58 protein-coding genes and 2 tRNA genes (2 of these 60 running past the window's edge) are annotated in these 54,822 nt (G+C 70.8%); 34 read left to right on the top strand and 26 right to left on the bottom strand.

Annotated features, from left to right (window positions below; all coding sequences use genetic code 11):
• Positions 1 to 248, bottom strand: the beginning of a protein-coding gene (locus V5E28_RS20935; RefSeq protein WP_336208655.1) for an ATP-binding cassette domain-containing protein. It extends 694 nt beyond the left edge of the window; only the first 248 of its 942 coding nucleotides appear in the window; the start codon lies at positions 246 to 248; the stop codon falls past the left edge of the window.
• A 290-nt stretch (positions 249 to 538) separates the two neighbouring features.
• Here V5E28_RS20935 and V5E28_RS20930 point away from each other — a divergent pair, with 290 nt between their 5' ends.
• The 13 genes from V5E28_RS20930 to V5E28_RS20870 all read left to right on the top strand — a co-directional run bounded on the left by V5E28_RS20930 (position 539) and on the right by V5E28_RS20870 (position 8,608).
• Complete coding sequence (locus tag V5E28_RS20930; protein WP_336208654.1) at positions 539 to 1,543, top strand: GH25 family lysozyme; 1,005 nt, start codon at positions 539 to 541, stop codon at positions 1,541 to 1,543.
• Positions 1,544 to 1,625: 82 nt separating this feature from the next.
• Positions 1,626 to 2,111: a C40 family peptidase gene (locus V5E28_RS20925; protein ID WP_336208652.1), complete on the top strand. Its 486-nt coding sequence runs from the start codon at positions 1,626 to 1,628 to the stop codon at positions 2,109 to 2,111.
• 92 nt (positions 2,112 to 2,203) lie between these two features.
• Positions 2,204 to 2,434, top strand: coding sequence for a transposase (locus tag V5E28_RS20920; protein ID WP_336208650.1), 231 nt, complete (start codon positions 2,204 to 2,206; stop codon positions 2,432 to 2,434).
• A 38-nt stretch (positions 2,435 to 2,472) separates the two neighbouring features.
• A tRNA-Thr gene (locus V5E28_RS20915) sits at positions 2,473 to 2,548 on the top strand.
• A 161-nt stretch (positions 2,549 to 2,709) separates the two neighbouring features.
• Positions 2,710 to 2,783 (top strand) — tRNA-Met (locus V5E28_RS20910).
• A gap of 71 nt (positions 2,784 to 2,854) precedes the next feature.
• Positions 2,855 to 3,019 carry a 50S ribosomal protein L33 gene (rpmG, locus tag V5E28_RS20905; protein ID WP_019632658.1) on the top strand — a complete coding sequence of 55 codons (165 nt, stop codon included), beginning with the start codon at positions 2,855 to 2,857 and terminating at the stop codon, positions 3,017 to 3,019.
• A gap of 184 nt (positions 3,020 to 3,203) precedes the next feature.
• Positions 3,204 to 3,653 (top strand): MaoC family dehydratase N-terminal domain-containing protein, encoded by a 450-nt coding sequence (locus V5E28_RS20900; RefSeq protein ID WP_336208649.1) that lies wholly within the window; start codon positions 3,204 to 3,206, stop codon positions 3,651 to 3,653.
• Position 3,654: 1 nt separating this feature from the next.
• Entirely contained in the window at positions 3,655 to 4,083 is a 429-nt protein-coding gene (locus tag V5E28_RS20895; RefSeq protein WP_336208648.1) for a MaoC family dehydratase, read from the top strand.
• Between the two features lie 44 nt (positions 4,084 to 4,127).
• Complete coding sequence (locus tag V5E28_RS20890) at positions 4,128 to 5,207, top strand: hypothetical protein (protein ID WP_336208647.1); 1,080 nt, start codon at positions 4,128 to 4,130, stop codon at positions 5,205 to 5,207.
• A 17-nt stretch (positions 5,208 to 5,224) separates the two neighbouring features.
• A complete protein-coding gene (locus V5E28_RS20885; protein ID WP_336208755.1) occupies positions 5,225 to 6,250 on the top strand; it encodes a UDP-N-acetylmuramate dehydrogenase in 1,026 nt (341 codons plus the stop codon).
• Between the two features lie 232 nt (positions 6,251 to 6,482).
• The gene (locus tag V5E28_RS20880; protein WP_336208646.1) at positions 6,483 to 7,049 is read left to right on the top strand and encodes a TMEM165/GDT1 family protein; all 567 of its coding nucleotides are present in this window, start codon (positions 6,483 to 6,485) and stop codon (positions 7,047 to 7,049) included.
• Positions 7,050 to 7,136: 87 nt separating this feature from the next.
• Positions 7,137 to 8,000, top strand: coding sequence for a hypothetical protein (locus V5E28_RS20875; RefSeq protein ID WP_336208645.1), 864 nt, complete (start codon positions 7,137 to 7,139; stop codon positions 7,998 to 8,000).
• Positions 7,997 to 8,608, top strand: coding sequence for a hypothetical protein (locus tag V5E28_RS20870; RefSeq protein WP_336208644.1), 612 nt, complete (start codon positions 7,997 to 7,999; stop codon positions 8,606 to 8,608). Before V5E28_RS20875 ends, V5E28_RS20870 begins: the two co-directional genes overlap by 4 nt.
• Here V5E28_RS20870 and V5E28_RS20865 read toward each other — a convergent pair.
• A complete protein-coding gene (locus V5E28_RS20865; protein WP_336208643.1) occupies positions 8,591 to 11,446 on the bottom strand; it encodes an ATP-binding protein in 2,856 nt (951 codons plus the stop codon). The genes V5E28_RS20870 and V5E28_RS20865 overlap by 18 nt on opposite strands.
• Before the next feature lie 101 nt (positions 11,447 to 11,547).
• Positions 11,548 to 11,694, bottom strand: a complete 147-nt coding sequence (locus tag V5E28_RS20860; protein WP_336208642.1) for a hypothetical protein — start codon at positions 11,692 to 11,694, stop codon at positions 11,548 to 11,550.
• 210 nt (positions 11,695 to 11,904) lie between these two features.
• Between V5E28_RS20860 and deoC the strand changes: the two genes are divergently transcribed.
• The 4 genes from deoC to V5E28_RS20840 are packed head-to-tail and all read left to right on the top strand — an operon-like array spanning position 11,905 to position 15,289.
• Positions 11,905 to 12,834, top strand: a complete 930-nt coding sequence (deoC, locus tag V5E28_RS20855) for a deoxyribose-phosphate aldolase (protein WP_336208641.1) — start codon at positions 11,905 to 11,907, stop codon at positions 12,832 to 12,834.
• Positions 12,835 to 12,836: 2 nt separating this feature from the next.
• On the top strand, positions 12,837 to 14,264 hold the full coding sequence (locus tag V5E28_RS20850; protein WP_336208754.1) for an aldehyde dehydrogenase family protein: 1,428 nt from the start codon (positions 12,837 to 12,839) through the stop codon (positions 14,262 to 14,264).
• Positions 14,254 to 14,451 (top strand): hypothetical protein, encoded by a 198-nt coding sequence (locus V5E28_RS20845; RefSeq protein WP_336208640.1) that lies wholly within the window; start codon positions 14,254 to 14,256, stop codon positions 14,449 to 14,451. Before V5E28_RS20850 ends, V5E28_RS20845 begins: the two co-directional genes overlap by 11 nt.
• Complete coding sequence (locus V5E28_RS20840) at positions 14,444 to 15,289, top strand: aldehyde dehydrogenase family protein (RefSeq protein ID WP_336208639.1); 846 nt, start codon at positions 14,444 to 14,446, stop codon at positions 15,287 to 15,289. The genes V5E28_RS20845 and V5E28_RS20840 overlap by 8 nt, the downstream gene beginning before the upstream one ends.
• A 41-nt stretch (positions 15,290 to 15,330) precedes the next feature.
• Here the strand turns inward: V5E28_RS20840 and V5E28_RS20835 are convergent, their stop codons facing one another.
• From V5E28_RS20835 to V5E28_RS20825, 3 genes are read right to left on the bottom strand one after another with little or no spacing between them, the layout of a single operon-like run.
• Complete coding sequence (locus V5E28_RS20835) at positions 15,331 to 16,773, bottom strand: amidase (RefSeq protein WP_336208638.1); 1,443 nt, start codon at positions 16,771 to 16,773, stop codon at positions 15,331 to 15,333.
• A gap of 19 nt (positions 16,774 to 16,792) precedes the next feature.
• On the bottom strand, positions 16,793 to 16,972 hold the full coding sequence (locus V5E28_RS20830; RefSeq protein ID WP_336208636.1) for a hypothetical protein: 180 nt from the start codon (positions 16,970 to 16,972) through the stop codon (positions 16,793 to 16,795).
• Complete coding sequence (locus tag V5E28_RS20825) at positions 16,965 to 17,831, bottom strand: SPFH domain-containing protein (protein ID WP_336208635.1); 867 nt, start codon at positions 17,829 to 17,831, stop codon at positions 16,965 to 16,967. The genes V5E28_RS20830 and V5E28_RS20825 overlap by 8 nt, the downstream gene beginning before the upstream one ends.
• A gap of 89 nt (positions 17,832 to 17,920) precedes the next feature.
• Here V5E28_RS20825 and V5E28_RS20820 point away from each other — a divergent pair, with 89 nt between their 5' ends.
• Positions 17,921 to 19,081: a threonine synthase gene (locus V5E28_RS20820; RefSeq protein WP_336208633.1), complete on the top strand. Its 1,161-nt coding sequence runs from the start codon at positions 17,921 to 17,923 to the stop codon at positions 19,079 to 19,081.
• 30 nt (positions 19,082 to 19,111) lie between these two features.
• On the opposite strand, the gene V5E28_RS20815 is transcribed toward V5E28_RS20820, so the two are convergent.
• The 3 genes from V5E28_RS20815 to V5E28_RS20805 are packed head-to-tail and all read right to left on the bottom strand — an operon-like array spanning position 19,112 to position 22,513.
• Entirely contained in the window at positions 19,112 to 19,813 is a 702-nt protein-coding gene (locus V5E28_RS20815; RefSeq protein WP_336208632.1) for a hypothetical protein, read from the bottom strand.
• Positions 19,810 to 22,209, bottom strand: a complete 2,400-nt coding sequence (gene hrpB, locus V5E28_RS20810) for an ATP-dependent helicase HrpB (RefSeq protein ID WP_336208631.1) — start codon at positions 22,207 to 22,209, stop codon at positions 19,810 to 19,812. The genes V5E28_RS20815 and hrpB overlap by 4 nt, the downstream gene beginning before the upstream one ends.
• Entirely contained in the window at positions 22,196 to 22,513 is a 318-nt protein-coding gene (locus V5E28_RS20805) for an ArsR/SmtB family transcription factor (RefSeq protein ID WP_336208630.1), read from the bottom strand. Before V5E28_RS20805 ends, hrpB begins: the two co-directional genes overlap by 14 nt.
• A gap of 89 nt (positions 22,514 to 22,602) precedes the next feature.
• Here V5E28_RS20805 and V5E28_RS20800 point away from each other — a divergent pair, with 89 nt between their 5' ends.
• Together V5E28_RS20800 and V5E28_RS20795 are read left to right on the top strand one after the other, a co-directional pair.
• The gene (locus V5E28_RS20800; RefSeq protein ID WP_336208629.1) at positions 22,603 to 23,739 is read left to right on the top strand and encodes an MFS transporter; all 1,137 of its coding nucleotides are present in this window, start codon (positions 22,603 to 22,605) and stop codon (positions 23,737 to 23,739) included.
• A 68-nt stretch (positions 23,740 to 23,807) separates the two neighbouring features.
• A complete protein-coding gene (locus V5E28_RS20795; protein ID WP_336208628.1) occupies positions 23,808 to 24,281 on the top strand; it encodes a hypothetical protein in 474 nt (157 codons plus the stop codon).
• 33 nt (positions 24,282 to 24,314) lie between these two features.
• On the opposite strand, the gene V5E28_RS20790 is transcribed toward V5E28_RS20795, so the two are convergent.
• Together V5E28_RS20790 and V5E28_RS20785 are read right to left on the bottom strand one after the other, a co-directional pair.
• Positions 24,315 to 25,145 carry an undecaprenyl-diphosphate phosphatase gene (locus V5E28_RS20790; RefSeq protein ID WP_336208627.1) on the bottom strand — a complete coding sequence of 277 codons (831 nt, stop codon included), beginning with the start codon at positions 25,143 to 25,145 and terminating at the stop codon, positions 24,315 to 24,317.
• Between the two features lie 144 nt (positions 25,146 to 25,289).
• Complete coding sequence (locus V5E28_RS20785) at positions 25,290 to 26,114, bottom strand: NAD(P)H-binding protein (protein WP_336208626.1); 825 nt, start codon at positions 26,112 to 26,114, stop codon at positions 25,290 to 25,292.
• Positions 26,115 to 26,189: 75 nt separating this feature from the next.
• Between V5E28_RS20785 and V5E28_RS20780 the strand changes: the two genes are divergently transcribed.
• The 4 genes from V5E28_RS20780 (at position 26,190) to lipB (ending at position 28,531) form a co-directional block, all read left to right on the top strand.
• A complete protein-coding gene (locus V5E28_RS20780; RefSeq protein WP_336208625.1) occupies positions 26,190 to 27,110 on the top strand; it encodes an AraC family transcriptional regulator in 921 nt (306 codons plus the stop codon).
• Positions 27,107 to 27,613, top strand: a complete 507-nt coding sequence (locus V5E28_RS20775) for an HAD domain-containing protein (protein ID WP_336208624.1) — start codon at positions 27,107 to 27,109, stop codon at positions 27,611 to 27,613. The genes V5E28_RS20780 and V5E28_RS20775 overlap by 4 nt, the downstream gene beginning before the upstream one ends.
• 64 nt (positions 27,614 to 27,677) lie before the next feature.
• Positions 27,678 to 27,860 carry a PspC domain-containing protein gene (locus V5E28_RS20770; RefSeq protein ID WP_336208623.1) on the top strand — a complete coding sequence of 61 codons (183 nt, stop codon included), beginning with the start codon at positions 27,678 to 27,680 and terminating at the stop codon, positions 27,858 to 27,860.
• Positions 27,861 to 27,895: 35 nt separating this feature from the next.
• Positions 27,896 to 28,531: a lipoyl(octanoyl) transferase LipB gene (gene lipB / locus V5E28_RS20765; protein ID WP_336208622.1), complete on the top strand. Its 636-nt coding sequence runs from the start codon at positions 27,896 to 27,898 to the stop codon at positions 28,529 to 28,531.
• Positions 28,532 to 28,573: 42 nt separating this feature from the next.
• On the opposite strand, the gene V5E28_RS20760 is transcribed toward lipB, so the two are convergent.
• The 3 genes from V5E28_RS20760 to V5E28_RS20750 form a co-directional block, all read right to left on the bottom strand.
• Complete coding sequence (locus V5E28_RS20760) at positions 28,574 to 30,097, bottom strand: amino acid permease (RefSeq protein ID WP_336208621.1); 1,524 nt, start codon at positions 30,095 to 30,097, stop codon at positions 28,574 to 28,576.
• Positions 30,098 to 30,211: 114 nt separating this feature from the next.
• Positions 30,212 to 30,757 carry a type 1 glutamine amidotransferase domain-containing protein gene (locus V5E28_RS20755; RefSeq protein ID WP_336208620.1) on the bottom strand — a complete coding sequence of 182 codons (546 nt, stop codon included), beginning with the start codon at positions 30,755 to 30,757 and terminating at the stop codon, positions 30,212 to 30,214.
• Between the two features lie 32 nt (positions 30,758 to 30,789).
• A complete protein-coding gene (locus V5E28_RS20750) occupies positions 30,790 to 31,158 on the bottom strand; it encodes a DUF2809 domain-containing protein (RefSeq protein ID WP_336208619.1) in 369 nt (122 codons plus the stop codon).
• Positions 31,159 to 31,186: 28 nt separating this feature from the next.
• Between V5E28_RS20750 and V5E28_RS20745 the strand changes: the two genes are divergently transcribed.
• The 6 genes from V5E28_RS20745 to V5E28_RS20720 all read left to right on the top strand — a co-directional run bounded on the left by V5E28_RS20745 (position 31,187) and on the right by V5E28_RS20720 (position 38,643).
• The gene (locus V5E28_RS20745; RefSeq protein WP_336208618.1) at positions 31,187 to 32,815 is read left to right on the top strand and encodes an ABC-F family ATP-binding cassette domain-containing protein; all 1,629 of its coding nucleotides are present in this window, start codon (positions 31,187 to 31,189) and stop codon (positions 32,813 to 32,815) included.
• Positions 32,816 to 32,935: 120 nt separating this feature from the next.
• A complete protein-coding gene (locus V5E28_RS20740; RefSeq protein WP_336208617.1) occupies positions 32,936 to 34,741 on the top strand; it encodes an ABC transporter substrate-binding protein in 1,806 nt (601 codons plus the stop codon).
• Positions 34,738 to 35,793 carry an ABC transporter permease gene (locus V5E28_RS20735; RefSeq protein ID WP_336208616.1) on the top strand — a complete coding sequence of 352 codons (1,056 nt, stop codon included), beginning with the start codon at positions 34,738 to 34,740 and terminating at the stop codon, positions 35,791 to 35,793. The genes V5E28_RS20740 and V5E28_RS20735 overlap by 4 nt, the downstream gene beginning before the upstream one ends.
• Positions 35,790 to 36,671, top strand: a complete 882-nt coding sequence (locus tag V5E28_RS20730) for an ABC transporter permease (protein ID WP_336208615.1) — start codon at positions 35,790 to 35,792, stop codon at positions 36,669 to 36,671. The genes V5E28_RS20735 and V5E28_RS20730 overlap by 4 nt, the downstream gene beginning before the upstream one ends.
• Entirely contained in the window at positions 36,668 to 37,642 is a 975-nt protein-coding gene (locus V5E28_RS20725) for an ABC transporter ATP-binding protein (RefSeq protein ID WP_336208614.1), read from the top strand. Before V5E28_RS20730 ends, V5E28_RS20725 begins: the two co-directional genes overlap by 4 nt.
• Positions 37,639 to 38,643 (top strand): ABC transporter ATP-binding protein, encoded by a 1,005-nt coding sequence (locus V5E28_RS20720; protein WP_336208613.1) that lies wholly within the window; start codon positions 37,639 to 37,641, stop codon positions 38,641 to 38,643. The genes V5E28_RS20725 and V5E28_RS20720 overlap by 4 nt, the downstream gene beginning before the upstream one ends.
• Here the strand turns inward: V5E28_RS20720 and V5E28_RS20715 are convergent.
• The 4 genes from V5E28_RS20715 to V5E28_RS20700 form a co-directional block, all read right to left on the bottom strand.
• A complete protein-coding gene (locus V5E28_RS20715) occupies positions 38,622 to 39,458 on the bottom strand; it encodes an NAD(P)H-binding protein (RefSeq protein ID WP_336208612.1) in 837 nt (278 codons plus the stop codon). The genes V5E28_RS20720 and V5E28_RS20715 overlap by 22 nt on opposite strands.
• Before the next feature lie 167 nt (positions 39,459 to 39,625).
• A complete protein-coding gene (locus V5E28_RS20710) occupies positions 39,626 to 40,267 on the bottom strand; it encodes a maleylpyruvate isomerase N-terminal domain-containing protein (RefSeq protein WP_336208611.1) in 642 nt (213 codons plus the stop codon).
• A gap of 85 nt (positions 40,268 to 40,352) precedes the next feature.
• Positions 40,353 to 40,733, bottom strand: coding sequence for a VOC family protein (locus tag V5E28_RS20705; RefSeq protein ID WP_336208610.1), 381 nt, complete (start codon positions 40,731 to 40,733; stop codon positions 40,353 to 40,355).
• Positions 40,734 to 40,743: 10 nt separating this feature from the next.
• On the bottom strand, positions 40,744 to 41,478 hold the full coding sequence (locus V5E28_RS20700) for a nucleotidyltransferase domain-containing protein (RefSeq protein ID WP_336208609.1): 735 nt from the start codon (positions 41,476 to 41,478) through the stop codon (positions 40,744 to 40,746).
• A gap of 1 nt (position 41,479) precedes the next feature.
• On the opposite strand from V5E28_RS20700, the gene V5E28_RS20695 reads away from it, so the two are divergent.
• A complete protein-coding gene (locus V5E28_RS20695; protein ID WP_336208753.1) occupies positions 41,480 to 42,256 on the top strand; it encodes an SDR family oxidoreductase in 777 nt (258 codons plus the stop codon).
• 27 nt (positions 42,257 to 42,283) lie between these two features.
• Here the strand turns inward: V5E28_RS20695 and V5E28_RS20690 are convergent, their stop codons facing one another.
• From V5E28_RS20690 to V5E28_RS20675, 4 genes are all read right to left on the bottom strand, one after another.
• On the bottom strand, positions 42,284 to 43,060 hold the full coding sequence (locus V5E28_RS20690; RefSeq protein WP_336208608.1) for an SDR family NAD(P)-dependent oxidoreductase: 777 nt from the start codon (positions 43,058 to 43,060) through the stop codon (positions 42,284 to 42,286).
• Positions 43,061 to 43,159: 99 nt separating this feature from the next.
• The gene (locus V5E28_RS20685; RefSeq protein WP_336208607.1) at positions 43,160 to 44,098 is read right to left on the bottom strand and encodes a ribose-phosphate diphosphokinase; all 939 of its coding nucleotides are present in this window, start codon (positions 44,096 to 44,098) and stop codon (positions 43,160 to 43,162) included.
• Positions 44,099 to 44,116: 18 nt separating this feature from the next.
• Positions 44,117 to 44,587 (bottom strand): GNAT family N-acetyltransferase, encoded by a 471-nt coding sequence (locus V5E28_RS20680; RefSeq protein WP_336208605.1) that lies wholly within the window; start codon positions 44,585 to 44,587, stop codon positions 44,117 to 44,119.
• Positions 44,584 to 45,225: an HAD family hydrolase gene (locus V5E28_RS20675; protein WP_336208602.1), complete on the bottom strand. Its 642-nt coding sequence runs from the start codon at positions 45,223 to 45,225 to the stop codon at positions 44,584 to 44,586. Before V5E28_RS20675 ends, V5E28_RS20680 begins: the two co-directional genes overlap by 4 nt.
• A gap of 175 nt (positions 45,226 to 45,400) precedes the next feature.
• On the opposite strand from V5E28_RS20675, the gene V5E28_RS20670 reads away from it, so the two are divergent.
• Positions 45,401 to 47,200, top strand: coding sequence for an alkyl/aryl-sulfatase (locus V5E28_RS20670; protein WP_336208601.1), 1,800 nt, complete (start codon positions 45,401 to 45,403; stop codon positions 47,198 to 47,200).
• On the opposite strand, the gene V5E28_RS20665 is transcribed toward V5E28_RS20670, so the two are convergent.
• Both V5E28_RS20665 and V5E28_RS20660 read right to left on the bottom strand, forming a co-directional pair.
• Positions 47,139 to 47,651: a hypothetical protein gene (locus V5E28_RS20665; protein WP_336208600.1), complete on the bottom strand. Its 513-nt coding sequence runs from the start codon at positions 47,649 to 47,651 to the stop codon at positions 47,139 to 47,141. The genes V5E28_RS20670 and V5E28_RS20665 overlap by 62 nt on opposite strands.
• Positions 47,652 to 47,680: 29 nt before the next feature.
• A complete protein-coding gene (locus V5E28_RS20660) occupies positions 47,681 to 49,090 on the bottom strand; it encodes a purine-cytosine permease family protein (RefSeq protein WP_336208599.1) in 1,410 nt (469 codons plus the stop codon).
• A 202-nt stretch (positions 49,091 to 49,292) separates the two neighbouring features.
• Between V5E28_RS20660 and V5E28_RS20655 the strand changes: the two genes are divergently transcribed.
• A complete protein-coding gene (locus V5E28_RS20655; RefSeq protein ID WP_336208598.1) occupies positions 49,293 to 50,705 on the top strand; it encodes an MFS transporter in 1,413 nt (470 codons plus the stop codon).
• A 15-nt stretch (positions 50,706 to 50,720) separates the two neighbouring features.
• Here V5E28_RS20655 and V5E28_RS20650 read toward each other — a convergent pair whose 3' ends face one another.
• Positions 50,721 to 51,704, bottom strand: coding sequence for an NAD-dependent epimerase/dehydratase family protein (locus V5E28_RS20650; protein WP_336208596.1), 984 nt, complete (start codon positions 51,702 to 51,704; stop codon positions 50,721 to 50,723).
• A 464-nt stretch (positions 51,705 to 52,168) separates the two neighbouring features.
• Positions 52,169 to 53,950: a bifunctional metallophosphatase/5'-nucleotidase gene (locus tag V5E28_RS20645; RefSeq protein WP_336208594.1), complete on the bottom strand. Its 1,782-nt coding sequence runs from the start codon at positions 53,948 to 53,950 to the stop codon at positions 52,169 to 52,171.
• Positions 53,951 to 54,058: 108 nt separating this feature from the next.
• Here V5E28_RS20645 and mshD point away from each other — a divergent pair, with 108 nt between their 5' ends.
• On the top strand, positions 54,059 to 54,822 hold the 5' portion of the coding sequence (mshD, locus tag V5E28_RS20640) for a mycothiol synthase (protein WP_336208593.1). 202 nt of this gene lie beyond the right edge of the window; only the first 764 of its 966 coding nucleotides appear in the window; its start codon is at positions 54,059 to 54,061; its stop codon lies off the right edge, out of view.

Below are 54,822 nucleotides of genomic sequence, written 5' to 3'. Positions count from 1 at the left end.
ACGTAGCCGATCCGGGCGCGCACGCCGGCCGGGTCGCGGGCCACGTCCCTGCCCGCCACGGTGGCGGTGCCGGAGGTCGGGGGCAGCAGGGTGGTGAGCATGCGCAGGGTGGTGGACTTGCCGGCGCCGTTCGGGCCGAGGAACGCGACGAGCTGTCCGGCCTCCACGTCGAGGTCGATGCCGCGCACCGCTTCGACGGTCTGTTTCTTCATCTTGAACACCTGGGTCAGCCCTCGGGCGTGGATCATGGTGTCGTCCTCCAGGCATGGCGAAGGAACCCCGGTTGAGGGGGTCGGCGGGGTTCGGAAGGGGATCGGGACCAGCTTGCGCCGGGGGAAACCGGTTTGGCAAACGTGAAATGTACATTCACATACGGCGCTGACCTGCGGAAACGCTACACAACCGACGTGCTGGTGGGCGGCATTGTTCGGGCCGCTGAAGTGCAGTTTTATCGATATAAAAGAAATTTCGTTGATAACCCGACTAAGTGGCCTTTAGCGGTTGCGGGGATGTGTCGGGGTCCGGGATGATCTCGCGGGTGAAACGTCTGTTGCTGATAGCGGTTGTCGCGGTGGTGGGGATGACCGGGGTCGCGCACGCGGCCGATGGAGTCGCCGGAGTGGACGTCAGCAACTGGACGGGCGAGGTCGACTGGGAGGCCGTGACCTCCGGCAGCGGGAAGTTCGCCTTCGTGCACGCCACCGAAGGCGTCGACTACCGCAGTCCGAGCTTCGAGGCGCAGTTCGGTGGCGCCGCGGCGGCCGGGCTGGTGCGCGGGGCCTACCACTTCGCGCAGCCGCACGAGTCCGGCGGGGCGCAGCAGGCCGACCATTTCGTGCAGAACGGCGGCGCCTGGACCGCCGACGGGCAGACGTTACCCGGAGTCCTCGACGTCGAGGACAACCCCTACAAGGACAGGAACGGCAAGAACGGCTGCTACGGGCTGTCGGCCAAGGACATGGTCCGCTGGATCGGCGACTTCACGAAGAGATACCAGCAGCGGACCGGACGGCGCGCGATCATCTACACGACCACGAGCTGGTGGCGTACGTGCACGGGTGACAGCGCCAAGTTCGCCGCCAACCCGCTCTGGCTGGCGCGGTGGGGCGCCGATCCGGGCGAGCTGCCCAAGGGGTGGCAGAAGCACACGTTCTGGCAGTCGGCGGAGAAGGGGACGCTGCCGGGCGGGCAGAACGCGTTCAACGGCACCGAGGCCGAGCTGAAGTCGCTCACCAATCCGCCGGCCGAGGTGACGGTGTCGGGCAAGGCGAGGAGCCGCACCGGCTACACGCTCACCGTGGCCAACACCGGGCCGCACCGGGTGACGGACATCAAGGTGTCCGGCCGGGCGTTCGGCGGCCAGCGGGTGGTCAGGGCGTCGTCGGGATGCAAGTTCAGCGGCACGGCGGTGCGGTGCGGCATCGCGGAGCTGAACCGGGGGCAGAAGGCCACCTTCGTCTTCACCACCAAGCCGAAGGGCAAGGGCAAGGTGGGGATCCGCTTCCAGGTCGGCACCGTGGACCTGGAACTCCGCGCCAGATAAGCCCGTAAGGCAGATAAAACCGACATTCCCAACGCGTGAGGGGGCGTGGGTGTCGGGGAGGCGCTGGGCGGCGATCGCCGTCGTGCTTGTCTTACTGCTGGCCACGGCGTCCGCGCCACTCGTGAGATATGTGCTGCCGAAGATCGTCGCGATCGCGTACGGCATCCAGGAGCGCGGGATCGTCTACTCGTGGGGCGGCGGGCACGCCGAGCGGCCCGGCCCGTCCAAGGGCACCTGCTTAGGCTACGAGGGCAGGATCAAGCCCTGCCCGGCGGCCAGGACGAGAGGGCTGGACTGCTCGGGATTCACCCGCTGGGTGTACGCGCTGGCGCACGGCGCCGACGTGCTCGGGCCCGGCAACACCGATGACCATCTGCGCAGGATGCGCCGCGTCGGCTCGCCCATCCCCGGTGACCTCGTCTTCTTCGGCAAGAGCCGCAAGCGCACCCGGCACGTGGGCATCTATCTGGGGCGGGGCAAGATGATGAACGCCCCGGAGACCGGGGCCGTGGTGCGGGTCGACGACATCGGCCGGGTGAAGGGTTTTCTCGGGTTCTACCGCTACTGACCTGCGAAGACCCTTCGGTACCGATCCGGTATGACGTGTAACGCAGGTGGCGTACCGAAAAATGAGAGACCTGGAAGCTACTGTGTGCCGCTATGGACAGGCGATGGGTAGGGAGCGACGGGTGCGAGATCGTGCTCGCCATGCGCGCCGGGCGGCAGGTGCTCCGGGTGCGCCGGCACGGGTGGCTGGTCGCCGACTGCGCCTCCGTCGAGGAGGTCGCCCGCCACGTCGATCTGGCGGATCTCTGCGAGATCATCGCGCTGCCCGCGAGGCCGGCCACGGCGGAGCGTGTGGAGGCGCGGACGAGTTCGCATCATCGCTGAGTGCCGTGTATGGTTACACCTGTCCGCAGCGCGGACAGGCCCCTATAGCTCAGTCGGCAGAGCGTCTCCATGGTAAGGAGAAGGTCAACGGTTCGATTCCGTTTGGGGGCTCCAGCAGTGTCGAGCCTCACCGGCAGGTGGGGCTTTTGCTTTTGGATTTCGGCTGGCGGGTGTTCCTGAGGCATACTGGGAGGCACCCTGCTCGATCAGGCGAGTTACGAATGTGCTCCCCGAGTCGGGTATCCTCTACGGGGCCGGTTCGTTTTCCGGCTCAAGGCGGAGTAGCTCAGTCAGGCAGAGCAAACGGCTCATAATCGTTGTGTCGCCGGTTCAAGTCCGGCCTCCGCTACTGCCCATTCCCAGGTCCTGCGACCTGGGTACGGGCATGTCCCAGTCCCAAACGTAGAAAGGCACTCCCAAGTGGCTGCCACCGACGTTAGGCCGAAGATCACGCTGGCCTGCCAGGAGTGCAAGCACCGCAACTACATCACGCGGAAGAACCGGCGCAACGACCCGGATCGGCTTGAGCTGAAGAAGTACTGCCCCAACTGCCGCTGCCACCGCGCGCACCGCGAGACCCGCTAGTTCTCGCCGGGCAGCACTCCTGCCAACTTTCACCGCACAACCGGCGTCCTGCTGACAGGGCGCCGGTTTGTCGTGTTCCCCGGTCTCAGGGGGCAAAAAGACGGCCATCACCGGCGACAGCCGAACCTTGTTCTGTTACCGTCTGCCTCAAATGGCGCTCGGTGAGACATGCGAGGGAGCACTGATGGCCTTGAACCGTGACTTCGTGGGACGCAGTTACCCGTCCAGCACCCCGTACGAGGTCAGCCGGGTGAAGATCAAGGAGTTCGCGGCCGCGATCGGCGACAACAACCCGATCTACCGCGACAGGGCGGCCGCCCAGGCCGCCGGGCATCCCGACGTGGTCGCGCCGCCGACCTTCCCCATCGTGTTCAGCCTGCAGAGCGGCGGCGAGGCGCTGGCCGACCCCGACCTCGGCCTGAACTTCGCCATGGTGGTCCACGGCGAGCAGCGCTTCGAGTACACCCGCCCGGTCTACGCCGGCGACGAGCTCGTCACCACGGCCACCATCACCGACATCCGCAGCGCCGGCCGCAACGAACTGCTGACGGTCCGCAGCGAGGTCACCACGGTCGCCGGCGAGCCGGTCTGCACCACGTACAACACGATCGTCGAGCGCGGAGGGGCGGCCTGAGATGACGGCGACGGTGAAGTACGACGAGGTCGAGGTCGGCCACGAGATCCCCGCCGTGGACTACGGCGTGCGCAGGCTGAACCTGGTGATGTACGCGGGCGCGTCCGGCGACTTCAACCAGATCCACTGGAACGAGCGGTTCGCCAAGATGGTCGGGCTGCCCGACGTGATCGCGCACGGTATGTTCACGATGGCCCAGGCCGGCAGGTTCGTCACCGACTGGGCGGGCGATCCCGGCGCGGTGGTGGACTACGGGGTGCGGTTCTCCTCGATGGTGGTCGTGCCGGACGACGACCAGGGCGCCACGATCACGGTCAGCGGCGTCGTGGAGGAGAAGCTCGATGACAAGCGGGTGGTCGTGGCCCTGACCGCCCGCGCGGGCGACGCCAGGGTCCTGTCCAAGGCCCGCGCGGTGGTCCAGCTCTCCTAGGCCGCTCGATGATAGGTCAGGCGGCTCTCGGGTACGCGTGACGCATGAATGAAGTCGCGCATGCCCCCGTCTGGCCGACCGTGCAGTCGATCCCCGTTTCCGCCGTGACCGACGACAGGCCGCCCGGCCACCTCCGGCCGCCCAGGCTCGACGAGGTGGCGGGCACCACGGGCACGGGCCGTGACACGGCGGGCGGCGCGAAGGCGGACACGCCCGCCGAGGGCGCGGCGACCGGTGTCGGCACGGCGGGGGCGCGGCGGGCCACGGGCGCTCGCGAGAACCCGGCCGCCGATCTCGGCTTCTCCGGCGACCCCGGCCAGCACGGCGTCCCGGGCGACGACATGCTGCACGCCCAGCGGATCTGGGACGGGACGCTCGCCACCAACCGGATGGACGCTCTCGGAGTCGACGCCGAGCGGCGGCGCGTGGAGACCAAGGACGTGACCGCCTCGGTCGGCCTGCTGGTCGACGGCTGGCCGCAGGACGTTCGGGCGTGCGTCCAGTCGCTGATCGACCACACGGACGCCACCATCCTGGCCCTCGACCTGGGCAACGTGGACGGCGCGGGGGACGTGCTGCGCGAGCTGGTCGAGCGCCACCCGGAGCGGATCAGGCGGTGGCACGTCGCCGAGGCCCCGCACTGGCGGGGCGGCACCGCGACCTGGGGCGCCGCCCGGGCCAAGCTGCTCCAGCTCGACACCTCCGAGGTGCACGTGCTGATGGAGACCACCCTCGTCCTGGAGGGCGACGCGCTCACCCCGCTGGTGGCGGCGGTCAAGGAAGGCGCCGTCGCCGCCGGATGGAAGGGACTGGAGGCGCCGGACGCGGAGGCGCCCGAGGACGTCTCGCGGTGGCGCCCGGCCGGCCCGGGCAGGGTGCGCGCGCTGCGCGGCGACCTCATGGCGGTCCGCAGGGCGGCCGCCCTGACGGCCTTCCCCAAGGAGGCCCGATACGGCGACCACGCCGATCTGGAGCTCTCCCTGGCCCTGCGCGGCGAGCTCGTCGTGCCGGTCGCGCACGTCCCGGTGCGGATGCGGCGCGAGCACGAGGTGGCCCCCGAATACAGGGAGCTGGAGGCCAAGCGGAACTACGACAGGGTGCTCCATATGCTGCAACCCTCATAAGCTAGTTGCCCATGGAGATGCTCGCGCCTTACACAACGCTGGGCCTGGGCGGTCCCGCCACCGACTTCGCCGAGGCCGAGACGGCCGAGCAGCTCGTCTCGCTGGTGGCGGAGGCGGACAGGCGGGCACGGCCCACGCTTGTTCTGGGCGGCGGCAGCAACCTGGTGGTGGCGGACGCGGGCTTCGACGGGCTGGTCATCCGGGTCGCCACCCGGGGCGTGGCGGTGTCCCGCGACGGCGAGCAGGTGCTGGTCACGGTCGAGGCGGGCGAGGACTGGGACCCGCTGGTGGCCCGCGCGGTCACGGAGGGCTGGTCGGGCGTCGAGTGCATGTCGGGCATCCCCGGCCTGGTGGGCTCCACGCCGATCCAGAACGTGGGCGCCTACGGCCAGGAGGTGTCGCAGACGGTCCGGTGCGTGCGGGCCTACGACCGCAGGACGCGGCACGTGGTGGACCTGGAGGCGCGGCAGTGCGGCTTCTCCTACCGCGACAGCGCGTTCAAGCGGGACCTGTCCAGGCATGTGGTGCTCGCCGTGACGTACGCGCTCGACGTTTCGGAGATGTCCGGCCCGGTGGCTTACCAGGAGCTGGCCGGACGGCTCGGCGTCGCGGCCGGCGAGCGGGTGCCGCTGGCGCTCGCCAGGCAGGCGGTGCTGGAGCTGAGGCGCGGCAAGGGCATGGTGCTCGACCCTGCCGACCCCGACACCCGCAGCGCCGGGTCCTTCTTCACCAACCCGATCCTGACGGCGGCCGAGGCCGAGGAGCTGGCCTCGCGCGCACCCGGCCATCCGAGCTGGGACGCCGGCGACGGGTCGATCAAGGTGCCCGCCGCCTGGCTGATCGAGCAGGCCGGCTTCGCCAAGGGCTACGAGCGCGGCCCGGTCCGCATCTCCACCAAGCACACCCTCGCCCTGACCAACCCTGACGGTCGCGGCACCACCGCCGACCTGCTGGCTCTGGCCAGGGAGGTGCGTGACGGAGTGCGGGAGAAGTTCGGGGTGACGCTGGTCAACGAGCCGGTCATGGTCGGCTGCACCCTCTGACCCAGGGAATAGTCCCGATCTGGCTGCTGTTATGGTGCTTCGAAACACCGAAGGGGAGTAGTCCCAATCGCGTGATCGACATGCTGGCGCGTTCGCGCGCCCGGTCGCGCGGGCCTTCGCGGGCGGACGAGACCTTCGGCCTGGCAGCTGCGTACCAAGACGCTGCCGGGCCGAAGCCGTGCCCGAATTCCCCCGGTGCGCGCTCCCGGTCCGGCCGTGCGGAAGAGGACCGTTGGAAGCATTCTGGATCAGCCTGGCCGTGATCTTCGTCGCCGAACTCGGCGACAAGAGCCAGCTCATGGCGATGACGTTCGCCACCCGTTTCAAAGCCTGGCCGGTCATCGCCGGCATCACGATCGCCACCACCGTCGTCCACCTGGTCAGCGTGGCCGTGGGCGGGCTGATCGGCGACGCGCTGCCCACCACCGCCATCTCGCTCGTGGCGGGCCTGGCCTTCCTCGCCTTCGCGGCGTGGACGCTGCGCGGCGACGAGCTCACCGAAGAGGAGTCCCGCAAGGCCCAGCGCACCACCAGGAACGCGGTGATCGCCGTGACGGTGGCGTTCTTCCTGAGCGAGCTGGGTGACAAGACGATGTTGGCCACGATCACGCTGGCGACGCAGCATGGGTGGTTCGGCACCTGGATCGGCTCGACCGTCGGCATGGTGGCCGCAGACGCGCTGGCCATCGTGGTGGGCCGGATGCTCGGCAAGCACCTGCCGGAGAAAGCCATCCGCTACGGCGCTGCGGCGGCTTTCGCGATCTTCGGCATCATCCTGCTGGTCGACGCGCTGGTCTGAGGTTTTCCCCCTAACTCGTTACGCATTGTCAGCATTAGGTGTGGTTGAGTATTCGCTGACTGTCATGCGTTGAGAACGGAGTAGGGATTGTCAAGGTTCGACTGGCGCCACTCGGTGTTCGCTCCCGTGGTGGCTCTGGTGGTCTCGGCGCTGCTACTGGCGGCCGGGGCGGTGGAGACGTCGCTGCAGTCTGTGGGCGCGACCACGGCCCCGGTCGCGGCGGAGTTCGTGGTCACGCTGATCATCGCGGTGTTCCTGACCACCGTTCTCAGGATCGCCAGGGTGGTGCCGGACATCCGGCGGGAGAACGCCGCGACGGCGCGGGCCGTGGCCAACGTGCAGGCGGTGAACCCGGGCGGAGACACCCTCGTAGCCCGCCGGCTCAAGCTGTTCAGGGAGGCGGCCGAGGCGGGCAACGACTGCGAGGCGGTGCTGAGCGCCCGGTCCGCCCTGGACGACAGCGAGATGGCCAACAAGCACCACCTCGACCACGCCCTCATCTGGGCACTGCCGGTGTTCGGGTTCATCGGCACCGCGCTGACGATGGCCGCGATGGTCACCTCGTTCGGCGACGCGCTGGACAGCCAGGGGGATCCAGCTGTGCTGATGACCGCGCTCAGACAGCACGTGCTGCCCGAGCTGGCCTCCGCGTTCGGCGTCACACTGATCGCGCTGTTCCTGAGCGTCCTGGCGTTCTTCGCCATGGCCCTGGCCGAGCGGGCGGAGCGGGCCGGGGTGGCGGCCGCCGACGAGGTGTTCCTGACCTACATCGCGCGCCTGCCCGCCAAGCAGGCGGCTCCGGCCATGCAGGGGCTCAGCCAGGAGCTGGCCCGCTCCAGAGGCGAGACCGAGGCGCTCGTCAAGGGCCTGGACGCGCTGCGCACCGCGGTGGAGCGGCTGAGCGCGGCCGAGACCCGGCCGCAGAAGTACACGCTGGTGAGGGAGCCGTGAGGAAGCGGCCGGCCCGATCGTTCGCACCGCCGCTCGACCTTCGTTTCATCGACCTGTTCATGGCCATCGTGCTGGCGCTGTCGTTCGTCGCGATCATGCTGACCGTGGTGGCGCGGATGCTGCCGGCCGACGACTCCCCGCCACCCGCGCGCCAGGCCAAGAGCGTGGCCCAGCTGCAGAGGCAGCTCGACGCCGCCGTGGTGGCCCAGCGGAAGGCCGAGGCCGAGCTGCGCACCACACAGGCGCAGATCGCCGAGCGGGAGTCCTTCGCCCTGCCCTGGTGGCTGATCGGGTTCTGCGCCCTGCTCGGCGCGCTGGCGGTGTTCGTTGACTGGCGGATCCGGCTGTGGAGGGCGGCGAACCTGCCGCGCCTGCGCAGCTGGCTGCTGGTCGCGCTGGTGGTGGCCGCGGTCACCTGGGTGGTCAGGTCGCTGAGCGACGGCGAAGGCTATCTGCTGCTCGCCGAGATCCCCTGGTGGGCAGCCGACGCTCTGTGCCTGGGCCTGTTGCTGGTCGCGTACGTGCTGATCTCCGACATCCGGGCCGGCCACGCCACGCTCGGCGAGATCAGGGCGCGGCCGGTGACGCGCCTACCGCGAGAGCAGTGACAACCGGTGCGCGGCCGCGGCCGCCTCGCCCCGGGTGGTGACGCCGAGCTTGGCCAGGATGTTGGAGACGTGCACGCTGACCGTCTTGGCGGAGATGAACAGCTCGGCCGCGATGTCCCTGTTGGTGCGCCCCAGGGCCACCAGGCGGAGCACCTCGATCTCGCGCGGGGTCAGCAGCTCGGAGGGCGCCTGGGCGTGCTGTGCGGCGCCCACGCGGCGGGAGAGCCGTTCGATGTCGTCGATGAGCGGGGTGGCGCCCAGCGCGGTCGCCAGCGGCCGGGCGACCTTGAGCCGGGCCGCCGCCCCCTCGCGGTCGCCCGCCTGCGCCGCCGCCGTGGCCGCCCGCAGCAGTGCCCTGGCCTGGTTGTGCGGCCGCTTGAGCCGCTCCCAGGCGGCGGCCGAGGCGTCGAAGTCCCCCGAATACGTCAGCCGGTAGGCCTCGGCGACCGGCCCGACGGTCGACAGGTGAGCCGCCACCTCGGCGGTGTGCTCCCGCATCGCCCGGACGCGGGCCGGCTCGGTGGCCTCCGCGGCGTCGCAGACCGTGCGGAGCAGGGCGAGCAGCCGCCAGCCGAGCATGGCCTTGCTCGACTGGGACGGACGCGTCAGGACCCGCTCCGCCACCGCCAGCGCCGATCCGTACTCGCCCCTCAGCAGGTGCCAGCCGATGTGCAGGCGGGCGCCGTTGGTGATGTCCTGGACGAAGTCCTCGGGGCGCTCCTTGAGCACGCCGATCTCCGCCAGTATGCCCTCCACCAGCTCCAATTCGCCCCGCGCCAGGGCGATGTCGGCCCGTACGCGCATCAGATGGTGGCGGGTGCGCAACGCGGGCCCGAAGCTGAGAGCGCGCTCGACGGTCTCGACGGCCTCGTCCCAGCGGCCGATCGTCTCCAGCGCCTCGGCCCAGTTGTTGAGGATGAACAGGCCGCTGGCGCGGAGCCTGCCGTATCTCTTGGCCGCCAGCCAGCCCTCCTCGCACAGCTCCAGCGCCTCGTCCGAGCGGCCGGTGTCGAGCAGGGTGTCGATCATGTTGCCGATCGCGCGGGTGATCACGCGGCCGGAGTTCTCCTGCCTGCCGATCTCCAGGGCCTGCGCGTTGGTGGCCATCGTCGAGTCGATGTCGCCGGTGAGGGAGTGGCCGAGTGCCAGGTTCAGCAGCAGATCGGCTTCGAGGCACCGGTCGCCCAGCTCCCGGGCCAGCCGCAGGCCCTCTTCGACGTACATGGCTCCTTCGGCGGCCTCGCCGCGGAGCATGAGGTGCTGGCTCATCGGCACGAGCACCTCCGCCCTGACCACGCCGGGCTCGGGAACCAGCCGCAGGGCGTGCCGGAGGCTCTCCACGACGCCCGTATGTCCCTTGGAGACCTTCAGGTGCGCCCAGCGCACGATGAGCATGGCGACCCGGCCGGGCTCGCGGGTCTCGTCCAGCGCGGACAGGGCGGCCTTGACGAACTTCACGGCCCTGTCGACCTCGCCGCCCGCCTGCGCGGCCGCGGCGGCCTTCTCCAGCACCGCGGTGTGGTCGGCGCCGATCCGCCTGGCCGCGTCCGGCACCCGGTCCCAGAGCATGAGCACGCGTTCGAGCAGCGGCACCGCCTCGGTGTAGGCGAACGCCTTGAACGACTTCGTCGCGGCCTGCCAGGCGGCGATCAGCGCTTCGAGATCGTTGCGGGCGCCGTACCAGTGATGGGCGAGCTCGACGGCGGCGCGCCCCGGCGGGACGAGCGTGCGGTCCTTGGAGATCTCCTCCGCGTAGCGCGCGTGCAGGCGCTGGTGCTCCCCGGGGAGCAGTTCCTCGTGCACGGCCTCGCGGATCAGCGCGTGGCGGAAGACGTAGGCGCGGCTGTCGGCGATCTGCAGCACGTTGCGCGCGATGGCGGGCCGGAGCGCGGCCTCCAGCTCCGGGTCGGACAGGCCGCTCGCGGCGGCGAGCAGGTCGTGGCCGACGCGGGTGCCGCCCGCGGCGGCGATGCGCAGCACCCGCTGGGTCTCCTCGGGCAGCCGCTCGACCGCGGCGAGGATCAGGTCCTGCATGGATTCGGGGAAGGTGGAGTCCTGGCTGCCTTCGAGCATGGCCTCGACGAACAGGGGGATGCCCTCGCTGCGCTCGTAGACCTTCTGCACCCGGGCGTAGTCCGGGGTGCTGCCGAGGATGCCGGTCATCTGCTGGGCGACCTCGTCGCGCGACAGCCGGGGCAGGTCGAGTCTGAGCACGCCGTTGACCCTGCCCAGCTCCGCGAGCACCGGGCGGAGAGGGTGCTGCCTGTGCAGGTCGTCGGAGCGGTAGGTCATCACCATGAGGACCTGCGGGATGCGCAGGTTGCGGCTGAGGAAGGCGATCAGGTCGCGGCTTGACCTGTCGGCCCAGTGGACGTCCTCGATGATCAGGACCGTGGGGGTGCCGTCGGCCAGCCGTTCGAGGAGGGTGAGGAACTGCTCGAAGAGCCGGGCACGGCCGGTGTCGGTCTCGCCGTCGCCGCTCGGCTCGCCGAACTCGGGCAGCAGCCGCGCCAGGTCGCGCTCGGCGCCCTCAGGGAGCAGCGCGGCGACCTGTCGGGTGCCCAGCTCCCTGACCAGCTGCCGGAGCGCCGCGGTGAACGGCGCGTAGGCCAGGCCCTCGGAGGAGAGCTCGACGCAGCCGCCGAACAGCACGCGGGCGCCGTCGCCGGCGACCTGTTCAGTGAAGCGCTGGACGAGCCGGGTCTTGCCGACGCCCGCCTCGCCGCCGAGCAGGACGGCCGTGGCATTGCCGACGCACGCCGCGTCGAACGCCTCGCAGAGCGTCGCGAGCTCGTCTTGCCGCCCGACGAAAACGGGGCTCACCGAACGTCCCAGCATGTCGTTCAGCATGTCATGCCTTATCTGTAGCTATCGCCGCAATTACGGGGGGTGAGAGGCCCGGCCGCGAGGGAGGTTGCGGCCGGGCTCTCGTGGGGTGGTCATGAGGAGCGGCGCTTGCCGAAGACCGAGCGGCGCTCGGACTTGTTCGCCCGCTGTACCTCGCGTACGCGCCGGTGCCTGGCGGCGACCTCGCGGAGCTCCCTGGCCTGACTCTTCATGAACTGGAATTCGATCTCGGGGTGCATCCCGGTCTCCTCGGTGGTGTGGAGCTTCTTCCTGACATCTTCAAGAATCGGGCTAAGGCCCGCCCCGCCACATCGGATGGATGCCTTATCTCCACGACAGCGCAGGCCTGGGCATACCTAGACCACCGGCGCACACCGCCTTAGAGCGGCTGTGACAGGTCCGGTTTGGAGCTTGCCACCCTGGTCGGCGATGCTGTGGTGGTGTCAACTGTGACTACTTCGCTCGCGGGCGTCGCCGCGTCCAGCGCGACCCTGCGAGCATTCCTGCACGGCCTGCCCGGTGTCGACCGGGTCGGCGCGGACCAGCGGGCGGCGATGCTCGGCACCCGTTCCATCAAGACGACGGCCAAGGCCCAGGCCATTGACCTGGCCATCTCCATGGTCGACCTCACCACCCTCGAAGGCGCCGACACCCGCGGCAAGGTCAGGGCGCTGTGCACCAAGGCCAAGCACCCCGGCGAGGGCGCGCCCCGGGTGGCGGCCGTCTGCGTCTATCCAGACCTGGTGCCCGTCGCCGTCGAGGCGCTGGCAGGCTCCGGGGTGAAGGTGGCCTCGGTGGCGACCGCGTTCCCCAGCGGCCGCACCTCGCTGGAGGTCAAGGTGGCCGACACCGCGCTCGCGGTCGCCGCCGGCGCCGACGAGATCGACATGGTGATCGACCGTGGCGCGTTCCTGTCGGGCGACTACCTCAAGGTCTTCGAGGAGATCGTCGCGGTCAAGGCGGCCTGCGGCGAGGCCCACCTGAAGGTGATCCTCGAAACGGGCGAGCTGGCGACCTACGACAACGTACGGCGTGCGTCCTGGCTGGCGATGCTGGCCGGGGGCGACTTCATCAAGACGTCCACCGGCAAGGTCTCCCCGGCGGCCACGCTGCCGGTGACCCTCGTCATGCTGGAGGCTGTGCGCGACTTCCGTGACCAGACCGGCAGGCAGGTGGGCGTGAAGCCGGCCGGCGGGATCCGCACCACCAAGGACGCCATCAAGAACCTCGTCCTGGTCAACGAGACCGCGGGCGACGACTGGCTCTCACCGGACTGGTTCCGCCTGGGCGCCTCCTCGCTGCTGAACGACCTGCTGATGCAGCGTCAGAAGCTGGCCACCGGCCGCTACGCGGGTCCCGACTACTTCACCCTGGACTGATGGTGATGTTCGAATACGCACCCGCGCCCGAATCGCGCGACATCGTCGACCTCAAGCCGTCCTACGGGCTGTTCATCAACGGCGAGTTCGTGGACGGCTCCGGGCCGTCCTTCAAGACGGTCAACCCGGCGACCGAGGAGAAGCTCGCGGAGATCTCCGCCGCGTCCTCCGACGACGTCGACCGCGCCGTCCAGGCCGCGCGCAAGGCCTTCGACACCTGGAGCGGGCTGCCCGGCGCGGAGCGGGCCAAATACCTGTTCCGCGTCGCCCGCATCATCCAGGAGCGCGCCAGGGAGCTGGCCGTGCTGGAGTCCCTCGACAACGGCAAGCCGATCCGCGAGGCGCGCGACGTGGACGTGCCGCTCGTCGCCGCGCACTTCTTCTACTACGCGGGCTGGGCCGACAAGCTGGGCCACGCCGGATTCGGCCCCGCACCCCGGCCGCTCGGTGTCGCCGGGCAGGTCATCCCGTGGAACTTCCCGCTGCTCATGCTCGCCTGGAAGATCGCGCCCGCGCTCGCGTGCGGCAACACGGTGGTGCTCAAGCCGGCGGAGACCACGCCGCTGACCGCGCTGCTGTTCGCGGAGATCTGCCAGCAGGCCGAGCTGCCGCCCGGAGTCGTCAACATCGTCACCGGCGCGGGCGAGACCGGCGCCGCGGTGGTGGCGCACCCCGACGTGAACAAGGTCGCCTTCACCGGTTCCACCGAGGTCGGCCGCGTCATCGCGCGCACCGTCGCGGGCACCGGCAAGAAGCTCACGCTGGAGCTGGGCGGCAAGGCCGCGAACATCGTGTTCGAGGACGCCGCCCTGGACCAGGCCGTCGAGGGCATCGTCAACGGCATCTTCTTCAACCAGGGCCACGTGTGCTGCGCGGGCTCGCGGCTGCTGGTGCAGGAGTCGATCCAGGACGAGCTGCTGTCGGCGCTCAAGCGCAGGCTGACGACGCTGCGGCTGGGCGACCCGCTCGACAAGAACACCGACATCGGCGCCATCAACTCCGCCGAGCAGCTCGCCAAGATCCGGGAGCTGTCGGACATCGGGGAGTCGGAGGGCGCCGAGCGCTGGTCGCCCGCCTGCGAGCTGCCCGAGCGGGGCTACTGGTTCCCGCCCACCCTGTTCACCGGCGTGGCCCAGTCCCACCGCATCGCCCGCGAGGAGATCTTCGGGCCGGTGCTGTCGGTCCTGACCTTCCGCACCCCGGCCGAGGCCGTCGAGAAGGCGAACAACACTCCGTACGGCCTGTCCGCGGGCATCTGGACGGAGAAGGGCTCGCGCATCCTGTGGATGGCCGACAAGCTCAGGGCCGGAGTGATCTGGGCCAACACCTTCAACCGGTTCGACCCGGCCTCGCCGTTCGGCGGCTACAAGGAGTCGGGGTACGGCCGCGAGGGCGGGCTGCTCGGACTGGAGGCCTACCTTGACGTGTGAACACCGAAAGGCCCGGCGCAGGACGCGCCGCGCGCAGGCCACCCGCGGGCACGCCTTCGCCCGCGCCGGACGGCCGGTGCGCACCGGCTGGTACGCCCACCGCTGCGGCGTGAGCCGGTGCGGACAGGTGTTCGTGCCGGTCCAGACGACTCAGGAGATCACGTGGAGGGGGCGCGGCGATGAGTAGGTTGGCCGTACGCAAGACCTACAAGCTGTACATCGGCGGGGCGTTCCCGCGCTCTGAGAGTGGGAGGTCCTACCCCGTGACCTCGCCCAAGGGCGACTTCCTCGCCAACGCGTCCAGGGCCTCGCGCAAGGACGCCAGGGACGCGGTGTCGGCCGCCCGCAAGGCCTTCCCCGGCTGGTCGGGCGCCACCGCCTACAACCGCGGGCAGATCCTCTACCGCATCGCCGAGATGCTGGAGGGCCGCCGCGGCCAGTTCGCCGAGGAGCTCGGCACGGGCAGGAAGGCAGCGCTGGAGGCGGTGGACGCGACGGTCGACCGGCTGGTCTGGTACGCCGGGTGGTCGGACAAGATCGCCTCCGTGCACGGCACCGCCAACCCCGTCGCGGGCCCGTACTTCAACCTCTCCTCGCCGGAGCCGACCGGGGTGGTCGCCGTCGTGGCGCCCGCCGACCCGCTGCTCGGGCTGATCTCGGTCGTCGCCCCCGTGATCGTCACGGGCAACACGTGCGTGGTCGTGGCAGCCGAACGGACCCCGCTGCCGTCGATCACGCTGGCCGAGGTGCTGGCCACCTCCGACCTGCCCGGCGGGGTGGTCAACATCCTCACCGGGCAGCAGTCGGAGCTGGCTCCCTGGCTGGCGGCCCACATGGACGTCAACGGCCTGGACCTGACGGGCGTGGCGGACGCCGACCTGGCACTGCGCTGCGAGCAGGAGGCGGCCGCCAACCTCAAGCGGGTGCTGCGCCCGTTCGCTGAGGACTGGGCGGCGGACCCGGGGCTGGGGCGCATGACGCGTTTCCTGGAGACGAAGACCGTCTGGCATCCGCTGGGCGCCTGACCGGGCAGGTGCGGCCTCCGCGAGGGGGCCGCGCCACTCGCTCAGTGCGAGAAGCCCGGTGGCCGGATCGGCGGGTGGGCCGCCTGGAGCTGCGCGGCCAGGCCGAGCAGCTGGGGCTCCCCGCCGGGCGGCGCGATGAGCTGCACGCCGATGGGCAGGCCGCTGGAGTGGGTCGCGATGGGGACCGTCATCGCGGGCCAGCCGCACATGTTCCACGGGCCGGTCGCGGGGGCGTAGCGGACGTTCGCCAGCACGGTGCGGGCCAGGCCCCGCCGGCCCCAGCGATCGGCTCTCGGCGGGATCGCCGCCAGCGTGGGCGTGACGAGCACGTCGGCGTCGCCGAACCACTGGTCGGCGCCGTAGCCGCTCCAGCGGTCCCGGCCACGCCTGCCGTCCAGGCTCAGGCGGGTGAGGACCCGGCCGGCGCGGGCGAGCGAGCGGCTGCGGCGTTCCAGACGGCGCCGGTCGAGGTTCGCGGCGCCGTCCGCGGCGCGTGACAGCCAGGCGGCGACGGTGGCGGGGCCCAGCCAGACGGGCAGGCGACGGCCGCGCTCGACGATCGTGTGCCCGGCGACCCTGAGCGTCTCGGCGGCCCCGCGCACCGCCGCCTGGAACTCCTTGTCCACGGGCAGGCCCACCGGCAGCGGTTGCGGGATGTAGGCCACCCGGAGGTCGAACGGCTCCGGGCTGTCCTGGGGTGGCGGCGGCTCCCAGACGTCCTCGTCGTCCGCCCAGACCGAGCGGAGCATCGGCCGCCGCGGCTCGGTCCGCATGCCGCCGCGCCAGGCCTCGGCCAGTGAGGGGTCCGCGGCCAGCACGGACAGCATCAGCGCCAGGTCGGCGACGTCGGTGGCGATCGGGCCGTTCTCCGACAGTCCCTCCCAGTCGTCGGACGGCGCCGGGACCAGCCCGGCGCCCGGCTTGAGCGCCAGCACCCCGCAGCACGCCGCCGGGATCCTGAGCGAGCCCATGCCGTCGTTGCCGAGCGCGATCGGCACCATGCCCGCCGCCACCGCCGCCGCGCTGCCGGAAGAGGAGCCGCCCGCCGTGCGGGTGCGGTCCCAGGGATTGCGTACGGTGCCGTACGCGCTGTCGCCGAAGGCGACCAGGCCGAGCTCGGGCAGGTTCGTCAGGCCGATCACCACCGCGCCCGCCGCCCGCAGGCGGGCGACCGTCTCGTGGTCCTTGGCGGCGGGGGAGTCCTCCGTCACCGCCGAACCCGAGCGGGTCGCCTCGCCGGCCACCTCCAGGTTGTCCTTCACCGCGACGGGGACCCCGGCGAGCGGCAGCTCCGTCAGGTCCCGCCGCTCCTGCACGGCCTGCGCCTCCTCCAGCGCGCGCTGCCTGACGAGCCGGAAGGCGCCCACGCGCGGATCGCGTTCGGCGATCGCGCCCAGGTGCTCCTCGACGACCTCCACGGCCGTGACCCTGCCCTGTCTTACGGCCGCCGCGATCTCCGTGGCGGACCTGCCTGCCCACAACATGCCTAGAGTGTGCAGGTTTCTACTCCTCGTTGCGAGGCTCCCCGCGTCCCTTCTGCTCCCTGCCCGCCTGTTTCAGCGCGAGGCGCAACGCGTACTCGATCTGCGCGTTGACGCTGCGGAGGTCGTCGGCCGCCCATCTGGCCATCGCTTCGTAGACGGCCGGGTCGAGCCGCAGCAGGAGCTTCTTGCGCTCAGGCATACAGACTGCCGGCGTTCACCACCGGCTGGATCGCGCGATCGCCGCAGAGCACGACCAGGAGGTTGGAGACCATCTGGGCCTTGCGCTCCTCGTCGAGGTCCACGACGCCCTCGGCGGCGAGCCGGTCGAGCGCGAGCTGGACCATGCCGACCGCGCCCTCGACGATCCGGGCGCGGGCCGCGACGACCTGGCTCGCCTGCTGGCGGACCAGCATGGCCTGGGCGATCTCGGGGGCGTAGGCGAGGTGGGTGATGCGGGCCTCGAGCACTTCGATCCCGGCGAGCTCGGTGCGGTCGCGCAGCTCGGCGGTGAGCTCCGTGGAGACCTCGGTGCCGTCGCGCAGGCTGGTGCGGTCGGGCTCGTGCGAGTCGTAGGGGTGGGTGGTGGCCAGGTGGCGGACGGCCGCCTCGGACTGGATGGCGACGTACTCCTCGTAGTCGTCCACCGCGAACACCGCCTTGGCGGTGTCGACCGCCTTGTAGACGACGACCGCGGCGATCTCGACCGGGTTGCCGTCAGCGTCGTTGACCTTGAGCTTGGTGGTCTCGAAGTTGCGCACGCGCAGCGTGACCGTGCGCTTGGTGGTGAGCGGCAGCACCCACTGGAGTCCCGCGTCCGAGATGGACCCGACATAGCGCCCGAGGAACTGCACGACCCTGGACTCGTTCGGGTTGACCACCGTGAAGCCGGAGGCGACCAGCGTGGCCAGCACGGCCCAGGCGACGCCGACCGTCAGCGGCCACATTTGGGCGGCCCCGTCGTTGATGACCGGAAGCCACATCAGTGCCGCGCCGGCGCCGAGCGCGATCAGGGCGAGCAGCACCACGAACCCGTTGATGCGGAAAGCGCGTCGTTCCATTGCGTCCCCTTGCTATCGAAGTGATATCACGATGATAGCCCGTTTAGGGTCGTCGCGTGACACCTGAATCCGTTATGGCCTCACTGGCCATGAGCCAGCGATCCCTCGGCGACCCGTCGATCACCTTTCCGCTCCGGCCGCCGCTCACCCGCGGCTGCCCCAGGACCAGCACCGCCGAGCTCGCCTACCCGCTCGAAGTCGACTACGACTACGCGCGGGTGCCGGCCGAGCTGTTCGAGCAGCAGGCCGGACCGGACATCGCCAGGTGGGCGCCGCTGCTGCCGCCGCTGCACGCGCCCACCCTCGGCGAGGGCGGCACGCCGCTGCTGGAGATCGGCGGCGTGTACGTCAAGGACGAGTCCCGCAACCCGACCTGGTCGCACAAGGACCGGCTCAACCGCGTCACCGTCAGCGCCGCGCTCGGCGAGGGGGCGCCCGGCGTGGTGGTCGCCTCCTCGGGCAACCACGGCGCCTCGGCCGCCGCCTACGCCGCCCGCGCCGGCCTGCCCGCCATCGTGCTGGCCTCGGCCGCGTCGCCGCCCGCCGTGCAGTCGTTCGTCCGGGCCTACGGGGCCAAGGTGCTGACCGTGCCCCTGTCGGCCCGGTGGCCGCTGCTGCGCGAGATCGTGGACCGGCTCGGATACCACCCGGTCAGCAACCAGACCGTCACCCACACGGGCCACCCGTACGGACCCGAGGGCTACAAGACGATCGCCTACGAGCTGTTCGTGCAGCTCGGGCGGGTGCCCGCCGCCGTGTTCGCGCCCACCGGCTACGCCGAGCTGCTCTACGGGGTGTGGAAGGGCTTCGCGGAGCTGCGCGGGCTCGGGGTGGCGGATGACGTGCCGCGCATGTTCTCGTGCGAGCCCGCCACCGGCGGGCCCAACGCACGGGCGGTCACGAACGGCGCGCCCGCGGCGATCGTCGAGGTGGGCCCCACCGACGCGTACGCGATCGACTGCTCGGTCGGCGGGCACCGGGGAGTGCTCGCGGTGCGTGACAGCGGAGGCGGCGCGGTGCTGGTCACCGACGGCGAGATGCGCGAGGCGCAGCAGGAGCTGGCCCGCCAGGGGCTGTGGGCGGAGCTGTCGAGCGCCGCCGGGCTGGCGGGACACCGCAAGCTGGGGCTGGACTTCGACGGGCCGGTGGTGTGCGTGTCCACCTCCAGCGGCTTCAAGGACCTGGGCGTGGGCGACGCGGATGTCCCCGTCCTGGAGGCGTGGGATGACGTGACGGACCTGGTCGGCTGACCGGCGTCAGGACCGCGGGGCCCGCTGACGTCAGGCCTTCAGCCAGACGCGCAGCGGGCCGGCCGGGGTGAAGCCGTGCGCGGCCGCCGGTGCCGGGTCGGACTCGTAGCCGACCAGCGGGCGGCCCGGGAAGAGGGCAGCGGCGCGGGCGATCGTCCCCGCCCACGCCGCGTCCAGATCGCCGGGCCCGGCGAAGACGTTGGAGACGCCGACCGTTTCGCCCATCGGGCCGATCGGGGCCCTCGTGGCGTTGAGCACGGAGCCGCAGACGATGTCGCCGCCCCTGGTCCCCGACAGGATGGCGACCGCCTCGTCGGCGAGCAGCGGCGGCCTGAAAAGGTCCTGCGGCTCACCGCCGAAGCAGGCGTGCTCCCAGGCGCGCAGCGCGCCCGCGTCGCGGACCACGTGCCAGACGATGTCGCCCGCGGGCGGCCCGCCCGGCGGGGCGGGGCGGTGCAGCCAGGTGGCCTCGAACAGCACCTCGAAGCCCGCCGGGCGCAGGTCGAGGGAGGCGAAGCTGTCCTTGACCGACGCTCCCGGTCCGGCGTCGATGGCGGCCAGGACGTCGTCGGGAGTGGCCTCGGGAGAGAGGGTGACGGCGTCCGGGTAGAAAACCGGGGTCCTGGCCGGGTTCGACCAGGCGCGGGGTCCGAACGCGCCCGGGCGGTCGTGGGCGCGGCACACGGCCTCGCACCACACGGCGTTGTTCAGGGCCGCCTGCTCTGTGGTCATGGTTTCCTCTTCACCCGGCCGGTGGGGATCGCGGTCAGCGGATCTTCGGGCCAGGGATGCCTGGGGTAGCGGCCACGCAGCTCGGCCCGGACGGCACGGTAGCCGTCGCGCCAGAACGACGCCAGGTCGCCGGTGACCGCCACCGGCCGGCCGGCGGGAGACAGCAGATGGATGAGCAGCGGGACGCCCGCGATGCGGGGCGCCTCCTGCCAGCCGAACAGCTCCTGCAGCTTCACCGCGAGCACCGGCTGCTCGCCCGAGTAGTCCAGGCGCACGCGCGAGCCGCTGGGCACCTCGACGCGCTCCGGCGCCACCGCGTCCAGCCGCTCGCTCCACGGCACCAGGCGGTGCAGCGCGCCGGCCACGTCGATGCGCTCCAGGTCGGCCCGACGCCGCGCCCTGGACAGCTCCGGCTCCAGCCACTGGTCGGCGAGGTCGACGAGACGGTCCATGTCCGGCCACGGCGCTCCGACGGCCCGATGGCAGAACGCCAGCCGGTCGCGCACCGCCTGAGCCTGTTTCGTCCAGGTCAGCACGTCCTCAGTACTCAGGCCGTACAGCAGGGCTTCGCGCACGTCGGCGTCGGGCAGCGGCGCGGAGGACAGCTCGATGGCGCCCAGCCGCTCGACCACCCGCGCGGACACGTCCCCGCGCCGGCCGCCCGGCGGCACCTTCCAGGCGACCTCTTCCTCGACCGTCACCTGGTGCGCCTGCCTGGCGATCCGCTCGTCGACTGCCACGGCCTGGCGGATGCGCGCCGACGCGGACCCCGTCGGCCTGTCGGCCACGGCGACGGCCAGCCACTGCGAGGTGGCGAGTTTGGAGCCCTCCTTGAGCTGCGCCTCGGTGCCGGAAGCCATCAGGTAGCCGCCGCCCCGCCGCCGGGCCACCCGCTCGGGGAAGGCGAGCGCCACCGCGAGCCCGGCCAGCTCGTCCTCGCCCAGCCGGGTACGCGGGCCGTCCGCCGTGCGGGTCAGGCGCTTGACCTCCCTGCGCCAGCGGGCGGTGAAGGCGTCGTGGCCCCGGCGGGCGGCGCGCCAGACCTCCACCAGGTCGTCGCCCGCCTCGCGGGGGAGCTGCTCCGACAGCAGGGCGATCACCTCGCCGGCGTCCGGCCCTAGGTCGATCAGGGCCCTGGCCAGGCGGGGCTCGACGCCGGCCAGGGCCATCCGGCGGCCTCGCGGGGTCACCCGCGCCGACCCGGCCGCCACGGCGTCCAGCGTCTGGAGGGTCCTGAGCGCGGCGGACATGGCGGCGGGCGGCGGCGGGTCGAGCAGGGCGAGGTCCGCGGCGTCCGGGGCGCCCCAGCAGGCCACCTGGAGGGCGAAGGCGGTCAGGTCGGCGAGCGCGATCTCCGGCCGGGGATGGTCGGCCAGGCGCTCGTGCTCGGCGGCCGTCCAGCAGCGGTAGACGGCGCCGGGAGCCTCCCGGCCCGCCCGGCCGGCCCGCTGGTCGGCGGAGGATCTGGAGACCCTGACGGTGGTCAGAGAGCCGAGGCCGCGGGCGTGGTCGGTGCGCGGCTCCCTGGCCAGGCCGGAGTCGACCACCGCGCGCACGCCGGGGACGGTCAGGCTCGACTCGGCCACCGACGTGGCCAGCACCACCCGGCGCGCCGACCCGGGTGACAGCACGGCGTCCTGGACGCGGGGCGGGGCCTGACCGTGCACCTGGAGCACCTCGACGCCGTCGAGCATGGCGGCCACCCTGGAGATCTCGCCCACGCCCGGCAGGAAGCAGAGCACGTCGCCGTCCCGCTCGGCCAGCGCGCGCCGTACCACCTGAGCGACGTGGGCCAGCAGCGCGGGATCGACGCGCAGCCCGTGCGGCGGGGCGACGGGTCGCGACGGCGGCGCCCACACGATCTCCACGGGATGCGCGACGCCGGACGCCCGGACGATCGGCGCGCCCTGGGAGCCGCGGCCGAGCAGGCGGGACCAGGGGGCGGCGTCGGCGGTCGCGGAGGTGGCGATGAGGCGCAGGTCGGGGCGGAGAGTGTCGCGTACGTCCAGCAGGAAGGCGAGCGCCGTGTCGGCGTCCAGGTGGCGTTCGTGGCACTCGTCGAGCATGACCACGTCCACCCCCGGCAGCTCCTGGTCTCGCTGGAGGCGCTGCAGGAGTACGCCGGTGGTGACGACCTCGACCATCGGGTTGGCACCGGTGTGGCGCTCGCCGCGGATGGTGTAGCTGACGCCCATCCGCCTGGCCGCCGCGCGCACGGCGAGGCGTCTCGGCTCGGCGACGAGGACGCGCAGCCCTGTCTCGGCCAGCGCGAGCGGGACGACGGTGGTCTTGCCGGTGCCCGGCGGGGCCGTCAGCACGGCGCTGCCCGCCCGCTCCAGGGCGTCCAGCAGCTCGGGCAGGACGTGGCGGATCGGCAGCGCGTCAGGCGACGGCATGCGTGGCCGACAGCACGGAGTCGAGCAGGCCGGGGAAGCGGTCGTCGAGGTCCTCGCGGCGCAGGCTCATGAACTTCAGCCTGCCCTCCTGCTTGGTGAGGACCACGCCCGCCTCGCGCAGGATCCGATAGTGGTGCGAGGCCGTGGACTTGTGGACGCCGAGCGCGTCGCCCGCGTCGCCGCAGGTCATCTCGCCGTGGGACGCCAGGCGGGCGACGATCTCGAGGCGGACGGGGTCGGACAGGGCCCGCAGGACCTCCGTGAGCTGGATGTCTCCGGTAGCCGGATGGGGAAGCGGGCGCATGATTGGAACGATACCCGGTTTTATGGTTTGACAACCATCCAACTATGCGTCAGTTTGATGTGCATCTAACCGTGATGTTCGGAGGTGCCGTGAATCGCCGGCTCTACCCCCTGGCCGTCGGGAACTTCGCCGTTGGCACCGGCATGTTCGTCACGGCCGGCCTGCTCCCCCCCATCTCCAGGGACCTGCACGTCTCCACTGCGGCCGCCGGCCAGCTGATGACCGTCTTCGCGCTGGCCTACGCCCTGCTGTCGCCCCTGCTCGCCGCCCTCACCGCCCAGCTTTCACGCAGGACGCTGCTCCTCGTCGCGCTGGGCGTCTTCGTGCTCGGCAACGCGCTGACAGCCATCGCGCCGACCTACCCGCTCGTCATGGCCACCCGGGTGCTCGCCGCGGCTGGAGCGGCCATGTTCACGCCCACGGCCTCGGGCGTGGCCAACGCGCTGGCCGAGCCGGAGCGCCGCGGCCGGGCGCTGGCGCTGGTCATGGGCGGGCTCAGCGTGTCGTCCGCGATCGGGGTGCCGCTGGGCACCTGGCTGGGCGAGGCGTCGAGCTGGCGGGCCACGATCTGGCTGGTGGTCGGGCTGGGCGTGCTCGGGTTCGCCGGGGTCGCGGCCTTGGTGCCCCACGTGAGGACCGTCACCTCCGGCCGGCTGGCCGAGAGGTTCGCGCCGCTGGGCGACCGGCGGGTGCTCGCGGTGCTGGGGACCCAGCTGCTGATGTTCGGCGCCGGCTTCACCGCCTACACCTACATCGGCTCCCTGCTCGACCTGCCGCTGCCCGCCGTGCTGTGGGCGTGGGGGGTGGGCGCCATCGTCGGCAACCAGCTCGGCGGGCGCTTCACCGACGCGTACGGGCCGCGCCGGATGGTGCTCTTCGGGCTGGCCGCGTCCAGTGCGTTCCTGGCGCTCATCCCGCTCGCGAACCTCGCCCTGCCCGTGGCGCTGGTGTGGGCGTTCTTCTGGGGCGCTCTGGGCTGGCTGATCGCGCCCGCGCAGCAATACAGGATCGTCGCCGTCCTGCCGAACAACGTGCCGATCGGGCTCGGCCTGCTCTCCTCGGCCCAGTACGTGGGGCTCGTGGTGGCGGGCGTCATGGGCGGGCTGGCCCTGGACGGGTGGGGCCGGGCGGGCGTGATCGTGCTCGCCACCGGGATCGCCCTGGCCTCGCTGGTCTTTACCCTGTTCAGCTACCGGCCGGAGCCGGCCGTCTCCACGCCCGTGTAGTCGTCCAGCGTGCCGGCTGATCGGGAAATCCTCGGGCGGATCGCGGGGAGGTGGGCCAGAATGTCCCGGTGCCCGATGACATCGAGCCCAACGAGGACGGCTCACGCGACGACCCCTCGGCCGACGACCCCTCGCGGGGCGCCCCTGAGCCCTACCGGCCCGTCGACCCGCGGGACGAGCCCGCGCCGTTCGGCGCCGTGGTGCTGCTCACCGCCGGCAGCGCCGTCGCGATCCTCGCGATCTACGGCTTCTTCGGGAGCGCGGGGAGCTCGAGGCCGCTGCTGCTAGGCCCGATCACCCTCGTGGTGTTCGAGGTGGTGATGCATGAGGTGTGGTGGAGGCGCTGGTGGGGCGCCATCCCGGGGGCGATCGTGGGCCTGGTGGCGTACTTCGAGGGCCGTGCCATGCTGGCCGACATCATTGGCGACGCCTGGGGTGAGCCGGTGGCCTTCGTCGCCGCCTGGACACTGTTCGCCGTCATCTTCGCCCTGGCCAGCCGCTATCCCCGCACGAACTTCACGGGGGACAGGGCTCTTCCCTGAGCCGGTCGCATGCGCCCCTTCGGAGCCGCGCGATCATCCCTGGGCGGGGATCCAGCCGATGGTGACGGCGAAGATGACGAACACGCCCAGGGCGATGCGGTAGATCACGAAGCCCGTGAACCGGTGCGTGCTGATGTAGCGCAGGAACCACGCCACCGCCGCGTAGCCCACGACGAACGAGATCACCGTGGCCAGGATCGTCGGTCCCCAGGCGGGCGCCGAGCCCTCGCCGATCTCGGCGAGCTCCAGGAAGCCCGAGGACAGGACGGCCGGGATGGCCAGCAGGAACGAGTACTTGGCCGCGTCCTCGCGCCGGTAGTCCAGCAGCAGGCCGGCGGTGATGGTGCCGCCTGAGCGGGAGACGCCCGGGATGAGGGCGAGCGCCTGGGCGAAGCCGTACACCAGGGCGTGCGGGAGGCTCAGGTGCTTTTCCAGCGTGAGCTTGTTGCGGGCGGTGTGGTCGGCGAACCAGAGGATGATCCCGAAGACGATCAGCGTGATGCCCACCAGGACGAGGTTGCGGAAGACGGTTTCGATCTGGTCCTTGAGCACCAGGCCGAGCACGCCGATGGGGATGCTGCCGACGATGACGTACCAGCCCATGCGCGCCGCGTAGTGGGAGCGCAGAGCGGGGGTGAACAGGGAGCGGGTCCAGGTGGAGATGATCTCCCAGATCTCCTTCCTGAAGTAGATCAGGACGGCCGTCTCGGTGCCGAGCTGGATGACGGCGGTGAAGGCGGCGCCGGGGTCCTTCCAGCCGAAGAAGGCGGAGACCACGCGGATGTGCGCGCTAGAGGAGATCGGCAGGAACTCCGTGAGTCCCTGCAGCAGCCCCAGCACCACCGCTTCCATCCAGCCGATCACGTGCGCACCCTTCCCAAGGACCACCCGAGCGAACGAGGTGAGGCTAGCGGAAACGGGGAGTGGCGGTTGCTCGGGTCGAAGGTTCGGCCGGTCGACTGGAGATTTCAGTTCGTGAGGCGTCGGCCGAACCCGCTCGCGGGCGACCTACGACGAGGGGTGAGGCTCTGCCCATGCCTGCGCGTTCGCCTTGGCGAAGTCGGTGAAATCCCGCGCGGGCCTGCCCAGCGCCTGGCTCACGCCGTCGGTGACGTAGGAGTTGCGGCCGTCGAGCACCTCGTCGAACAGTGTCTGCAGCAGCCCGATCTCGCCCTCGGGCACGCCGAGGCCGGCCGCGGCGGCGGCGTACTCCTCCCCGGTGATCGGGACGTAGACGATCTCCCTTCCGGTGACCGCGGAGAGCTCGGCCGCCACGTCGGCGAACGTCAGCAGCCTGGGCCCGGTCAGCTCGTAAAGCTTGCCCTCGTGGCCTTCCTCGCTGAGCGCGGCCACGGCCACGTCCGCGATGTCGTCCACGTCCACGAACGGCTCGGCCACGTCACCGGCCGGCAGCGCGATGACGCCTTCGAGGACCGGATCCAGCAGGTAGCTCTCGGTGAAGTTCTGCATGAACCAGCCGCAGCGGACGATCGTCCACTCGGCGCCGGACTCCCGCACGATCCGCTCGCTGAGCTCGGCCTGGGGCTCGCCCCTGCCGGAGAGCAGGACCAGCCGGCCGACGCCCGCGGCCATGGCCTGCTCGACGAAGGCCCGCACGACGTCGACCGCGCCGGGGTAGGCGAGGTCGGGATAGTAGGAGACGTACACGGACCGCACACCGGCCAGGGCGGGCGCCCACGTGTCAGGGTCGGCCCAGTCGAAGGACGGGGAGGCGGAGCGGGACCCGATCCGCACGGGGAGGCCGAGAGCGGTCAGCTTGTCTGCGACGCGGCGGCCGGTCTTGCCGGTGCCGCCCGTTACCAAGATTGTCATGCCCCTATTAAGCCGCCGACGCTATGAGACTCTCCATGGTTGAGAAGCGCAATGCCATGTGCGATCGTCTAACCCATGGACCACTTGGCAGCGTTACTGGACGGCCCGAGAGCTCGCGGGGCGTTCCTGCTCCGCTCGATCCTCGATCCGCCGTGGTCGCTGCGCATCCAGGACCGGGCCCCGCTCACGCTGGTGGCGCTCGTGCGCGGCACCGCCTGGATCGTGCCCGACCAGGGCCGCGACGTGCGGATGAACCCCGGTGACGTGGCGATCGTGCGCGGGCCGGAGCCCTACACGGTGGCCGACGACCCCGCCACGCCGCCTCAGGTGATCATCCACCCGGGTCAGCGCTGCACCACGCTGGACGGCGAGTCCCTCTACCAGGCGATGGATCTCGGGGTCCGCACCTGGGGCAACGACCCCGACGGCGCCACCATGATGATCACCGGCACCTACCTGATGGAGGGCGAGATCAGCAGGCGGCTGCTGGAGGCGCTGCCCCTGCTGCTCGTGCAGCAGGGGGAGCCCCTCCTCCCGCTGCTCGGCGCCGAGGTGGTCAAGGACGAGCCGGGTCAGGAAGCGGTCCTCGACCGGCTGCTCGACCTGCTGCTCATCTCGACGCTGCGGTCCTGGTTCGCCACCCATGAGGCGCCTGCCTGGTATCGGGCGCAGAGCGACCCCATCGTGGGCAGGGCCATGCGGATGCTGCACAACAACCCGGCCCACCCGTGGACCGTCGCCTCGCTGGCCGCCGAGGTCGGCGTCTCCCGCGCCTCGCTGGCCAGGCGCTTCACCGATCTGGTCGGCGAGCCGCCGATGGCCTTCCTCACCGACTGGCGGCTGGCCCTGGCCGCCGACCTGCTGCGCGAGCCCGACGAGACGGTCGGCTCGGTCGCCAGGAAGGTCGGCTACGGGAGCCCGTTCGCGCTCAGCGCGGCCTTCAAACGGGTGCGCGGCGTCAGCCCGCAGGAGCACCGCGTCGGAGCCGACAGGTGAAGCCGCTGCTGCTCCTGGACGTCGACGGGGTGCTCAACCCCACCGGCCGTCCCACCCCGGACTTCCGGCGCTACAGGTGCACGATCGACAGCCACGTCTACACCGTGCACCTCAACCCCAGGCACGGGCCCAGGCTCATGGAGCTGGCCCTGCGCACCGGGACCGAGCTGGCCTGGGCCACGACCTGGGAGCAGAACGCGAACGAGTGGATCTCGCCCCGGCTCGGCCTGCCGCCGCTGCCGGTGGTCCCCCTGGGGCCGGACCTGGGCAGCGAGCACGGCGAGATGTTCAAGACCCGCTATGTGGCGGACTACGTCGGCGGCAGGAGATTCGTCTGGTTCGACGACCAGGTCTACAAGGAGGACGAGGAGTATCTCAGGGCTTATCAGGGTCTGGATGACTTCCTGCTCGTCCACGTGCCTCCGGCACGGGGCCTGACCAGCGAACATCTGGCGCAGGCGCGTGAATGGCTGACCCTTACAGGGTTTTCTCAGGGCTCCTAGCGGGATACCTGATGCTTTGCCGTCCGTTGGGCAGGTAGAAGGTAAAACACACGGAGGAAACAGCATGTACCGCTCACGAGAGCACAGGATTCTGGCCGGCGTCTGTGGCGGCCTCGCCGACAAGATGGGCCTGCCGCCGACCCTCGTCCGCATCGTCTGGCTGATCCTCTCGCTCTTCCCCGGTCCGATGTGGGTCGCCTACGCCGTCATGTGGTTCCTTGTCCCCGAAGAGCCCAAGAAGTACTGAACCGGGCAGGTCCCGAGCGGTTCTATCCTCGAAGCATGAGGGCAAGGCCGCTGACACTCATCCAGGACGAGCTCGTCGACTACGACAAGGCGATGGAGCGCATGGCCGACCTCGTCGGCGAGCGCCAGCGAGACGAGCGGCCGGACACGCTCTGGCTGCTCAGCCATCCATCGGTCTACACCGTCGGCAGGCGCACGCCGCTGGAGCATCTCCCAGACCCGTCGCGCGGCATCCCGGTGATCGAGACCGGGCGGGGCGGCCAGCTCACCTACCACGGTCCCGGCCAGCTTGTCGGCTACCTCGTCGTCAAGCTGGGCGAGGACCAGGGCATCGTCGACTACGTCCGTGAGGTGGAGCTCCGGCTGGTCGACGCGCTCGGCGGGCTCGGGCTGCCCGCCGAGCGCCGCGACACCCCGCCGGGTTCGGAACTGCTCACCGGCGTCTGGACGGCCGAGACCGGCCGCAAGATCATCTCCATCGGCATGCGGCAGAGCCGCAGTGTCACCAGCCACGGCTTCGCCCTCAACGTCGACGGCGACCTCGAACCATGGCACTGGGCGGTGGCATGCGGCATGCCCGACGTGGACATGACCTCGCTCAGGCGCGAGATCAGCCGGACGTCGATGGACGAGGTCCGCGCGGCCGTGGCCGCCTCCTTCGAGGCGTCCTGACCGAGCAGGCGGGTACGGAGTCCGTACCCGCCTGCTCGGGCGTCAGGGGCGGGAGCTCTCGTCGACGGTGCGGCGGGGGCCGGTGAACCAGTGCTTGGCCGACAGCTGCCACCACAGGGCGATGCCGATGAGCACCACCCCGACCGCGATCGGCGCGTAGTTGACCGCGGTCCAGGTGAACTCCTCGCTGCCGGGGACGCCGGCGGGCGAGAACGGCATGACGAAGTAGACGCAGACGATCGCGATCTCGACGCAGGCGATCCAGCACAGCACCTTGTAGCGGCTGCCGAGCGTCCACGGGCCGGGTTCGAAGCGGTCGCCCATGCGCAGCCGGAGCCAGATCGGGATCAGGAACGCCAGGTAGAGGCCGATGACCGCGATCGAGACGACGGCGTAGAAGGCGATGGGAGTCGTCAGGCCGGCGGGGGCGTAGAGGGCGGGCAGGGTGATGAGGGCGGCCACCAGGCAGCCGGCCAGGATGGCGTTGACCGGGGTGCGGTTGCGGTCGACTCTGGACCACAGGCGCCAGCCGGGCACCGCGCCGTCGCGGGAGAAGGCGTACGTCATCCGTGACATCGAGGTCACGCAGCTCATGCCGCAGAAGAACTGGCCGATGGTGGAGATCGCGAAGACGGCGGTGGCCAGCGGCGAGGAGAGCGCGGTGGTGAAGATGGCGCCGACGAAGCCCGCCTGGTTGTTGATCTCGTCCACGTTGGTGGCCGCGAACAGGAAGGCCAGCAGCAGGATCCAGCCGCCGATCGCCGAATAGAAGATCGACTGCCACAGGCCGCGCGCGGCGGCCGTGGAGGCGCCCTGGGTCTCCTCCGACACGTGCGCGCAGGCGTCGAAGCCGGTGATCGTGTACTGGGTGAGCAGGAAGCCGAGCGGCAGCACGTACAGCCAGAAGGGCAGGCCGCCGTCGCCGAACCCGGAGTTGTTGATCGTCTCGGTGAAGACGAAGCCGAGCGACTGGTGCTGGGCGGGCGCGAAGACGAGGATCGCGACGATGATCGCGGCCCCGGCGACGTGCCACCAGACCGAGACGTTCTGCAGCAGCGAGATCAGCCGGTGGCTGAAGATGTTGATCAGCGCGTGCAGCGCCAGCACGATCACGAACAGCAGGAACGCCTGCGAGAGCGTGCCCTCCCAGGCCCCGCCGGTCAGCCGGGACAGGGTGATGTTGAGGAACGTCGCGCACCCGTAGTCGACGGACGCGGTGACCGCGATGAGGCCGATGAGGTTGAGCCAGCCGGTGAACCAGCCGTGGATCGGCTTGCCCATCTTGGCGGCCCACCAGTAGATGCCGCCCGCGGTCGGATAGGCCGACACCAGCTCCGACATGCAGAAGCCGATGATCAGGATGAATAAGGAGATCAGCGGCCAGCCCCAGGAGATGGCGATGGGGCCGCCATTGTTCCAGGCCTGTCCGAAGGTGGTGAAGCAGCCGGCGAGGATCGAGATGATGGAGAAGGAGATCGCGAAGTTGGAGAAACCGCTCCAGGTTCTGGACAGCTCCTGCTTGTAGCCGAGCTCGGCCAGCCGCCTGGAATCCGCATCTGTGCTCATGTGACGTACTCCCTGGGGGGCGCGGAGGACGCTCTTTGGTCTACATCTAGACCATTTCCTCCGCGCGGGCAAGGAGTTACAGACGAGTTTCGATCTCGTCAGGCGATGCGTCGGTCAGGCGCCGAACGCGTCCGTCGCAGCCTGGCAGAACGCCTTCAGGTCGTCCGGCTTGCGGCTGGATACCAGTACGTTCGGCCCGGACTCGCACACCACGACCTCCTTGTCCACCCAGGTGGCGCCGGCGTTGCGCAGGTCGGTCCGGAGGCTCGGCCACGAGGTGATCGTGCGGTCGCGCACGACGTCGGCCTCGACCAGCGTCCACGGCGCGTGGCAGATGGCGGCCACCGGCTTGCCGGCGTCGAAGAAGTCCTTGGCGAAGCGCACGGCCTGCGGCACGGTGCGCAGGAAGTCCGGGTTCGCGACGCCGCCGGGCAGCACCAGGCCGTCGAAGTCGGCCGCCGAGACGTCGTCGACGGTGGCGTCCACGGCGAAGGTGTCGGCCTTGTCGAGGTGGTTGAAGCCCTGGACCTGGCCCGGGCTGGTGGAGACCAGCCGCGGCGTGCCGCCGGCCTGCTTGACGGCCTGCCACGGCTCGGTGAGCTCGACCTGCTCGACGCCCTCGGGGGCGACGAGGAACGCGATGGTCTTGTTCTCAAGCATGATGATCCCTCTGCGTCGTCGTTTCCCTCCCCCTATCCGCGGGGGTGGGATGCATGCGCCTTCGCGCTGAGCCGCGCCGCGTGCGCGGCGCCGACGACGGCCGCTCCGACGGCGTACCAGAGCAGGTCGGGAGGGTTGAACGTGCTGCCCAGCAGGGGCCTCAGGACGGCGGGGATCTCCGCGAGCTGGGCGAACTCGATCGCCCAGCTCAGCCCGCCCGACACCAGCGCGGCGGCCCACGGCCGGATCGCCGGCCAGACGAGCACGAGCAGCAGGTAGATGAGCACCGTGTAGAGCGCGTCTCCGGCGTACTTGGCGAACGGCCCGTCCCACAGCGTGCGGATCCCCAGGCCGGCCGCGACGGTGAGCACCGCGGCGATGCCAACGGGCAAACGGGACATCTGGCTCACCCTAGTAGCATCGGCCGACATGAGCGCGACCATGGTAGTGCGGGATCTCGCGGCGGGGCATGGGGAGCGCGTCCTGTTCTCCGGGCTGGATCTGGTGGTGAGCCCGGGTGAGGTCATCGGGCTCGTCGGAGCCAACGGAGCGGGCAAGTCCACGTTGCTGCGCCTGCTGGCCGGCATCGACCAGCCGGAGCACGGCTCGACGCAGCTCAGCCCGCCGGCGGCCACGGTCGGCCACCTGCCGCAGGAGCCCGAGCGCAGGCCGGGCGAGACCGTCGGGCAGTTCCTCGCCAGGCGCACCGGCGTCGCCCAGGCGCAGCGCGACCTCGACGCCGCCACCCAGGGCCTGGTCGAGCAGGAGCCGGGCGCCGACGACGCCTACAGCGTGGCACTGGAGCGGTGGCTGTCGCTGGGCGGCGCCGATCTGGAGGAGCGGACGGCGGCGATCGGGCTGACCGTGAGCCTGGAGCAGCCGATGACCTCGCTGTCGGGCGGGCAGGCGGCGCGGGCCGGGCTGGCCTCGCTGCTGCTCAGCCGCTACGACCTGTTCCTGCTCGACGAGCCCACCAACGACCTGGACCTCGACGGGCTGGAGCGGCTGGAAGGGTTCGTCAAGGGGTTGCGGGCGGGCGCGGTGCTGGTCAGCCACGACAGGGAGTTTCTCGCCAGGACGGTCACCAGGGTCCTGGAGCTGGATCTGGCGCAGCAGCAGATCAGGCTGTACGGCGGAGGCTACCAGGCCTATCTTGACGAGCGGGAGGTGGCCAGGAGGCACGCCAGGGAGCAGTTCGAGGAGTACGCCGACACCCGCGCCCAGCTGGAGGCCCGGGCCCGTACCCAGCGGGCGTGGATGGAGAAGGGCGTCAAGAACGCCCGGCGCAAGGCCACCGACAACGACAAGATCGGCCGCAATCTCCGTGTCGAGACCACCGAGAAGCAGGCCGCAAAGGCCCGCCAGACGGAGAAGATGATCGAGCGGTTGGAGACGGTCGAGGAGCCGCGCAAGGAGTGGGAGCTGCGGATGGAGATCGCCGCCGCGCCCCGATCCGGCGCGGTGACGGCCACGCTGCGCGGTGCGGTGGTCAGGCGGGGCTCGTTCACGCTCGGCCCTGTCGACCTGGAGATCGGCTGGGCGGAGCGGGTGGCGATCACCGGGGCCAACGGCTCCGGCAAGACGACCCTGCTGGGCGCACTGCTGGGGCGGACCCCGCTCGACGAGGGGCACGCCTCGCTCGGCCCCGGCGTGGTGGTCGGAGAGGTGGACCAGGCCCGACGGCTGTTCGAGGGCGAGGAGGCGTTGCTCGACGCGTTCGCTCCGCACGTGCCTGACCTGCCGCCGGCGGAGGCGCGCACGCTGCTGGCCAAGTTCGGGCTGAAGGCGGCGCACGTGCTGCGGCCCGCCTCCACACTCTCGCCCGGCGAACGCACCCGGGCAGCTCTTGCGTTGTTGCAGGCCAGAGGCGTTAATCTACTGGTGCTCGACGAGCCGACGAACCATCTGGACCTGCCCGCCATCGAGCAGCTGGAGTCGGCGCTGTCGAGCTATCCGGGCACGCTGCTCCTCGTCACGCACGACCGTCGGATGCTCGACGCCGTGCGGGTCGATCGTCGGCTACGGGTGGATCAGGGCACGGTGTCCGAGAACCACTGAAAATTTACACCGCGCAAGGAAACGAAGATGAAACAATTCTCCGCCACTCGTTGACATGCGACGTTCCTATGGTGTGCCGTGCTCTACACAGATAACCCCCCCGCCTGAAGGTGAGGCATCATGAGGAAATGGCTCGCACGCCTAGCTGCGCTGGGCGTCGCGCTTTTAGTGGTTAGTCAGGGCCAGGCCGCCCTGGCGCAGGATCCTGCGGCGGGGAAGAAGATCGTCCGCGTCGGCGCGACCCAGGCCGTGGACTCGATGAATCCGTTCCTCGCCGTGCGCCTGGTCTCGACCTCGATCCACCGCTGGATGTACGGGTTCCTCACGGTCCCCGACTCCAAGACGCTGCAGCCGAGCCCGGACCTGGCCGAATCGTGGACCACGTCCGAGGACGGGCTCACCTGGACGTTCAAGATCCGCAGCACCAAGTGGTCCGACGGCCAGCCGGTCACGGCCGAGGACGCCGCCTGGACGTTCAACAAGATCATGACGGACGACGCGGCCAAGACCGCGAACGGCCCCGCCGTCGAGAACTTCGAGACCGTCACGGCCAGCGGCCAGGACCTGACCATCAAGCTCAAGGCCCCGCAGGCGTCGATGCTGGACAACCCGATCCCGATCATGCCCAAGCATGTCTGGGAGAAGGTCACCGACCTGGCGAACTTCTCGGCCGACCAGTACCCGGCCGTCACCAGCGGCCCGTACATCGCCGTCGAGCACAAGAAGGACCAGTTCGTCAAGCTGCAGGCCAACCCGAACTACTGGCGCGGCAAGGCCAAGATCGACGAGCTGCAGGTCGTCTTCTACGACAACCCCGCCGCCTCGATCGTCGGCCTCAAGAACGGCGAGATCGACCTGATCGGCCGGCTCACCCCGCCGGACTTCGAGGCGCTCAAGGGCGACGCGAACATCGTGCAGTGGAACGAGCAGGGCCGCCGTGCCGCCTACCTGCAGCTCAACCACGGCGCCACGACCACCGACGACAAGCCTGTCGGCGACGGTCACCCGGCGCTGAAGGACGCGAAGGTGCGCCAGGCGCTGCACTACGCGATCGACAAGCAGAAGCTGGTCGCCGACGTGCAGAACGGCCTGGCCAAGCCCGCCGACGGCTCGATCGTGCCGCCGATGTACACGGACTTCTTCTGGGAGGCCAGCGGCGACACCAAGGTCTCCTACGACCCGGCCAAGGCCAACCAGATCCTCGACGACGCGGGCTACAAGAAGGGCGCCGACGGCGTCCGGACGATGCCCGACGGTGACAAGAAGCTGGAATTCCGCTTCAGCATCCACACCGACACCCCCATCGAGGACAAGCTCGCCGAATACCTGACCGGGTTCTTCAAGGAGGTCGGCATCACGCTGACCACCAAGAAGCTCGACTCCAGCAAGTTCTCCGAGGAGACCGGCGTCACCGGCCTGTTCGACATCGCGATCAGCGGCTGGTCGGTCAACCCCGACCCCGAGGAGGTCCTCGCGACGCACCTGTGCAGCCGCAGGCCGACCGCGGCCGGCGAGGGTGGCGGCACCGAGTCGTTCTACTGCGACGAAACCTTCGAGAAGCTCTACCAGGAGCAGCTCAAGGAGCTCGACCGGCCCAAGCGCGCGGAGATCATCAAGCAGATGCAGGAGCGTCTCTACACTGACGCCCCGGTGATCGCCCTCTACTACCCGAACGACCTCGAGGGCTACCGCAAGGACCGGATCAAGAGCATCACCCCGATCCCCGAGACCAACGGCATCCTGTACGGCGGCAGCGGCTACTGGCCGTTCTACACGGTCGAGGCGGTCGAGCCGGCCGCGTCGTCGGCCGAGGGCGGCTCCAACACCGGCCTCATCGCCGGCATCGTCGGCGCCGTGGTGGTCATCGGCCTCGGCGCCTTCTTCCTGACGAGGCGGCGCAAGAGCGTGGCGGACGACCGCGAATGACAGCTCCGCTCGAAGCCGCAGAGCCCGCCGCCGTCCAGGCGGCGGGCGCTGCGGGTCAGCGCGGTGACGATCGCCCCGCCTACCGCGGCACGCTGAAATACGCGCTGTCGAAGGTCAGCGGGGCGCTTTTCAGCATCGCCATGGTGATCGTCGGGACGTTCTTCCTGTTCCGGCTCCTGCCTGGGGACCCCGTGCGCAACCTCGCGCAGGGCCGCAACATGACGCCCGACCAGCTCGACCTGGAGCGGCACCGGCTCGGCCTGGACAAGCCGCTGATCGACCAGTTCTTCGACTTCGTCGGCGCCACCCTCCGTTTCGACTTCGGCAGGTCCTACGAGTACAAGCGGCCGGTGCTCGACCTCATCGGCGAGCGGATAGGCCCGACGCTGCTGCTGGCGGGGGTGGGCCTGTTCATCGCGGTCAGCCTCGGCCTCTGGCAGGGAGTGCGCGCCGGGTGGCGGCACGGGAGCCGGTTCGACCGCTACTCCACCGGGGTCTCCCTGGTGTTGTGGTCGGTGCCCACGTTCTGGCTGGGGCTGCTGCTGATGCTGGTCTTCGGCGCCTGGCTCAAGCTGTTCCCGTCGCGGGGCATCCAGAGCGTGGACGCGCCCGATGGCTTCGCGTACCTGCTCGACGTGGCGCACCACATGGTGCTGCCGTGTCTGACCCTGGTCGCGGTGGTGTACGCCCAGTATCTGCTGGTCATGCGCTCGTCGCTGCTGGATGAGATGGGCCAGGACTACGTGACGACGGCGCGGGCCAAGGGCCTGCGCGACGACGACGTGCGGCGCAGGCACGCGGTGCCCAACGCGCTGCTGCCCACCGTGACGCTGGTCTTCATGCGCATCGGCTTCGTCGTCGGCGGCGCGGTCACCGTCGAGACCATCTACAGCTGGCCCGGGCTCGGCCAGCTCTTCTACGAGGCGATCCGGGTGCCTGACTTCACGCTCATGCAGGGCACATTCATGCTGATCACCGTGGCCGTGATCCTGATGAACACGCTGGCCGACGTGGTCTACCACATGCTGGACCCGAGAGTGAGGGCGGCATGAGCGTCACCTCGACCCGCCGGCGGCTGGCGTTCGGGCGCTTCTGGAAGGCCTTCCGCCGGGAGCGGACCGGCGTCGCGGGCCTGGTGATCCTGGTGGCGGCGGTCGTGCTCGCGCTGGCCGCGCCGCTGTTCATCGACGAGAGCGTCACCAGCGTCGTCTCGGGCACCGGGCCCAAGTGGGCGCCGCCCAGCCTCGACTACCCGTTCGGCACTGACGAGTCGGGCCGGTCCATCCTGCTGATGGCCTGGTGGGGCTCGCGCACGTCGCTGCTCATCGGGTTCCTGGCGGCGCTGGTCAGCATGATCATCGGCACCGTGCTCGGGATCGCCGCCGGGCACTTCCGCGGCTGGATCGGCGGCGCCATTCTGCGCGTCACCGACTGGTTCCTGGTGCTGCCCTCGCTCATCACCGCCCTGGTGCTAGCGGCCATCCTGGGCGGCAGCACCTTCACCGTCATCATGGCCATCGGCGTCACCTCCTGGCCGTCGACCGCCCGGCTGATCAGGGCGCAGACGCTGGCCGTGGAGGCCAGGCCGTACATCGAGCGCTCCAAGGCGCTCGGCGCCGGGCACTGGCACATCACCACCCGGCACGTGCTGCCGAACGTGGCGCCGCTGCTGCTGGCCAGCACCACGCTGGAGGTGGCCAGCGCCATCGTCACCGAGTCCACGCTGGCCTTCCTGGGCGTCACCGCCAACAAGACCTCCTGGGGCACGATGCTGCGCGGCTCCTACGACTGGGGCGCGGCCACCCAAGGCGCCTGGTGGTACATCCTCATCCCGGGCCTGTGCATCGTCGCGGTCGTCATGGCGTTCACGCTGTGCAGCCGGGCGCTGGAGGCCGTGCTCAACCCGCGACTGCGGAAGGCGGGCGCATGAGTCTGCTCGAACTGGACGACCTCTCCGTGACCTACCGGATCGCCTCGGGCGAGGTGCCCGCGGTGCGTGGCGTGTCGCTCACGCTGGACAGCGGAGCGGCTCTCGGGGTCGCCGGCGAGTCGGGATCCGGCAAGTCGACGTTGGCCATGGCGCTGCTGCGGCTGCTGCCGCGCGACGCCCGCGTCGGCGGCCGGATCCTGCTCGGCGGCGAGGACATCGCCGCCATGAAGTGGGGCCGCCTGCGGGCGGTCCGCTGGGCCGAGGCGTCGATCGTGTTCCAGGGCGCCCAGCATGGGCTCAACCCGGTGCGCCGGATCGGCGAACAGATCGCCGAGCCCATCCTGGTGCACGGCCTGGCCAAGCCCGACGCGGCGGAGAAGCGGGTGGCCGAGCTGCTCGGCCAGGTGGGCCTGCCCGCGTGGCGGGCCCGCAGCTACCCGCACGAGCTGTCCGGCGGGCAGCGCCAGCGCGTGATGATCGCGATGGCGCTGGCCTGCTCACCGAAGCTGATCATCGCCGACGAGCCGACGACGGCGCTCGACGTGATGGTCCAGGCGCAGGTGCTGACACTGATCAAGGATCTGGTCGCCGAACACGACATCTCGCTGATCATGATCTCGCACGACCTGTCCGTGCTGGCCGACGTCTGCGACCGGCTCGGGGTCATGTACGCCGGGCGGCTGGTGGAGCTCGGCCCGTCGCAGGAGGTGTTCCACGACGCCAAGCACCCCTACAGCAGGGCGCTGGCGGCGGCGTTCCCCACCGTGGGCGATCCGGTCTCGCGGCTCGCGCCCAAGGGGCTCGGCGGCGACCCGCCCGACCCCATGGACCTGCCGACCGGGTGCCCGTTCCACCCGCGCTGCCCGATCGCGCTGGAGGAGTGCTCGACGCTGGACGTCAAGCTGTGGCCCGCCGGTGACGACCGCGCCGCCGCGTGCGTCCACGTACGGGCGAAAGAGGAGGCCTCATGACCGAGACGCAGGCGCCGGCGGACCCGGCGGTCACGGCGAGCAGCACCCTGCTGGAGGCGCGTGACCTGCACGTGGAGTTCTCCGCGCGCGGGCGTCGCGCCCGCGCGGTGGACGGCGTGAACCTCTCGATCGGCGCGGGCGAGATCGTGGCGCTGGTCGGCGAGTCCGGCTGCGGCAAGACGACGCTCGCCCGCACGCTGCTCGGCCTGGAACGGCCCACCTCGGGCTCGGTGCACTACGGCGGGCAGCCGCTGAAGTACGGCTCCAAGGCGCTGAAGGCCTACCGCCGCGAGGTGCAGCTCGTCCTGCAGGACCCGACGGGCTCGCTCAACCCGCGCCACACCGTGTACGAGGCGGTGGCCGAGGGCCCGCGCATCCACGGCCTGCCCGACGAGGCGGAGATCGTGAAATCCGCGCTGTCCAGGGCCGGGCTGCGGCCGCCCGAGCGGTTCCTGCTGCGCTACCCGCACGAGCTGTCCGGTGGGCAGCGCCAGCGGGTGGTGATCGCCGGAGCTCTGGCGCTGAACCCGAAGGTCCTGGTCGCCGACGAGCCGGTGGCCTCGCTGGACGCGTCGGTGCGGGGCGAGATCCTGGCGCTGATGCTCAAGCTGCGCGACGACCTCGGCCTGTCGGCGCTGGTCGTCACCCACGACCTGGGCCTGGCCTGGAACATCGCCGACCGGGTGGCGGTCATGTACCTGGGCAGGATCGTCGAGTCCGGGCCCGTCGAGCAGGTGCTCACCGCTCCCCGGCACCCCTACACGCAAGCTCTGCTGTCCGTGCTGCCCGAGTCTCCCGAACGGGTGGTGCTGACCGGTGAGCCACCGGACCCGACGAGGATCCCGGGTGGCTGCCGGTTCCACGCCCGCTGCCAGGTGCTGGCCTCGGGCAAGGCCGCCGAGGCGGGCGTGGACGCCAGATGCAGGGGAGAGCTGCTCGACATCCTGCCCGCTTCGGCGGGGACGCAGGCGGCCTGCTACTACGCGGACGCCACCGGCTGAAACGCCTCGGCGTGCTCGGCGGCCCACTGGGCGAAGCCGCGCGGTGCCCGGCCGGTGACCTGCTCAACGGTCGGGGCCACCGTCCTGCCCTCCTCAGGGGTGTTGCCGAGCGCCTCGATGAGGAACTCGATGGTCTCCTCGCCCATGCCGAACATCCGCCACTGGGCCCGCGCCTCGTCCTCGGTGAGCTCGATGAAGCGGATCTCCCTGCCGATCGCCTCGCTGAGGATGCGGACCTTGTCGGTGGTCGCCACCGCCTGCGGACCGGTCAGCGTGAGGCTCCGGCCGCCGTAGCCGCCCTCGACCAGCACGGTGGCGGCCACCGCGGCGATGTCGCGCTCGTGCACCATGGCGCTCAGCCTGTCGCCGAACGGCTCCTTGACCACGCCCTCGGCCCTGACGGAGTGGGTCCACCACCGCAGCGTGTTGGACATGAACTCGACCGGGTGCAGCAGCGTCCACTCCATGTCGGTGCCGGCCAGCGCCTGCTCCAGCGCGCCGTCGGCCCGCCCGCCGAGCACGGTGACGCGGCGCACGCCCGCCTGCGCCGCGATCTCCGCGATCCGGTCGCCCTGCTCCAGTGGCTGGTAGTCGTCGCCGGCGAAGTTGATGAGGTGCGCCGCGGTGACGCCCTCGAAGGCGGCCGCCAGGGTCTCGGGCCGGGCCAGGTCGCCCTCGACGACCTCGACCTCCTGGGGCAGTCCGGCCTTGGCGGCGTTCCTGGTCAGTGCGCGCACCCGCTGACCGGTCTGGAGGAGCTCCTCGACGAGGAGACGGCCGACGGTCCCGGTGGCGCCGGTGACGAGAATGGTCATGGCTAGCTCCTTCATATACGGAACGGAACGTTCTGGTCTTATGATAGCAGAACAGAACGCTTCATTCCACAATAAAGGTCAGCTTCGCCCCCTGGACTCACCCATCCGTCAGTGCAATACCCGGCCCAAGCGGCGTGACAAGCGGTTACGTGACGAGCGTCGAGCCACTAGAAGGCGCTTATCGTGGCCGGCGCCCGCTCGGCCCTGCTCAGCGAGCGGATGACCGCCGTGGCCCCATGGCGATGTACGGCCAGCCGCGCCAGCAGGTCCACGACCGGATCGTTGACCTCGGCCGGCAGCTCGGGCGTCTCCAGGCCGACGCTGGCCGCCAGGTCGTCGGAGTGCACCACGAGCTCCATCAGGCGCGTGAGCAGGAAGTCGTTCAGGCGCAGTGACCACTCGGCCCACGGCAGCTTGACCACCCGGTCGGCGGGCTCCGCGGGGAGAGCGATCCGCTGGCGCTCCAGCAGCTCCTCGGCCCTGTCCGCCAGCACGGCGGGACCGTCGGCGGCGGCCGCCTCGCCCCCGCGCCTGACGCTCACGTTGCTCTCGTGGTCGAGCCCCGCCTGCACCCACGCGGACATCGAGAAGTGCTCCAGCAGGGCGGCCGGCTCCTGGGCCTCTCCGGGCTGCGACTCCAGCACGCCGCTCACCCGGACGAGCTGGACAGCCAGGTGCCCGGCCAGGCCCGCGACGCTGAACTCCATCAGAGCGCTCGGCTTGTCCCAGGCCGCGGCCACAGCGGGCTCGCGCAGCAGTGCCACCGCTGACGCCGCGGCGACCAGATAAGAATCCCTGATGTCCCCCATGCGAGCCCTTCCCCTTATGAGGTGATATTTCGCCTCAAGACTAGTGTCGTTCCGCGAACTTCCACGGAGGAGGGCGACGCTGGGATCAAGGCCAGGTGGCGGCCTGGGCCGCGAAGACCTCCGGGTCGCTTTCCACCGGCAGGACGCAGAGCAGATGCCCGCCCGGCGCCCGCAGAACGCGGCACTCCTGCCACTGCGAGATCTGCGTCGCACCGAGAGCGAGCAGGCGCGCGGTCTCCGCTTCGACGTCGTCGGTCTCGATGTCGAGATGGTACCGAGGTGCGTCATCCACCGCCTGAACGGCGGTGACCAGCCCGGGCACGGCCTCGTGCAGCGTGGTGAACTGCGGTTCGGAAGGGAGGGACTGAGCACGGGCACCGAGGGCGGCGGACCAGAAGGCCGCAGCCTGATCAGCCTCCCCAGCGGGCGTGTCGATCAGAATGGCGTAAACGCGACTGCGATGCATGTGCCGCACATTATCGGCCGTCCAGGGCCCGCTTGATCGCGTCTCTGACGAAGGCCCGGGCCAGCTTCCCCCGCCGGAACCTGCTCAGCACCGGCCGACGTGACCCGTACCGCCGGGAACGGATGTCCTCCACCACGACCGCGGGCGCACCCAGCTCGCCCAGCACGTCGAGCGCCTCCCGCTTGCTGATCAGCCGCCCCTCCCGCAACGTCACCGTCGCCCGCGCGACCGTCACCATGCCCAGGTCCACCCACACCTCCTGCAGCCACCGCTTGCGCCCTCCCGCCTTGACCAGCCAGAAGTCGCGCAGATCCCCCCGGACGAACTCGGCCAGCTCCCGATCCGAGACCGGCGGGATCAGCTCGCCGGGCGGCTCGCCGTACAGCTCCAGAGCGCCCGTCAGCAGCTCGCGGCGCGTCACCGCGGTGACAGGCCGGTCGAACAGCTCCTCCATCGCCCACGTCACATGCTCCGTCCCATGATCGGACAGGCGCCCCAACGGGAGGTAGGAGCAGTGCAGATGCTCGGCGAGCGGCAGGTCGATGCCCTGGTGAAGGCGCTCGAGCCCGTCCCGCTGCGCGTCCGTGAGCGGCTCCTCCACCACCGCGATCAGGTCGAGGTCGCTGCGCCCCGGCTGGTAGTCGCCCTTGGCCAGCGACCCGTGCGCCCACAACGCCACCAGCGGCACGACAGGCCTGACCTCCGCGAGGAATTGGGTCAGCAAAAGATCGGTGGCGGTATGCATGATGACAACTATGATCCAACCACGGAAAAGTGAAAAGGTCGCTCTGATCACCGGTGTGGGACGCACCGCCGGCATCGGCGCGGGGATCGCCACCCGGTTGGCGGCGTCGGGCTGGGACATCGCCTTCACCTACTGGACCCCCTACGACGAACGCATGGCCTGGGGCGTCGAGCAGGGGGCGACCGAGGCGATCGACGCGGCCCTGGCGGGCAACGGCGCGGCCACCGTGGCGATCGAGGCCGACCTCACCGACGTGGCAGCCCCCGCCCGGATCTTCGACGAGGCGGAGCGCGCGCTGGGCAACGTCACCGCCCTGGTGATGTGCCACTGCGAGTCGGTCGCCTCCGGCCTGCTCGACACCACCCTGGAGAGCTTCGACCGGCACTTCGCCGTGAACGCGCGAGCCACCTGGCTGCTGATCCGCGAGTACGGGCTGCGCTTCCGCGGCTCGCCCGGGACCGGCCGGATCATCAGCCTGACCAGCGACCACACCGTCGGCAACCTGCCCTACGGCGCGAGCAAGGGCGCCCTGGACCGCATCACCCTGGCCGCCGCTCACGAACTCGCCCACCTCCGGATCACCGCCAACGCCGTCAACCCCGGGCCGGTGGACACCGGCTGGATGTCGGACGAGGTGCGGGAGACATGCCTCCGCCAGATACCGCTCAGCCGCCTGGGCACGCCGCAGGACACCGCTCATCTCGTCGACTTCCTGTGCTCGCCGCAGGGGGAGTGGGTGAACGGCCAGCTGCTCATGAGCAACGGCGGCTTCGCGTGACACCCCGGCCCCGCGCCCCGCGACGAGTCAGAGCGCGTGACCTCCGGCCACCTGGAGGATCTGGCCGGTGATCCAGCGGGCCTGATGCGAGGCGAGGAACACGACGGCGTCGGCGATGTCGGCCGGCTCGCCCACCCGGCCCATCGGCACGATCGAGCGGGCACGCGCGTACGTCCCGGCGTCCATCCACCCTGTCTGCACCGGCCCGGGAGCCACCGCGTTCACCCGGACACCTGCCGCGGCCAGGTCCAGAGCGGCTGCCCGCGTGAGGGCTTCGAGCGCCGCCTTGGAAGTGCCGTACCCCACCTGCCCGGGGAACGCGCGGGCGGCGTCCGTGGAGACGTTCACCACGCACGGCGTCCCGCCTTCTCGCCGCCGCCTGGCCAGCTCGGAGATGAGCAGGGCGGGGGCTATCGCGTTGACCTCGTAGTGACGGCGCAGGCCACCGGCGGTGAGGGAGTCGAACGTGTCCGGCGATTCACAGTGGGCGGCATTGTTCACCAGCACATCGACCGGTCCCAGCCGATGCTCCACCTCCTCGAACAGGTGCCGCGGCGCATCCGGTTCACGAAGATCCCCCTGTACGGCCGCCGCGTCGCCGAGTTCCCCGGCCAGCTCCACGGCGACCTCCGGCGGGAAGGCGGCGTGCTCCCACGCGACACCTGAGGGAGGGGGCGTCTCGGCGAAATGGTGCACCGCCACTCGCGCTCCCTCGGCGGAGAACGCCCGCGCGATCGCCGCACCGATCCCCCCGCAGGCGCCGGTGACGAGAACGACCTGCCCCGCGAGCCTCGTGTCGACCATCACAGGAGCATCGCAAGCTCCTGACCGGAGGATCAAACGAATAAGCCGCGCGCCACGTGAGCATGCGCCGTCCAACTCCCGGGACAGGCCCAGGGGCCGTCAGGGGGCGCCGAACAGGGCGCTCACCGACTCGCCGTAGTGGATCCGTCGCATGGCCTCCGCCAGTGCAGGGGCGATCGACAGGACCGTGAGCTTGTCGCTCGGCTTGGGCGGGGGCACCGTGTTCGTGCAGACGATCTCCTCGACCTCCGGCAGCGCGCCGAGGCGCTCCACCGCGCCGTCGGCGAACAGGCCGTGCGTGCAGGCGATGCGCACCGAGTTCACGCCCTGCTCGCGCAGCCGGTCGAGCAGCTCGATGACCGTGCTGCCCTTGGCGATCTCGTCGTCCAGGATGATCACGTCCTTGCCCGCGACGTCACCGATCACCGAGCTGATCACCACGCGGTCGTCGGGAAAGCGCTGCTTGGCGCCCATCGCGACCCCGGCCCCGAGCAGCCGGGCGAAGTGCGCGGCCTCCTTGGCGTTCCCCAGGTCGGGGGAGACCACGACCGTGTTGGACAGGTCGTAGCGGCTGAAGTGCGCGGCCAGCTCGCGCAGCGCGTGCAGGTGGTCGACGGGGACGCTGAAGAAGCCGTGCACCTGCGGCGAGTGCAGCGTCATCGCCAGCACCCTGCTGGCGCCCGCCGTCACCATCAGGTCCGCGACCAGCCGAGCGCCGATCGAGATGCGCGGCGTGTCCTTCTTGTCCGAGCGTGCGTAGGCATAGTGCGGCAGCACCACGGTGGTCCTGGCCGCCGAGGCGCCCCGGGCCGCGTCGAGCATCAGCAGCAGCTCGACCAGGTTCTCCTGTGTGGGCGGCACCAGGGGCTGGATGAGGAAGACGTCGCGCTCGCGGCAGTTGGCCTGGAGCTGGACCTCGACGACGTCGTTGGCGAAGCGGTCGACCTTGACGGGGTGGAGGGGAGTGCCCAGGTGGGCGCAGATCTCCTCGGCCAGACCTGGATGGGCGCTGCCACTGAATACCGTGATGTCTCGCACGATTCACAAACAATAGCTTCAGGGGCTGAGGTAGTGGTGGAGCAGGGCGGGCTCGCCGGCCGAATTCAGCCATCGGGCCCTGGTGCTGGCGACCCTGCGCCAGCCCTGCCGCTCGTAGAGGGCGATGGCGGCGCGGCCCTCGTCCGAGACGTTCAGGGTCAGCGGGACGCCGGCGGTGACGCGTACCTGGTCGAGCAGGCGGGCGGCGAGCCCGCCGCCGCGGGCTCCCGGTGTGACGAACAGGCGGGTCACGGCGCCGCCGACGGGAACTCCGAGCGACTCCACCAGCTCCGGCTCGACCCTGGCGAGTCCCACGTGACCGGTCACCACGCCGTCCGCCACCGCCACCCAGGCCGCGACGAGGTCGCCGGGGGTCAGCCAGCCGTGGGGGTCGGCGGGCCAGTCCACCGGGTAGCGGTCGGCGGCCTGCACCTCGGCGAGGGCCTTGACGCAGCCGTCCAGGTCGGCTTCGGTCCTGGGACGGATCATCGCTGGAGGATCTCGGGGGTGAGCGAGTCGAGGTCGTGCACGACGAGCCAGGCCAGGGTCAGGGCGTCGGGGGCGGGCGGGTAGCGGGGGTGGGGGACGGCGACGACGCGCATGCCGGCCGCGTGCGCCGAGCGCAGGCCGTTGCTGGAGTCCTCCACGGCCACGCAGCCGCGGGGATCGACGGCGAGCCGCCGGGCCGCCTCCAGATAGCCGTCGGGGGCGGGCTTGCCGCGCTCGACCTCCTCGGTCGAGACCGTGGCGGCGAAGCATTCGCGCAGCTCGGCGGCGTCGAGCGCCACGTCGATCAGCGTCCGGGGGGAGGAGCTGGCCAGGCCCAGCGTGAAGCGGGCGGCGAGCCGCCGCACGGCCTCGGGGGCGCCCTTCATGAGCGGCACGCCCTCGCGGTAGCGGGCCGCCATCTGCTCGATCACGCCCTGGGCGATCTCGTCCGGTGGCAGGTCGACGCCGAGCTCGTGCAGGTATCGGGCCCACTCGGGGGTGCTCATGCCCATGAGCCGCGACTGCGTGTCGGGCTGCCAGGTGCCGCCGTGGTCGGCGACGAAGGCGCGCCGCACCTCCTCCCACACCGGCTCGGAGTCGACGAGCACCCCGTCGAGATCGAACACACAGGCTTCCACGCCGAACCCCCATCCGGATCAGAACAGCTCAAGCCAACCACACCGCCGGACAGGGACTTACCGCCGCCTCCGCCATAGATCCCGATATATCGGGATAACCGGAATCAACGGACGTTCATGCTATTTCGTACGTTCGTTGACCGTGCCTGTGCCGGTTTCCGGGCATGCCCTTGGCATGGCCGACCTTCCATTCCACGACCGCGCCGACTTCGACGCCGCGGACCGCGGGTTCATCGCGCAGCTCACCCCTGCGGTGATCAGGAACGCCGACGGCAGGATCGTCTGGGACAACGACGCTTACGCGTTCCTGCGGGACGAATGCCCGCAGACCGCGCACCCCAGCCTCTGGAGACAAGGCCAGCTCTGCGCCAAACAGGGCCTGTACGAGGTGGCCGACGGCATCTTCCAGGTCCGTGGCCTCGACCTGTCCAACATGACCCTCGTCGAAGGCGACACCGGGGTCATCGTCATCGACCCGCTGATCTCCACCGAGTGCGCGGCGGCGGCGCTCCGCCTCTACCGGAGCCACCGCGGCGACCGCCCGGTCACCGGCGTCATCTACACCCACTCCCACGTCGACCACTACGGCGGCGTGCGCGGAGTCACCTGCGGCGACGTCCCCGTCCTGGCGCCCGCCGGCTTCCTGGAGCACGCCGCCGCGGAGAGCGTCTACACCGGCCCCGCCATGACCCGCCGCTCGCTCTACACGTACGGTCCGGCCCTGGGCAGGTCGCCTGCCGGGCAGATCGGCGCCGGCCTGGGCATGGCCGCGTCGACGGGGCGGATCTCGCTCATCCCGCCCACCGTGCACATCGAGCGCACCGGCCAGGAGGAGACGGTCGACGGGGTGTGTTTCGCCTTCCAGCTCGCCTCCGGCGCCGGGTCGCCTCCGGAGATGACCTTCCTGCTCCCCGGCCGGCGCGCGCTCTGCCTGGCCGAGAACGTCACCCACAACCAGCACAACCTCCTGGCACTGCGCGGGGCGCCCGTGCGCGATCCCCGGCTGTGGACACGCTGCCTGACCGAGGCCATCGCGCTCTTCGGCGGTCAGGCCGACGTGGCCTTCGCCTCGCACCACTGGCCGACCTGGGGCGGAGAGAACATCGACCGCTTCCTGTCCCAGCAGCGCGACCTGCACGCCTACCTGCACGACCAGACGCTCCGCCTGATGAACAGGGGCCTGACGGGACCGGAGATCGCCGAGCACCTGCAGCTTCCGCCGGGCCTGGAGCAGGCCTGGCACACGCACGGCTACCACGGCTCGACCAGCCACAACGTCAAGGCCGTCTACCAGCACTACCTGGGGTGGTTCGACGGCAACCCCGCCCACCTGTGGGAGCACCCGCCCAGGCAGAGCGCGATCCGCTACGTGGAGTGCCTCGGCGGCGGAGCCGCGGTGGTGGCCATCGCCAGGGGCTACATCGCCGAGAACGACCTGCGCTTCGCCGCGCAGCTGCTCAACCACGCGGTCTTCGCCGACGAGGGGAACAAGGAGGCCCGCGACCTGCTCGCCGAGGTCTACACCCGGCTGGGCCACGGCGCGGAGAACGCCACCTGGCGCAACTCCTACCTGATGGGCGCGCTGGAGCTGGCGGACGGCATCGTGCCGGCAACCGGGGCGGCCGTCTCGCCCGACCTGGTCGCCGCGCTGAGCGTGAGCCAGATCTTCGACGCGATCGCCATCCGCGTCGACGGTCCCAAGGCCTGGAACGAGAGCCTGTCGATCGACTGGCACCTCACCGACCTGGGGCAGTGTTTCCGCACCACGCTGTCCAACGGCGCGCTCATCCAGCAGGTGGACCCGCCGGAGGAGCCCGTCGACCTGACGCTCAGGCTGACCAAAGCCCAACTTCTCGCCCTGCTCATGGGCAGGGGGGTGGAGGGGGTGGATCGGGAGGGGGACACGCGGGTGCTCAAGCGCCTGGTGGCCGTGCTGGACGACCCCGTGCGCGACTTCGCGATCGTGACCCCGTGATCGGTCCCGCCCACATCACCGCGGCGGTCACCGCCCCCGCCGTGGGCCCGAGCACCAGCGGCGCCGACACCCCGCCCGCGTGCCAGCTCGCCGCCGCGACGCTCGCACAGGTCAGTACGGTCACGCCGAACATCGCCGCCCACAGCGGCAGTACGTACAGCAGGGCGAAGAAGAGCGGGAACGCGAGCCAGGCGAACCCGGGGGAGAGTGCGGCGAGCACCATCCAGGTCAGCGTGACCGTCACCAGCCAGAGCCGCTCCCGCGCCCGGCCGCGCAGCAGGTCAGTTAGTCCCGGACCGGCGGCGTAGAGCGCACCCACCAGCAAGCCCGCGACGGCCACGGCGGGGCGGCCGTCACGGGCTGCGGCGATCACCGCTACCAGCAGCAGGCTTCCTGACACGCCGTGGACAGCCCACCACAGCAGCAGGAGCACGCCTGGAAACCGAGACATGTCTCACGCAGAGTAACCGCCGGTGACCCTCAGGAGCGGGACCGGCGCGGCGTCAAGCTGCTGATCGCGAAATAGAGCACCCCGCCCAGCACCAGCGCGACCACCACGCCGATGTTGGCCGAGCCGAACGTGCCCGCCTTCAGCTCCTCGCTCATCAGGAACCCGACGGCGCCCGCGATGTTCGGGTCGAGCGAGGTGATCAGCCCGATGCCCACGACGGAGGCGACGACCAGCGAGACCAGGCCCGGCACGTTGAAGGCCGGCGCGCCGGGCCGCAGCAGCCGCTCGTCATAGGAACGGCCGCCGTCACGCAGGCGCCACATGTCCACGAGGAACACGGCGACCCAGGCGGCCATGACGACGCCGATGATCGCGAGGAACGCCTGGAAGGTGGCCAGGAAGCTGGTCGAGACGAACAGCAGGTAGTAGCCGCCGAGCACCATGAGCACGCCGTCGATGAGCACCGCGTAGTGCCGCTTGACCGGCACGCCCAGCGCCAGCAGGGTCAGCCCGGAGGAGTAGATGTCCATGATGGCCCCGGCCAGGAACCCGCCGATGGCGGTCAGCAGATAGGGCAGCAGGAACCAGGTCGGCAGCGCGCCCGCCAGTGCCGCGACGGGGTCGCCCGCGGCCGCCTCGGCCAGCTTGGGGTCGCCGCCCGCGAGCAGCACGCCGAAGATCAGCAGCACGATCGGCGGCACCGCCCCGCCGAGCATGGTCCAGGTCGCCACCCTGCCGGGGCGGGAGCTCGTGGGCAGGTAGCGGGAGTAGTCGGCGCCGCAGTTGACCCAGCCGAGGCCGAGCAGCGTCATCGCGAAGATCACGCCGCCGACCCACTCGCCGGGGCCCGCGTCCGTCGCCAGCGAGGTGCCGAGCCTGGGCGCCATCAGGACCATGTAGACGATGGTCAGGGCGATGAACGCGTACGTCAGATACCGCTGCACCACCATGATCATCGCGTGGCCGTACACCCCGACCGCGATCGTCACCAGCGCGGCGACGGCGAAGCAGACGGCCGTGGCGGTCGTGGCGGGGATGCCGGGCGCGACCCGCCCGAGGATGGCCGCCCCGCCCTGCGCCGCGAGCGTGACCAGCACGGTCTCCCAGCCCACGTTGGAGATGTACGACAGCACGGCGGGCAGCTTGTTGCCCTGATAGCCGAACGGAGCCCGCCCCAGCGTCATCGTCGGCACCCCGGTCCGCGCGCCCGCTATCGCGACCAGCCCCACCAGCCCGAACGAGAGCACGTAGCCGAGCGCGCCGGTGACGATCGCCGGGAAGACGCCCAGCCCGAGCCCCACGATGTAGACGCCGAACGCCACCCCGAACAGTGACAGGTTGGACCCGGCCCAGGGCCAGAACAGGTCGGACGGCTTGCCGCGCCGCTCCGCCTCGGGAACCGCGTTGATGCCGTTCTGCTCGACCGTCATCGACTCCATGATCGGACGTTACACCGCGCGTGCCGGAGTGTGGATGCCCCCCGGAGAACGCCCGCTGACGAGGCGTCGCTTGGTGTACAGCAAAGGAATCATTGTCGGCGAACGACGATATTTCCCAATGCTCGGGGAATCATGCTCCGGTCGCCTTTACGGCCTGACCCGTCCCTGCTCCCGGTTCCGCGGAAAGGCGGGTGTGATCGCCGTGACGCGAGCCCCGACCCCCGACCCCCGCAGGCGGGCCCTGGCCGTGTGCCTGGTGGCGGCGTTCATGTCGGGCCTGGACGTGAGCATCGTGAACGTGGCCCTGCCCTCGATCAGGGAAGGGCTGCACGCCTCCGCGGACGGTCTGCAGTGGATCCTGTCCGGGTACGCGCTGACGTTCGGCCTGCTGCTGGTGCCCGCCGGGCGGCTGGGCGACGCGCGCAGCCGCCGCACGCTCTTCATCTGGGGAGTCGTGTTCTTCACGCTGGCCAGCGCGGCGTGCGGGGTCGCCCAGAGCATGCCCATGCTGATCGCCTCCAGGCTGATCCAGGGCATGGCGGCCGGGATGATCAACCCCCAGGTGTCCGGGCTGATCCAGCAGATGTTCCGCGGCGCGGAGCGGGGCCGGGCGTTCGGCGCGCTCGGCGCCACCATCGGGGTCTCCACCGCGGCCGGCCCGCTGATCGGGGGCGCGCTGGTCACGGCGTTCGGCGGTCAGGTGGGCTGGCGGTGGGTGTTCCTGGTGAACGTGCCGATCGGGATCGTCCTGCTGCCGCTGGCGCACCGGCTGCTGCCCGCTCCGGAACCGCGGGTGCGCGAACGGCGCGAGAGCATGGACCCCGTCGGCGTGCTGCTCCTCGGCGTGGGGGTGGGCACGTTGCTGCTGCCCTTCATCCAGCAGCACCAGTGGGAGGGCGACGCCAAGTGGCTGCTCGTCCCTGTGGCGCTGCTCGTGCTGGCCGGGTTCGTCTTCTGGGAGCGGTTCTACCGCCGGGAGCCGCTGGTGGACCTGGCCCTCTTCCGCAAGCGCTCCTACAGCCTCGGCACGGCCATCGCGCTGTTCTACTTCGCCGGATTCACCGGCATCTTCTTCATCTTCACCCTGTATCTGCAGAGCGGCCTGCACTACAGCCCCCTGATGGCCGGGCTGGCGATCACCCCGTTCGCGCTCGGCTCCGCCTCGTCCTCCGTGGTGGGCGGCCGGCTCGTCGCCCGGGCGGGCCGGCGGCTGGTGGCGGCCGGCCTCGCCACGGTCATCGCCGGTCTCGGGGCCACCATGATCGCCACCGCCCTGGTGCCGGGTCCGGACGTGGCCCTGGCGACCGCGGTGCCGCTGCTCGTCGCGGGCGTCGGCAGCGGCCTGGTCATCTCGCCCAACCAGGCCATCACCCTGTCGGAGGTGCCGCCGGCGGGCGGCGGCAGCGCGGCCGGCATCCTGCAGACCGGCCAGCGCCTCGGCTCGGCCATCGGCATCGCCGCCGCGGGGTCGGCCTTCTTCGGCTCCCTGCCCCAGGGCTGGCCGACCGCCTTCAGGCACGGGCTGCTGGTGGTGGTGCTGCTCGTCTGCGTCGCTCTGGCCGCCGCCCTCTACGACCTGATCTGCCAGCGCGTCACCCGCGCCCGACAGCCCTGAGCCCGGCAGCGGCGGTCAGTCCAGCCCGAGCAGCTTGGCCTCCAGCGCGGGATCCAGCCCGACGGGCGGCCGGTCGGCGCGCATCGGCGCCCGGCCTCCGATGCCCCGCAGCCACTCCCAGGTGCCGGCCACGGTCTCCTCGACCGGACGGCACCGCAGGCCGGCCGCGACGGCCTTGGACACGTCCCCGCCGTGCATGAAGTCATGGTCCTCGCCCAGCAGCCAGATCGGCAGATCGCTCCACGGCTCCACCCCCGCCGCGAGGATCTCCTGCGCCTCCAGCCAGCGCAGCTCCGCATCCGAACCGGTCACCCGGACGCAGGTCTCCAGCAGCTCCCGCATCGTCACGAACCCCGGTGGGCTCACCACGTTGTAGGCACCGCCCAGCCCGCGCGCCGCGGCGTCCAGGCACCAAACGGCCAGGTCGCGCGCGTCCACGTACTGCAGCCCCAGCTCGGCGGGGCCGGGCGCCAGCACCGGCCCGCCCCGCGCGATCCTCGACAGCCACCACGGCAGCCGCCCGATGTTCTCGTAAGGCCCGATGATCAGCCCGGCCCGCGCGAGCAGCGCCCGGTCCCCGAACGCGGCCGTGGCTGCCACCTCGCCGCCGGCCTTCATCTCGGCGTAGCCGCCCTGGCCGCCATCGGCGTCTCCGGCCAGCACCGGCGCGCTCTCATCGGCCCCGAGCGGCACCGGCGGGGTGTAGACGGAGCGGCTGGACACGTACACGTAGTGTCCCGCCCGGCCGGCCAGCAGCGAGGCGGCGTCCCGGACCGCTGACGGCGCCCACGACCAGGTGTCCACCACCACATCCCACTCGCCCCGCGCCAGCGCGCCGAGCCCATCGGCCGCCGACCGGTCTCCTCGCAGCGCGGTCACGCCCGGGAGCGGTTCGTGCGTGCCCCGGTTGAACACCGTCACGCCATGCCCGAGAGCCAGCGCCTCCTCGACGAAGGCCCGCCCCACGAACTCCGTCCCGCCCAACACCAGTACGTTCATGGTTCCACTGTGCCGCGCCCCCCGACCTCCGGAAGCGGTCCAAGCTGACAGCGGAATCGCCGATAGCGGAACGCGACGACGACCACCCCGGCGCGAGCCGGAAACCGCGGTCCCGGTGACCGGGCGCGGGGGTTGTCGCGCGACCTCCGTCCCGGTTACCGGGCGCCGTGACGGCGGCCGGCCCCGTGGCGGTCAGCGGCCGTCTTCCTGGAGGCCACCCGCCCCGTGCGGCGGGTGGGCGCATGCCGGCGGAGCCGTACCGGAAGGTGATCGTGGATGTGAGGTTTTGATCTTCTGTACGGGGCAGTGGCGTGAGTGGATGCAGTGGTGGGACGGACGTCTTGGCGGATAGGGGCCGCAGGGACGCATTCCTGGGCAGCGTCGGTAAGGGACAGAGAGGCCCGCTTCTCAGGTGAGCGAGAAGCGGGCCTCTTACTGCTCGATCAGGGATCGATCGGGTCGGGTCAGCCGGTCACGGTGATGCGGTTGGTGGCCGGCGGGGCGATCGGGTTGGCGCGGCCCAGGTGCTCGACGAAGGCGTCGATGTCGAGGGGGCCGCTCCACAGGTCGGTGCCGCCGGTGAAGGCCTGGAAGGCGTCGCCGCCGCCGACCAGGAAGTTGTTCGCCGCGACCCGGATGGTCTGGGCGTCCGTCACGGGGGCGCCGTCGATCTGGATGTTGGAGACCTTGCTGCCCCAGGCGGCGCTCTGGCTGTAGGTGTAGGTCAGGTTCGCCGAGGGCTGGAGGATCTTGGTGAACGCCTGGTTGTTGGGCCCGCCGGTGAACTGCTGCTCCAGCAGGGTCTTCAGCTGCGCGCCGGTCAGCGTGACGACCTGCATGAGGTTGTTGAACGGCTGGACGGCGAACGCCTCTCCGTAGGTGACCACGCCGTCGCCTTCACCGGCGGGGGAGCCGGCGTGGGTGAGCGAGGCGCGGATGCCGCCCGGGTTCATCAGCGCGATCTGGGCGTTGCCGCCGGTCCTGGTGGCCGCGAGCTGGGCGTCGGCGATGAGGTTGCCGAGGGGCGACTCGCCGGACGGGGCGGCGGTGTTGGTGATGTCGGTGGTGATCGTGCCGACGGGCCTGTTGGCCACGGGGGCGACGCGATCCTTCCACGTCTGGACGAAGGTGGAAATATCGGGATCTGGGGTGACTGTGCGGGTCACGACGTGGTTGTCGGCCACGACCGAGGCCCGGTCGATGTCCCGGGTCTTGACGTTGACCTGTAGGTCCACCTGGGTGATGACACGGCCGAACGAGCCGCCCTGCGAGTAGACGCGGTCCCGGCCGGCGGGGTCTTTCACCGTGCACAGGTACGCCTGGTGCGAGTGCCCGCTGAGCACCAGGTCGACCTCGGAGTCGACCTGCGTGGCGATGCGGTTGCCCGCGCCGGGCACGGCGCTGCAGGCGTCGGGGGACTGGCCCGCGGTGACCTGGTCACCCTCGTGCACGAGCACGACCTGGGCCTTCACGCCCACCAGCTTGAGCAGCTTGGACGCCACGTTCGCGGCCTTGACCTCGTCGACGAACTTGAGGTCCTTGATGCCCTCGGCGGTGACGATGTTCGGCGTGGTCTGGGTGACGAGCCCGATGAAGCCGATCGGCACGCCGTTCATCCACTTGACGCTCACCGGCGGCAGCGCGGGCACGCCCCAGTCGGCCATCAGCTTCTTGATCTGGCCGGAGTGGCCGAGCGCGGAGAGCGCGTCGGTCTTCTCGTTGCGGTTCTTGAACAGCACGTTGGCGCCCACGTAGTCGAACGCCGCGCCCTTCCACGGGCCGCCGGGCGAGCAGCCGTCCACCGGGTGGCAGCCGCCCTTCATGATCCGCCGGAGCTCGGCGTATCCCTCGTCGAACTCGTGGTTGCCGACCGCGGCGACCTTCAGCCCGAGCTTGCCCAGGAACTCGACGGACGGCTCGTCGTGGTAGGCGGCGGAGATGAGGGGGGTGGCGCCGATGAGGTCACCCTGGGCGACCGCGATCGTGTTCCTGTCGGCCAGCGCCTTCATGTGCGTGGCGACGTAGACGGCGCCGCCCGCATCGACGGTGTTGCCGTGCTCGTCGACCATCCGGCCGGAGGACCCGGACGGAGGCTCGAGGTTGCCGTGGAAGTCGTTGAGGGCGAGCAGCCGGACGGGAACCGTCCTGGGGGCCTTGCTCGCGTCCGCCGGGAGACCGGCGAGCAGGATGCCGCCTGTGGCGACGGCTCCGGCCAGCGCGAGCCGGAGGAGGGAACGGGACGTCATGGCCCAAGACGTTACGGCGGGAACCTGTGCAACCAATGTCGCAAAGGTAACGATTCATCGGCCCAACACATGGCGTTATTTGCCAGTAGTACGCCTAGAGTTCGATCTGTGAAAGCGCACGTGAAGATCAAAGAACGGCTCGATGACCAGGAAATCGCCGGCGTGCTGGACGTCGTCGAAGCGGCGACGGAGGTTGACGGCGTAAGGCCGCTCAACGAGCACGTGATGCTGCACATGCGATACGGCGGAGATCCGCGCGCCCGCTCGCTGCTGATGGAGGCGGACGGCACGCTCGTCGGCTACGCCCACGTCGACCCCACCGACGAGGTCGAGGGTCCCAGCGGCGAGCTGGTCATCCACCCGGCGCACCGCCGCAGGGGCCACGGCAAGGCGCTCCTGCGCTCGATGCTCGACCTGGCGGGCGGCAACCTGCGCCTCTGGGCGCACGGCGACCACCCCGGCGCCGGCGCGCTGGCCGCCTCGTCCGGCCTCGAGCGGGCGCGCTCCCTGTGGCAGATGCGGCGCTCGCTGTTCGCCCCGCTGCCCGCCCACCACCTGCCCGAAGGGGTACGGCTGCGCGCCTTCGTGCCCGGCCAGGACGAGGAGGAATGGCTCAAGGTGAACTCCGCGGCCTTCGCCTACCACCCTGAGCAGGGCGCATGGACGAGGGACGACCTGCTGCTGCGCGAGCGCGAACCGTGGTTCGACCCGGCGGGATTCTTCCTGGCCGACCGCGACGGCAGGCTCGTCGGCTTTCACTGGACGAAGATCCACGGCTCGGACGACCACGGCCACGAGCCGCTGGGAGAGGTGTACGTCGTCGGCGTCGCCCCATCCCAGCAGGGCACCGGCCTGGGCAGGGCGCTCACCGT

This window comes from Nonomuraea sp. LPB2021202275-12-8, assembly GCF_037044575.1.
Classification (GTDB): domain Bacteria; phylum Actinomycetota; class Actinomycetes; order Streptosporangiales; family Streptosporangiaceae; genus Nonomuraea.
Note: the sequence above shows the minus strand (reverse complement) of the source record. Positions and strands in the feature narration are given on the sequence as shown.

Bases quoted from the DNA above. Each gene is read 5' to 3' on its own strand.
- V5E28_RS20920 (WP_336208650.1), top strand. From the start codon at position 2,204: ATGGACAGGCGATGGGTAGGGAGCGACGGGTGCGAGATCGTGCTCGCC.
- V5E28_RS20690 (WP_336208608.1), bottom strand. From the start codon at position 43,060: ATGGTCGACACGAGGCTCGCGGGGCAGGTCGTTCTCGTCACCGGCGCC.
- V5E28_RS20660 (WP_336208599.1), bottom strand. From the start codon at position 49,090: ATGGAGTCGATGACGGTCGAGCAGAACGGCATCAACGCGGTTCCCGAG.
- V5E28_RS20890 (WP_336208647.1), top strand. From the start codon at position 4,128: ATGAATGAAGTCGCGCATGCCCCCGTCTGGCCGACCGTGCAGTCGATC.
- V5E28_RS20805 (WP_336208630.1), bottom strand. From the start codon at position 22,513: ATGCGCCCGCTTCCCCATCCGGCTACCGGAGACATCCAGCTCACGGAG.
- V5E28_RS20820 (WP_336208633.1), top strand. From the start codon at position 17,921: ATGAGCCAGCGATCCCTCGGCGACCCGTCGATCACCTTTCCGCTCCGG.
- lipB (WP_336208622.1), top strand. From the start codon at position 27,896: ATGAGGGCAAGGCCGCTGACACTCATCCAGGACGAGCTCGTCGACTAC.
- V5E28_RS20835 (WP_336208638.1), bottom strand. From the start codon at position 16,773: ATGTTGTGGGCAGGCAGGTCCGCCACGGAGATCGCGGCGGCCGTAAGA.
- V5E28_RS20720 (WP_336208613.1), top strand. From the start codon at position 37,639: ATGACCGAGACGCAGGCGCCGGCGGACCCGGCGGTCACGGCGAGCAGC.
- V5E28_RS20755 (WP_336208620.1), bottom strand. From the start codon at position 30,757: ATGCTTGAGAACAAGACCATCGCGTTCCTCGTCGCCCCCGAGGGCGTC.
- V5E28_RS20715 (WP_336208612.1), bottom strand. From the start codon at position 39,458: ATGACCATTCTCGTCACCGGCGCCACCGGGACCGTCGGCCGTCTCCTC.
- V5E28_RS20650 (WP_336208596.1), bottom strand. From the start codon at position 51,704: ATGAACGTACTGGTGTTGGGCGGGACGGAGTTCGTGGGGCGGGCCTTC.
- V5E28_RS20705 (WP_336208610.1), bottom strand. From the start codon at position 40,733: ATGCATCGCAGTCGCGTTTACGCCATTCTGATCGACACGCCCGCTGGG.
- V5E28_RS20750 (WP_336208619.1), bottom strand. From the start codon at position 31,158: ATGTCCCGTTTGCCCGTTGGCATCGCCGCGGTGCTCACCGTCGCGGCC.
- V5E28_RS20885 (WP_336208755.1), top strand. From the start codon at position 5,225: ATGCTCGCGCCTTACACAACGCTGGGCCTGGGCGGTCCCGCCACCGAC.
- V5E28_RS20695 (WP_336208753.1), top strand. From the start codon at position 41,480: ATGACAACTATGATCCAACCACGGAAAAGTGAAAAGGTCGCTCTGATC.
- V5E28_RS20700 (WP_336208609.1), bottom strand. From the start codon at position 41,478: ATGCATACCGCCACCGATCTTTTGCTGACCCAATTCCTCGCGGAGGTC.
- V5E28_RS20780 (WP_336208625.1), top strand. From the start codon at position 26,190: ATGGACCACTTGGCAGCGTTACTGGACGGCCCGAGAGCTCGCGGGGCG.
- V5E28_RS20900 (WP_336208649.1), top strand. From the start codon at position 3,204: ATGGCCTTGAACCGTGACTTCGTGGGACGCAGTTACCCGTCCAGCACC.
- V5E28_RS20865 (WP_336208643.1), bottom strand. From the start codon at position 11,446: ATGCTGGGACGTTCGGTGAGCCCCGTTTTCGTCGGGCGGCAAGACGAG.
- V5E28_RS20860 (WP_336208642.1), bottom strand. From the start codon at position 11,694: ATGCACCCCGAGATCGAATTCCAGTTCATGAAGAGTCAGGCCAGGGAG.
- V5E28_RS20645 (WP_336208594.1), bottom strand. From the start codon at position 53,950: ATGACGTCCCGTTCCCTCCTCCGGCTCGCGCTGGCCGGAGCCGTCGCC.
- V5E28_RS20680 (WP_336208605.1), bottom strand. From the start codon at position 44,587: ATGATCCGTCCCAGGACCGAAGCCGACCTGGACGGCTGCGTCAAGGCC.
- V5E28_RS20785 (WP_336208626.1), bottom strand. From the start codon at position 26,114: ATGACAATCTTGGTAACGGGCGGCACCGGCAAGACCGGCCGCCGCGTC.
- V5E28_RS20745 (WP_336208618.1), top strand. From the start codon at position 31,187: ATGAGCGCGACCATGGTAGTGCGGGATCTCGCGGCGGGGCATGGGGAG.
- V5E28_RS20735 (WP_336208616.1), top strand. From the start codon at position 34,738: ATGACAGCTCCGCTCGAAGCCGCAGAGCCCGCCGCCGTCCAGGCGGCG.
- V5E28_RS20730 (WP_336208615.1), top strand. From the start codon at position 35,790: ATGAGCGTCACCTCGACCCGCCGGCGGCTGGCGTTCGGGCGCTTCTGG.
- V5E28_RS20815 (WP_336208632.1), bottom strand. From the start codon at position 19,813: ATGACCACAGAGCAGGCGGCCCTGAACAACGCCGTGTGGTGCGAGGCC.
- V5E28_RS20830 (WP_336208636.1), bottom strand. From the start codon at position 16,972: ATGCCTGAGCGCAAGAAGCTCCTGCTGCGGCTCGACCCGGCCGTCTAC.
- V5E28_RS20665 (WP_336208600.1), bottom strand. From the start codon at position 47,651: ATGTCTCGGTTTCCAGGCGTGCTCCTGCTGCTGTGGTGGGCTGTCCAC.
- V5E28_RS20670 (WP_336208601.1), top strand. From the start codon at position 45,401: ATGGCCGACCTTCCATTCCACGACCGCGCCGACTTCGACGCCGCGGAC.
- V5E28_RS20760 (WP_336208621.1), bottom strand. From the start codon at position 30,097: ATGAGCACAGATGCGGATTCCAGGCGGCTGGCCGAGCTCGGCTACAAG.
- V5E28_RS20770 (WP_336208623.1), top strand. From the start codon at position 27,678: ATGTACCGCTCACGAGAGCACAGGATTCTGGCCGGCGTCTGTGGCGGC.
- V5E28_RS20710 (WP_336208611.1), bottom strand. From the start codon at position 40,267: ATGGGGGACATCAGGGATTCTTATCTGGTCGCCGCGGCGTCAGCGGTG.
- V5E28_RS20825 (WP_336208635.1), bottom strand. From the start codon at position 17,831: ATGGAACGACGCGCTTTCCGCATCAACGGGTTCGTGGTGCTGCTCGCC.
- V5E28_RS20740 (WP_336208617.1), top strand. From the start codon at position 32,936: ATGAGGAAATGGCTCGCACGCCTAGCTGCGCTGGGCGTCGCGCTTTTA.
- hrpB (WP_336208631.1), bottom strand. From the start codon at position 22,209: ATGCCGTCGCCTGACGCGCTGCCGATCCGCCACGTCCTGCCCGAGCTG.
- V5E28_RS20840 (WP_336208639.1), top strand. From the start codon at position 14,444: ATGAGTAGGTTGGCCGTACGCAAGACCTACAAGCTGTACATCGGCGGG.
- V5E28_RS20895 (WP_336208648.1), top strand. From the start codon at position 3,655: ATGACGGCGACGGTGAAGTACGACGAGGTCGAGGTCGGCCACGAGATC.
- V5E28_RS20725 (WP_336208614.1), top strand. From the start codon at position 36,668: ATGAGTCTGCTCGAACTGGACGACCTCTCCGTGACCTACCGGATCGCC.